The following is a 56,647-nucleotide window of genomic DNA, read 5'->3' as shown; positions in this document are numbered from 1 at the left end:
GGTCACCGTGCGCGCGGGAACGTTATAAAGAACGATCGGCAGGTCGCTGTTTTCCGCCAGGAAACTGAAATGCGCAATCAGCCCGCGCTGGCTCGGCCGGTTGTAGTACGGGGCAACGCACAAGCCCGCTGCCGCCCCTGCCTTGCGCGAGAAGTTCATGTGGAGCAGCGCGTTGCGCGTATCGTTCGATCCGCAACCCGCAATTACCGGCACCCGGCCCGCCGCCTGTTCGATGCAGACTTCGATCACCCGGTGGTGTTCGGCATTGGAAAGGGTCGACGCTTCGCCGGTCGTTCCGCACGGCACCAGCGCCGAACTGCCTTGTTCGATCTGCCAGTCAACCAGGCGGCGAAACGCGGCTTCGTCGAACACCCCATTGCGAAACGGAGTCACCAGAGCAGGAATGGAACCAGAAAACATTGATTTCGGACCTTTCTTGATGGCATTATCCGCGCGAGGGGAAAATGCAACGCCGTGGGCTTTCCAAGGCTGTTCACGGCCTGATAAGGAGCGGGCAGGCACTATGTCCAGCATGCAAAATACCTCTCGCAGCAAATATCTGATGGCAACGCTGTTCCTTGGCAGCGCAAGCCTGCTGATGAGTGCGCCGGCGGCGACCAAGGATGCCGCCAGCTGGGACATGGCGCGGACGCAACTGGTGGCACAGCAGCCGACCCGCACCGATCTGGCGATCAGCCGCTGGGAAGACCTCAACGCCAACGATCGGCTGGGCTTCAACGCCTATTCGGGTTTCCTGCTCGCCTATCCGGATTTTCCGCGCGCCGCCCGCCTGCAAGCGCGGGCCGAAAGCGCGCTCGACAGCGAGGCGCCCTCGCCCGAAGCGCTGGTCGCCTATTTCGACGCTTATCCGCCGCTGACCAATACAGGCCGGGCGCGCTATGCGCTGGCGCTGTCATCTGTACAGCGGCCTGAAGCTCGCGACGTAGCCAGGGCAGCCTGGCGCGGCGGCGCAATGAGCGACACCGCTGAGGCCTATATCCTTGGCCTTTATGCCGGGATTTTCACCCAGGACGACAATGACGCCCGGATGGAGGCATTGCTATGGCAAGGTGCGGCTGATGCCGCACAGCGCCACATCCTGATGACATCGCCTGAGAAGCGTGACCTTTTCACCAAGCGCATTGCGCTGCTGCGCGACGAGCTGGCCGCCGATGAAGGCATCGCCATCCCGCGCGCCGCGCTCGACCAGCCGGGCGTGGTCTACAACCTCGTCCGCTACTACCGGAAGAACCAGCGGATTTCGCAGGCGATCGATGTGCTGGCCAGCAGGCCGAAATTTGCAGGCCTGCCGCATGATGCAGCCGACATGGTCAGCGAAATGCTGACCGCCGCCAAGGGCGCAGGCGCGCAGCGGGCGGTCAGGATCGCGGCGTCGGTCGATGACCTGTTCGCCCCGGGCACCGATGTGAGCGACGGGTCTTTCCGTCTGCGCGACAAATATACCGACCTCATGTGGCTTGGTGGCACCGAGGCGCTGTGGAAGCTGGGTGACGGTGCTGCCGCCGCCCCGCTGTTCTACCGTTATGGCGCGGCGGCCAAGACGCCGCTGACGCGGGCGAAAGGGTTCTATTGGGCGGGTCGTGCGTCGCGCCAGGCGGGCAACACGAACGACGCAAACCGCTATTTCGGCATGGCCGCGCAATATGGCGACCAGTATTATGGCCAGCTGGCGCTCAGCGCCTTGGGCCAGCCGATGCCGCAATTCGCGGAAACGCCCCCGGTCCAGATCTCACCCGAAGAACGCGCCGAATTCGATCGCAAGCCTTTGGTCAGGGCGCTCCGCTCGATTGCTTCGGCCCGGCGCGACTGGCGGACCGAGCGCGCTTTCTTCGAAGCGCTGGCAGACAAGGCACGCACGCCGGCCGATATGGCCCTGCTTGCCGAACTTTCGCGAGAGCTGCGGCTTGAGGAATTCGCAGTAGTGGCCGGTGCAACCGCACCTGAGCACGGGCTGACCGGGTTCGAACGCTTTGCCCACCCGACCGTGCAAGTCCCCATGACCGCCAACTGGACCATGGCGCATGCGATCATGCGGCAGGAGAGCGAATTCGACCAGAATCGCGTCAGCCACGCCGGTGCGCGCGGGATGATGCAGCTGATGCCGGGTACCGCGCGCGAACAGGCGGTCAAGCTGGGCGTCAACTACATGTCCGCCAGCCTGACCGACGACACCCAATACAATATCAAGCTGGGCGATGCCTATTTCCGCCGCATGCTCGACTATTATGGTGGCGCATACCCGCTTGCGATCGGCGCCTACAATGCCGGCCCAGGCCGCGTAAACCAATGGCTGCGGGCAAACGGCGATCCGCGCACAGGGGCGATCGACTATGTCACGTGGATCGAGAAGATCCCCGCGAATTTCGAGACCCGCTATTACATCATGCGCGTGCTCGGAAATGCCGTCGCCTATGACAATATGCATCCGAGCAAGGCCCCCGGCGGCAAGCCGCGGACAATCGACTATTTCCTCCAGCGCTGACCTGAAGTGAAACCGCAAGGGGACCCGATCACGCCGCAAGGCATGGCGGCGCTCAAGGCGCGCTACGACCATTTGCTGGGAGACGAGCGCCCGAAGATCGTCGAAATCGTCAGCTGGGCGGCGGGCAATGGCGATCGCAGCGAGAATGGCGATTACCTGTATGGCCGCAAGCGCATGCGCGAGATCGACCGCGAACTGGCGCATCTGGCGCGGCGGATGAAAGCGCTGCGGGTGGTCGACCCGAATGAGCAGCCTGACACGGCGCGGGTATATTTCGGCGCGAGTGTGGAAATTGCCGACGAGGACGACAACCGGAAGGTTTTGACCATTGTTGGCGATGACGAGCAGGATGCTGGCGCCGGGCGGATCGGCTGGAATTCGCCGCTGGCCCGCGCGCTCAGAGGCGCGTCGGTCGGGGATTTGCGGGTTGTGCGCCTTCCCTCAGGCACGAAGGAATGGGAAGTGGTGGCGATCAGTTATGACTAGCCGCTTTCGCCCTGCCCTGCCGTTCGCGCTGTTCCTGATGCTCGCAGCGCCGCTCGCCGCGAAGGAGAGCCTGGGCGTGTTTTCCGGCTGGGCAGCCTTTCGCGACGCACAGATCCCGCGCTGCTATGCGATTGCCAAGCCTGAACCGACTGGCGCGGAAACAATGCGCGCCCGCCAGTACGAACCCTATGCCAGCATCGGCAGCTGGCCCAACCGGCAGATCCGCGGCCAGGTGCATTTCCGGCTGTCGCGCGAAATCCGCCCGAATGCCCGCGTGTCCCTGCGGGTGGGCGGGCGCAGCTTCGTGCTCGTGGGCGGAGGAGGAGACGCCTGGGCGGCGGACCCGGCAATGGATGCAGCCATCGTGGCTGCCCTGCGTTCGGCCGAGAGCATGAGTGTGAGCTCCACGACTATCAGCGGGCGGCGCTTCACCGATCGTTATGTGCTGGCGGGCGCCGCCAGCGCGATCGATGCCGCCACGCTTGGTTGCGCCCCGGCAGCCTTGAGCCGCAAGCGCTAGCCAAAGCCACCGCGTCGCACTATATGCGCGCGCTCCATGGCCGATACCGCCCTCATGTCGATCCCCGGACCGGTGGATCCCGTTCCCGTCGCGCGTGACATCACGCCGCGCGCCGACGGCCGTATCGACCTGATCGGCCTGCCCAAGGAACGTATCCGCGAGCTGTTTGCAGAAGCCGGGCTTGACGCAAAGCAGGCCAAGCTGCGCGCCAAGCAGGTGTTCCACTGGCTCTATCACCGCGGCGTGACCGATTTCGAGGCAATGACCGACATCGCCAAGACAATGCGCCCATGGCTCGCCGAACGGTTCGTGATCGGCCGGCCCGAGGTGGTCGAGGCGCAGCATTCGGTCGATGGAACCCGCAAGTGGCTGCTGCGCACGGCAGATGGCCACGATTTCGAGATGGTGTTCATCCCCGATGCGGATCGCGGCACGCTATGCGTCTCCAGCCAGGTCGGCTGCACGCTCAATTGCCGGTTCTGCCACACCGGCACGATGAAGTTGGTGCGCAACCTGACCCCGGGCGAGATCGTCGGCCAGGTCATGCTGGCGCGTGACGCGCTGGGCGAATGGCCCAAGGGCAGCATGGCTGGCCTGGACGAGGACGAAGACAGCGCGCAGTACACCTCCGACGGGCGCCTGCTCACCAATATCGTGATGATGGGCATGGGCGAGCCGCTCTACAATTTCGACAACGTCAAGACCGCGCTCAAACTGGTGATGGACGGCGACGGCCTGGCCCTGTCGAAGCGCCGCATCACCCTGTCGACGAGCGGCGTGGTGCCGATGATGGACCGCTGCGGCGAGGAGATCGGGGTCAACCTCGCGGTGTCGCTGCACGCCGTGACCAAGGACATCCGCGACGAGATCGTACCGCTGAACAAGAAGTACGGCATCGAGGAACTGCTGTCGGCCTGTGCCGCCTATCCCGGCGCCAGCAACGCGCGGCGGATCACCTTCGAATATGTCATGCTCAAGGACAAGAACGACAGCGACGAGCACGCGCGCGAGCTGGTCCGCCTGATCCGCGAATACAAGCTGCCGGCCAAGGTGAACCTCATCCCGTTCAATCCCTGGCCGGGCGCACCCTACGAATGCTCCACGCCGGAGCGGGTCAAGCGCTTCGCGGAAATCGTGTTCGAAGGCGGCATCAGCGCCCCGGTCCGAACCCCGCGCGGGCGCGACATTGACGCGGCCTGCGGCCAGCTGAAAACGGCTGCCGAGAAGAAGAGCCGCGCGGAGCGGGATCGCGAGGCAGCACAGGCGTGAAGGTCCGGGTTGACGCGATCTGCGCTGGTGCCGCCGGCGCCCTCCCCAATGGCAAAAGCAGCGGGATATCAAAGCAGCCAATCACTGGCCCGGTCGCGATTGGCGAGCGCGGCATCGCCAGCGATGTACAGGTCGATCGCGCGCATCACGGCTATCCGGCCATGGCGCTGCATCATTTCCCGCATGAGACCTATGGCTGGCTGATGCACCATTTCGGCGCCCTGCCGCGGCTCGCGCAGCCTGGCAGCATGGGCGAGAACATCTCCACCATCGGGATCACCGAGCATGACGTCTGCATTGGCGACCGGTTCCGGCTTGGCAGCGCGCTGATCGAAGTGAGCCAGCCGCGCCAGCCCTGCTCCACCATAGAGCAGCATCTGGGTGCAAAGGGCATGGTCAAGGCGCTGGTCGCAGCCAGCCGATCGGGCTGGTTCTACCGCGTGCTGGAGCCAGGCAGTGCGCAAGCCGGGGACATGCTCGAACGGGTCGAACGTGGCCATGAGGCGTGGAGCGTCGCGCGCGCATTTCTTGCAGTTTATGGTGCTTACCGCGCCCCAGATGATCAACTGAGGGAACTCGGCGTACTTGACCGCGTGTCGGACCGGCTGGTCCGTGACATCGACAAGCGCTTGGCATAAACTTCCGGTAACAGTTCGTCGCACTCCGGCGCACGCTCTGTCGCATTATTCGCATTTACCTTCACCGTTCATCTGGCGTTGTGGATCGATGAACGAAACCGACCGTTAATCCGTCACAGGGAAACGGAAAGGACAGAACGATGAAGAAGATCGCAATCGCATTCGCCGCTGCCAGCATGGCGCTGACCGGGCTTGGCACTGCGGCTCCCGCAGCCGCTGACCCGCCGCCCTGGGCCCCGGCGCATGGCAAGCGCGCCAAGGACCGCGCCATCTACGATTCACGCGGTTACTATATCGAGCCGCGCCGCATTTCGCGCGACAGCTACATCTGGCGCGGCAGGGATGGCAAATATTACTGCAAGCGCGACAACGGCACGACTGGCCTCGTGATTGGTGCCGGCGTTGGCGCATTGGCCGGGCACGAGCTTGCCGGTCGCGGCGACAAGACGCTGGGCGCGCTGCTCGGTGCGGCGATCGGCGGCGTACTGGGTCGCGAGATTGACCGCGGCAATTTGCAGTGCCGCTAATCGGTTAATTCGCCAATCGGGATCAAGGGCGCGCTGGCAATTGCTGGCGCGCCCTTTTCCTATCCGAAGGCAGTGAGACCGGCTTGTTGCGCCACGGTTGCGCAGGTCCCGCCGATCCAGATGCCCCCTGCGTCGTCCTGCCGGCAATGGACCAATCCGTCCGCCCCGGTCTTGCGCCCCTGCGCCGCACGATAGCTGCCCTGCGCCATGCCTGAGCCGAACAGGTGCATCGCGACCCCGGCGTTGAAGCTGCCGGTCACCGGATCCTCTACGAAACGTCCGATTGCGTCGGTAAAGAATGCGCGCAGTTCCCAATCGGCGCCCTCCCCCGCATCGCACGGCCCGGCGAGCCCGATATCAGTGCCCGCTGGCGCCTTGGCCGCAGGTTCGGCCGCCAGCACGTCATCGGCAGAGCGAAGCCGCAGCAATTGCCAGCCTGGGCCATTAGCGACATGTACCGCTTCGATCACGGCATCAGGATCAACCCCCGTCAGCGCGATCGCATTGGCGCGCTCTTCAGCGCTCAGCGGCCCGCTTTTGGTCAGCGGCGGCGCCTTGAACGCCAGTCGCGCACCGTCCTGCCGCACTTCGACCAGGCCCACCCCGCACTCCTGCACGATCGTGCCAGGCTGCCTGGGCAAACCTCCCGCCCCCAGCCATGCATGCGCGCTGCCCAGTGTCGGGTGCCCCGCGAACGGCAGTTCGCCTGCGGGATAGAAGATCCGCACCCGGTAATCCGCCGCCGGATCGGTTGGCGGCAGCAGGAAGGTCGTCTCGGAAAAGCCCAGCCAACGCGTCAGCGCCAGCATTTCATCCGCGCTCAGGTCATCGCCCCCATGCACCACAGCCAGGGGATTGCCGCTAAGCGGGCCGGAACCGAACACGTCAACCAGATCGAGCTTCATCGCGTTTCTCCTTTGCGATTCAGCACTCCCTAGCCAAGTGACAGCGAATCTGCTCAACAGTTTTTATGTCGAGGCCAGCAGTCTTGGTTACGGGGGGGGCGGCGCGGATCGGCGCCCGCATCGTGCAGGCGTTCGCGGAAGCCGGCTGGCACACCGTGATCCATTATCGTGGTTCGGATGATGAAGCCCGTGCGCTGGCCGATAGCCTGCCCTCGGCCGAGATCGTGCAATGCGACCTTGCAGATGGCGACGCAGCGGTCGCCATGGTCGAAGCCTTGGCGGCTCGGCTGCCCGATTGGCGTGTACTCATTAACAATGCGTCGATTTTTCCCTACGACCCCGTAACCGGCCTCGATCCCGCGACGAACAAGGCTGTGATGCAGGTTAACGCCGAAACGCCCGCGCGCATGGCGCAGGCCTTTCTGGCCACGGCCAGGGCAACGGGGGGACGGCGCGTGATCCACATTACCGACCAAAAGCTGGAAAACCCCAACCCCGATTTCTTCAGCTACACCATGAGCAAGCACGCGCTTGCTGCAACCATACCGATGCTGGCGACGGGCGCCGCCGGGCCCGATGACCGGGTCTATGGCCTGGCCCCCGGCGCGATCCTCGCCAGCCATGACCAGAACGAGGACGAGATCGAGGTCTCCCACCGGCTCAATCTGCTCAAGCGCAAGACCGGGCCGGACGAAGTCGCCGCGGCCGCACTGATGCTGGCCCAAGGGTACTTGCGGAGCGGCGAAACGATCTTCGTCGACAGCGGGCAACACTTGCTGGCTCAGCCACGCGACGTGATCTGGCTGGCACGTGAAATGGGGGGTAATTGATGAAGAAACACGCGCTATCGACGCGCCTGTGGCACTGGATCAACGCGCTCTGCGTGATCGTGCTGTTCATGAGCGGGCTCAATATCTCCAACGCCCACCGATATCTTTATTGGGGCGATTACGGTTTTGACGGCATCGGCGCCTGGACCTCCGTCATGCGCTTTCCCGACTGGGCGACCATCCCGGGCTATTACAGCCTTGCCGAAGCGCGCGCCTGGCACTTCCTGATGGCTTGGCCCTTTGCCGTAGGCCTGCTGGTGATGTGGGTGGCCATGCTGGTGAACCGCCACTTCTGGCGCGACCTGCGCACGACCCGCGCCGAATGGACGCCCTCCGCGATCTGGCACGATGTGGTCGAACACCTGAAGCTCAATTTCGAGCATGAGGGGGCGAAGTTCAATTTCCTGCAGAAGCTGGCCTATGGCTCGGTGCTGGGGGTATTCCTGCCGGTGATGATCTTCACCGGCATGGCGATCAGCCCGGGTATCGAGCCGGCCGCGCCATGGCTGGTCGAGATATTTGGAGGGCGGCAGAGTGCGCGCTCGATCCATTTCATCACCGCATGGGCGATTTTCGGCTTCTCCATCGTCCATATCGCGCTGGTGCTGCTGTCCGGACCGATGAAGCAGATCCGCGACATGATCACGGGAGGTCAACATGCAGCGTAGGAACATCATCGCCGGAATGGCCGGGCTGTTTGCGGCTGGCTGTTCCAAAGTGGCGGAAAGCAACCTTGGGCAATCGCTGTTCGAACATGCGCAGGACTGGCATCTCAAGGCCCACCGCGCGCTGGCCAACCGGCAAGCGCTGGCCCCGGAATTCACCCGTGCGGACCTTTCGCCCACCTTCAAGGGCAATGGGTCCGTCACTGTCGACAGCGCCTACTATCGCACCCAATTGGCAAGCGGGTTTGCGGAGTGGGAACTCGAAGTCACCGGGCTAGTCAAAACGCCGCTGGCGTTGAGCCTTGAGAACATCCGCAAGCTGCCCCAGCGCACCCAGATCACAAGGCATGACTGCGTCGAGGGCTGGAGCGCGATCGGCGAGTGGACCGGTCCGCAATTGTCGCTGCTGCTCGACGCCGCAGGGGTGCTGCCAGAGGCGAATTTCATCGTCTTCCGCTGCGCCGATACGCTCTATGGCCACAAATATTACGAGAGCATCGACATGGTCGATGCCTATCATCCGCAAACCATTGTCGCGCATATGCTCAATGGCGAACCGCTCCCCGAAAAGAACGGCGCGCCACTGCGCATGCGGATCGAGCGCCAGCTTGGCTACAAGCACCCAAAATACCTAACCGGGATCGAAGCGGTTGCCAGCCTGGACGATATCGAGGGCGGCAAAGGTGGGTTCTGGGAGGATCAGTACGGCTACCAGTGGTATGCCGGGCTTTAGCTGCGATGCCCCTGCCCCAGGTAATGATCGATCACCAGCGGTTCGCGCAGCATTTCCTCCGGCGTGCCTGAAAAGATTATCCGCCCCCCGTCCATGACATAGGCGCGCTCGATCACGCCCAGCATTTCCGGCACATTCTGGTCGGTCAGCAATATGCCGATATTGCGGCTGCGCATTTCGCCGATCATTTCCTTGATGCTGGCGATGGTAAGCGGGTCGATCCCGGCAAAGGGTTCGTCAAGCAGGATGATCTTGGGATCGAGCGCCAGGGCGCGGGCCACTTCGCAGCGCCGCCGCTCGCCACCCGAGAGCGACGTCGCCGCGGCGTCACGCAAGCGCACCAGGTCGAGCGCGTCGAGCAAATCCTCCAGCCGTTCTTCGCGAAGTTCGCGCACCGGCTCGACCACTTCGAGCATGGACCGGATGTTCTGCTCCACCGTCAGTCCGCGAAATATCGACGGCTGCTCGGGCAGATAGGCAAGACCCAGCACGGCGCGGCGGTAGAAGGGCAGGCGCGACACGTCCTGCCCATCAAGCGTGACGCGGCCCATATCGGGGCGCAACAGGCCAAGTAGGCAATAGAAGGTCGTGGTCTTGCCCGCACCGTCCGGTCCGAACAGGCCAACCACCTCGCCCTGCTCAATCGTCAGGGATACGCCATCGAGAACCGGGCGTTTGCCGAAATTCTTGCGCAACTCGATCGCCTCAAGTCGCGCCGCGCCGCTGGCTTGAACAACAGTCTTGTCGGGCGCACGATCGTTCACTGGACTTTCAGCCGCGCCCTATTGCGGAAACCGGCGCGCCATCGCCTCCCAGTCGGCGGCGATCATCTGCTCCAGCACCTCCAGATCGATATCGGCCAGCTTGTTGATGTAGAGGCAGCTCTTGCCGGTCGAATACTTGCCCAGTCTCAGCAGCAGCTCGTCCCGGCGTCGGGCCGCAATCTCGTCGCAATAGCCGCCCATCAGGTAAAGCGAATGCTTGGCCTTGCGCGGGCTGAACCCGGCGCGCATCCAGGTCACATCGCGTCCGCTGGCGTATGTGGTGCTGTACTCGCCATAGCCGATGATCGCCGGGCCCCACATCTTGGGCGTCTCGCCCGTGACTTTGCGAAAAAGCGCGTCGATGACCCGCGCTTCCTCGCGTTTCCACTCCGGCTCGACTGCTTCGATGAAATCCGCCGGATCAGCTCCCGTGACCTGGGTTTTCGCTTCAGCCATCTCCATCCCCTCCGCGATTGACAGCCTAGCCTTGCACGCGCAGTCTGTCAGCAAGTCTGCACTGGGGGGACGCAAGATTATGTGGTTGCTGGACAAATTCCTGAAGAAGGCGATCAAGCACGGGCAGCTGATCGTGACCGATCATGACGGCAGGGAATATGTCTACGGTACCGAACCGGGCAGCTATCCCCCCGAAGTGGGCGGCAGGCCCGGCCCCGTCCACATCCGGCTGACGCACCCAAAGGCTGCCGCGCATATCGCCCGCTATCCGCAGCTGGGCGCGGGCGAGGCGTTCATGTGGGGCTGGCTGGTGGTCGAGGCGCCGCATGACATCCGCGACATGATCCTGTTCGTCACCATGAACGCAAAGCGGCTGGGCGACGAAACGCTGAAAGCTCAGGGTCCACTGCGCAAGCTGGCGCACAAGGCGATCGCGGCCATCGACGGCATCAATCTGCGCGGATCGGCCCGCAAGAATGCCGAGCACACCTATAACCTCACCCGCGAACTCTACGAGCGTTTCCTGGACGAGGATCGCCAGTACACCATGGCCTATTACCGCGAGGACGATCCGGCATCGACCTCGCTCGAGCAGGCGCAGATGGACAAGAAGGCGCATCTCGCCGCCAAGATGTATCTGAAGCCGGGCATGAAAGTGCTGGACATTGGCTGCGGCTGGGGCGGTTTCGCGCTCTACCTGCACAAGATGTACGGCGTGGAAGTAACCGGCGTAGCGCTCGCGCCTGACCAGATCGCCTTCTGCAAGGAACGGGCCGAGGCCGAAGGCGTGGCAGACAAGGTGCAGTTCCACCTGATGGACTATCGCGACGTCACCGGCGAGTTCGACCGGATATCCTCCGTCGGGCTGCTCGAACATGTCGGCACGATCCACTACCCGCAATTCTTCGAGCACACGCACCGCCTGCTCAAGCCCGGCGGCGTGATGATCAGCCACTGCTGCGGCCGTTCGGGCCCGCCCGGATTCACCGATGCCTGGACCCGCAAATACATCTTCCCCGGCGGCTATATCCCCGCGCTGTCCGAACTCGTGAGCGAAAGCGAAAAGGCCGGCTGGCAGGTGATGGACGTCGAGGCGATGCGATTCCATTACAGCTATACGCTGGAAGAGTGGTACAATCGCACTGTGATGCACCGCCAGGAGATCACAGAGATGTATGACGAGCAGTTCTACCGCATGTGGCTGTTCTATCTCGCCGGGGCGGAACAGAGCTTTCGCAATGGCATGATGGTGAACTGGCAGATCCAGTATGTGAAGGATCGCGCGGCGATCCCGATGACGCGCGAATACATCGCCGAGGAATCCGCCCGGTTGCGTGCTATGGCGGAAGTGCCTGCATGGCGCTTCGATCCGGAGCTGAGGGAAGCGGCGGAATGAGCAGCGCGCTGATCGACCGGTTCCTCGGCTCGATCGTCAAGCGCGGCCAGCTCACCCTTACCCTAGCCTCAGGCAAGACGCACACCCTCGGCAGCCCCGAGGAAGGCTCTCCCGAAGTCGCCATCCGTTTCACTGACAGCCGCGTGGCGCGCGACATAGTACTCGATCCGCGGCTCGGCGCTGGCGAGGCCTATATGGACGGGCGCATCGTCATCGAACAGGGCGACATCATGCAGCTTATCCAGCTGGTGCGCGCCAACCAGCCGTGGGAGCGTGGCGGCAGGCTGAAGCCCCCTCCCCCCTCAGGCGCCTGCGCAACGGTGCCAAGTTCATCGCCAATTCTTTCAATGAAGCCCGCAGCGCCAAACGCAACGTCGCGCACCATTATGACATCGGCAACGACTTCTACCGCCTGATGCTCGATCCCGAGCACATGCAATACAGTTGCGCCTACTGGGCAGATGGAGTGGAAACGCTGGCCCAGGCGCAGGAGGCCAAGCTCGCGCATATCGCGGCGAAGCTGGCGCTTTTAGACGGGCAGCGGGTGCTCGACATCGGCTGCGGCTGGGGCGGCATGGCCATTTACCTGGCCCGGCATTTCGACGTCCGGGTGCTGGGCATAACCCTGTCAGAGGAACAGCTGGCGCTTGCCCGCGAGCGCGCGGAGGCCGCCGGTGTCGCTGATCGCGTCAGCTTCGAGCTGGTCGATTATCGCGATCTCGCTGCGCGCGGCGAAAAGTTCGACCGGATCGTCTCGGTCGGCATGTTCGAGCACGTCGGGCGCCCGCAGTTCGAGACATTCTTTCGCGCCTGCGCCAATTTGCTCGCCGATGACGGCGTGATGCTGCTCCACACCATCGGCCGGTTTGGCGGGCCCGGAACAACCGATGCCTTCACCGCGAAATACATCTTCCCGGGCGGCTATATCCCGGCCTTGTCCGAAACGCTCGCCGCGTCCGAAAAGATGCGCCTGATCCATTCCGACATCGAAACGCTGCGGCTGCATTATGCCAGGACCCTGCGCGCCTGGTACGCCAATTGCGAGGCCAAACGCGATGCCATCATCGCCATGATGGACGAGCGCTTTTACCGCATGTGGACCTTCTATCTCGCGGGCGCGACATCGGTCTTCGAATATGGCGGCATGGGCAATTACCAGATCCAGTTCGCGCGCAGCCGCCACGCGCTGCCGCTGACGCGCGGTTATATGGCCGAGGCGGAATTGCGCTTAGCCGACCGATCCGCCTGACGCCTGCCGGTCACGCCTGAACCAGCCATATACCGGACCGAAGCCCAGCAGCGCCGCGCCGACAAAGGGAAGCGCCACAACCCAAAACCTTACGCCGGTCAGCCCTTCCGGGCTGGCAATGCTGATCGCTGCGGTCATGGCGAGGCCAACGCAGATCGCCAGCACGCCCAGCGCCACACGCAGTCTGGGCACGGTGCGCCCTCCCCGGATCGGGCCGAACATGCGCTCGTGCCGGGCAAACAGCGCGATCATCGGCAAGAGCGCTGCGATGTAGAGTGCAAACCAGATCGGGCGCGTCCACCACCATTCGGCCGTTCCCGGAAAGACGTGCAAGCCGACACCGCCCATCAGCCAGGCAAATACCATCACCAGCACAAACGCGGTCAGGTGCCACAGATAGACGGTCATGATCATGCCATTCATCAGCACGGTGGCCGTCCAGACGCCAAGGTTTTGAAGCATCCGGCGCCCCCATGGTTCGAGTGCCAGTACCAGCCCGGCCTGCATCACGCCCAACGCCAGCAGCGCGATCGTGGGCGGCATTGAATTGGTTATCTCTGCCCCGGGAACGCCAATCATCGCGATCGGATAGGGTCCGAATACTGTCAGGCCGATCAGCGCCGCCAGCGCGGCCGCAAACCACGCCAGCGCCCTCACCACGCTGGCAAATGCGCCATCGTTCCACGCATAGCCAAGCTGGTGGATACCCACCCACACGAACAGGAAATTGGCGAAGTTCACATAGGGCACGCCCTGCGCCAGGGTGAGCCAGTCGATCGCAACGGCAGCCGCCACCAGAACAGCGATGCTGCCCCAGCGAAACCTTTGCCAGGCGCGCAGGCTCAACGGCGTCAGCGCGGTTACCAGCAGGTACACCGCCAGGAACCACACCGGCACCAATGCCAGCTGGGTAGCAAGCTTCACATTGGCCCGGTCCATCCCGGCCAGTGTCATGGCGAATGCAAGGCCCGCCCAAAGCAACAGCACCGGAAAGACCGGCGTGATCAGCCGCTGGACCCGGCTGGCGAACCAGTCGCGATAGAGTCCGGTCTGCCCGGGTTGCCGTTTGCGCAATTGCGCACTCCAGCTGACGCCATTGGAATAGCCGCCGACGAGGAAGAAGATCGGCATCACCTGGAAGCCCCAGGTCAGCCACTGGCTCCATGGCAGGATGCCAAGCAGGTGACCGCCCTGCACTGCGCCGTCAGCGTCGATATAGGGGGCCGCGACCAGCCAGTGTCCGATCACCACTGCCATGATTGAGAGCGCGCGCAGGAAATCGACCCAGCGGTTTCGCTCTGGCGGCGCCAGCTCTGCCAGTTCGCGCGCCTTGTTCCACATCTTCACCAGCGATCCCCTTGCGGCCCGATCTGCCATACATAGGATCGATGGTCGCGTTTTCCTACTTCGGATCAGCGCCTTATCTACGATCCGATGAGCACATGCGGATCAGGGCAATCGGGACGGATCGGCATGGCGATCTTGCCGAGCATTTTTCTTCGCATGAACCGTGTTCCATGTGTTCCATCGTGCCCGGACCGAACGCGCGTTACCGGTCGGCCTATTCGCAATTGCACAAGACCCACACGCCTGATAGTCGCGCGGCGAATTTCCCCGGGGTAACTGCAATGTCCGATATCAAACGCGTAGTTCTTGCTTACAGCGGCGGTCTCGATACCTCCGTGATTGCAAAATGGCTCGAGGTAGAGCGCGGGCTTGAGGTCGTGACCTTCACCGCTGACCTTGGCCAGGGCGAGGAGATCGAGCCTGCCCGCGCCAAGGCGCGCGCCATGGGCATTCCGGACAAGCACATCTTCATCGAGGATCTGCGCGAGGAGTTCGTGCGCGATTTCGTGTTCCCGATGATGCGCGCCAATGCCCGCTATGAAGGCGATTATCTGCTGGGCACTTCGATCGCTCGCCCGCTGATTTCCAAGCGCCTGGTCGAAATCGCGCATGAAACCGGCGCCGATGCGATTGCCCATGGTGCCACCGGCAAGGGCAATGATCAGGTGCGCTTCGAGCTTTCGGCCTATGCGCTCGATCCGGATATCAAGGTGATTGCCCCGTGGCGCGAATGGGACCTCACCAGCCGTACCGCGCTGATCGCCTGGGCCGAAGCGCACCAGATCATGGTGCCCAAGGACAAGCGCGGCGACAGTCCGTTCTCGACCGACGCCAACCTCCTGCACACCTCGTCTGAAGGCAAAGTGCTGGAAGATCCGTGGGAAGAAACCCCGGATTACGTCTATTCGCGAACGGACCATCCTGAAGATGCGCCGGACACGCCGGAATACATCACCATCGACTTTGAACGCGGGGACGGCGTTGCCTTGAATGGCGAAGCGATGAGCCCGGCAACGCTTCTGGCTGCGCTCAACGACCTTGGCCGCAAGCACGGCATCGGCCGGCTCGACCTGGTCGAGAACCGCTTTGTCGGCATGAAGAGCCGCGGCATGTACGAGACCCCGGGCGGCGAAATCTACGCCCGCGCGCATCGCGGGATCGAGCAGATCACGCTTCGATCGCGGGGCAGCGCACCTCAAGGACGAGCTGATGCCGAAGTATGCCGAGTTGATCTACAATGGCTTCTGGTTCAGCCCCGAGCGCGAGATGCTGCAGGCAGCGATCGACCTGTCGCAGGAGAAGGTGACAGGCACCGTGAGGCTCAAGCTCTACAAGGGGCTGGCCAGCGTGGTGGGCCGCAAGAGCCCCAATTCGCTCTATTCCGAAGCGCATGTGACCTTTGAGGACGATGCGGGCGCCTATGACCAGAAAGACGCCGCGGGCTTCATCAAGCTCAACGCGCTTCGCCTGCGCCTTTTGGCGCAGCGCGATCGCAAGAAATGACGCACCTGAAATGGCTCGCGTGGCGCGATTGCAGCGAAGGCATCCTATTTTTGCGATGAAGCGTTGAGTTATCCACTCTCGTCCACAGCTGTTCTGAGGAAAAGTGGAAAACTCGGGCTTGCCAAACTTGCGCGACTCAGTCGGAAGGCGCAGTCTCAAAACATCGGAAGGGAGAGAAACCCAACCGGAAATCTGGCTCCAAGGAGTTGATTTCACGAGAGTTTCTCAGAACATCCGACGCGGTGGTGATTGTCCACGCGGTCTTTGAGACCGGTCATGACGAAGGCGAAAGCCGGAAGCAAGAGCGGTTGATTGAGGAGAACGCGATCGCAGATCCACCGGTAAGGCCAGGAACCTGGTTGCCGATCGATGGAGGGAAGACGCTGAGGCGAAATCCAGCCGTTTGAGAAAGGTAGCCGCCAAAAGGGGAATGGTCTCGGTATCGCCGGAAGGCAGGCACCGCCAGGAATGGCTTCGGCCAGGACAGGTAGGACCAGCTGAAAAGCGAAACCGGATGCCGGCGCGAGCGCCGGTGACGAAACCCTCCAACCCGTTGGAGGATTAGACATCGGGCGCCAAGCGCTTCTTGGAAGGTTCGCCAGAAGAGAAGACCACGCGCTGGTGAGAGTGGGGTCGGCAGCAATGTCGGCCCCATTTGCTTTGTCCGAACAGAAACTGGCTGAACACCGCAAGCGATTCTCCTTTTATTTCCGTTTCAACTGATCGCGGAATCTGCACCGTTGTCGGCGAAACCCGCGAAGCTTGCGCCGGTTTGCACAGGCGAAATTTGCCACAGCGACTGCACGCGATGTAAAGCGAACGCATGGGACGGGAGCGTTCTCGACAAGGGCATCGCCCATTGCTTGCCATGGCCGCGCTCGCGCTGCTCGCTGGCAGCGTGCAGGCACGGGATACCGGCACGCCAGGCCCGGCCGATTTTGACACATCATTCGCGCCGCTGGCGGTCGATCCGGCACCGCACGATCATCCGCCGAGCGCGGTCGATCTCACAGCAATCGAGCCGCCGATCGAGCAACCCGCCAGCTCCGTCAGCGAAACCCTCGGCACCGGCCGCGCTTCGTTTTACGGCAAGCGGTTCCACGGCCGCCGCACCGCCAGCGGCGAAGCGTTCGACATGCACGCGATGACCGCCGCCCATCGCACCCTGCCCTTCGGCAGCATGGTCCGGATCACCAACCGCGCCAATGGCCGCAGCGTCGTCGTCCGCATCAATGACCGCGGCCCCTTCCATGGAAACCGGGTGATCGACGTCAGCCGGGCCGCCGCAACCGAGCTTGGCCTGATCGGCGCCGGCAGCGGCGAAGTGACGCTGGAGCTGCTGTCCGGCTAAGCGGCACCACTCACCGTTTGACATCCCGCCACAACCACCGCACCTTCCCCGCTCTTCAGGGGAGGATCACCATGCGCCGCACACCACACCAGCTTCTGATGGCCACCGCGCTGACATTCGCGCTCAGCGCTTGCGCCAAGCCGGCCGAACAAGCCGCCGAGCAGCTCGCCAGCGACGCCATCACCGATGCCACCTTCGGCTGCATCCGCGACATGACCGCGGTCGATCGCTTCTTCGTCGCCAATCTCGACGGCGACCTCGAGGGCACCATCGCCGTCGCCAGGTCCGAAACCGGCGGCACCTTCCCGGTCGGCTCCGTGGTCCAGCTCGTCCCCGGCGAAGCGATGGTCAAGCGCGCGCCCGGCTTCAGCAAGGAAACCAACGACTGGGAATTCTTCGAGCTCGACGTCGGCCCCGCCGGCAGCGCGATCCGCAAGCGCGGCCACGCCGACGTGGTCAACCGCTTCGGCGGAAATTGCCTCGAGTGCCACCAGAAGGCCGCACCCGAATTCGACATGATCTGCAGCACCGACCATGGCTGCGACCCGATCCCGATCAATGACGCGATGATCCGCGCCCTGCAGAAAACCGATCCGCGCTGCGGCATTGCCGAGGAACTCTCCGCCGAGGAGCAGGAAGGCCTGGCGCAGCTGATGGCGCTATCCGGCGCCTGACCGAGAACCGCTACTCCCCCAGCTGCCCCCGCACCGCGCCTTCGGGGAAGGCCTTGGTGTGGATATTGACGTAATAGCGTTCGGGCCGCTTCGCGATCCGGTCGAGCAGTTCCTTGTCCACCGCCACGCAGACATCGTCACCCTTGGGGCCGACCATCTCCAGCGTCACCACCGGCGGCCCGTTCTGGTCCTTGCCGCCTTCGTGGATATGCGCCGCAATGACCTCGTCCAGCCCCTCGCCTTCGAGCAGATAACACATCCGCCCCGCCTTCAGGTCGATCTCGGCGGAAAAGTCCGCGCTGGCATCCTCGCCCGCGCCCTTGTGCCCGCTTTCGTACTCGCCGAACAGGCTCGTCCCGACATAGGCGAACTGCCCGCGGTCCTGCGCCGCCGCACCGCCCGCCGCGCCCGCCGCGCCCAGCCCCGCCAACGCCGCCAGAGCCCCTGCCAGCGCCAATCCCATCCCCGTTTTCATGCGTCCTCTCCCTGGGGCACCCCTGCCCCAGGCCGCAATTTACGCGCGCGCAGCGAGTCGATCAATCGCCCGCATCAGGCGCATTCGCCACCCGTTCTTCGGGGTAATTGTAGAGGACCGATTCGATCACTTCCGCATCGCTGGTGACCAGCCACCACTCGTGCCCCTCGGCCTCGAACGCTTCGAGCTGCAGATCCGCGACCTTCGCGGGATCGAGCCCGGCGCGCACCGCCACCGTCCACGCATCCGCCGCGCCCGCGGGCCGCGCCGCCTCCATCCGCGCCATCCGGTTGTCGTAGAAGTCGCAATCGTCCGGCCCCAGAACGGCATAGGGCGTGGCGCACATCCCGCCACAGTCCGGGCAGGGTTTTGCGGGAGGGGTTTTGGGCGTCCCTTTCCGCCCTACCGCTGCGCTGCTTGAGGGCGGGGATGGAACACATGGAACACAGTCCAAGGGATTGTTTTTCTCCCCATTATGCGCTCCTGCGGGAAGCACGGGCCGAGAGCTGCCCGCACACCGCCTCCTCCAGCTCCTCGCCCTTGCGCAAGGTGTCGATCGCCCCGTCGAGCAGCGCCTCGGCCGCCCGCACCTCTGCGCATTCGGCCAGCCGGTCGAGCCGCGCGAGATGCGCCAGCAGCAGCCGGTCGGAATAGCGGGTGCGCCGCGCCACTTCCTCGCCGTGATAAAACACCGCCTCCTCCCACCCGTCGAGCGCGCGATTGGCGAGCACATCGGCGGCATGGACGCGGGCGGAGACGAGCGCCGCATCCCACAGCGCCGCGAGCGCGGGCGACTTGCGCCGCGCGCGATAGGCGGTTTGCGGGGAAACGCCGCAGGCCCGGCAGGCGAGCCGCACATTGCCGCCGGTGGAAAGGTGCTCGAGGAATATGCCCTGGGCCTCAGGGGAGAAGATCGTGCTCCTCTCCTCATTGTGCGGCACCCCGGGAAGCGAAGCTCTTCCGTAGGAAGACCCGATGCGGGGTCCAGCTTCAAGCGACTGCGGTTCTGAGATTTGGGTAATGGCATTCATGGTTCGCTCCTGCGGGGGAGTTGGAGGGAACCGAGCTATTTATACATGAAGGGGCGTGTAGGACAGGAGCGCTATACACCGCTAATCTTACATAACGTATCCAATACCTAAATGCGGTATTTATCCCCAATTGAACTACAATAAATGATTGCCTCAAATTTGCATTCAATGAGATAATCGGATTTTCTCAAGTTGCTCTAATTGGGGGGAAATTGCGTGAAGATCGTAGCAGTACGCGCACAAGCATATCGCACGCTCGAGGACTTCAAGATTGAATTTCGCCCAAATTATTGCGCCCTGTCAGGTCGAAACAATGCAGGAAAATCCACAATAATATCAATTATCCAGCATTTCCTTGATAATAGTGAAGAGTATAGGTATTTTTATAGACGAAATGAAGTCTCTTTTTCATCAGACGTGACGCAATGGCAAGATGTAGATAGTATGTCGATTGAGATAGATGTTGACCTAAATAGGTATGATGATTCAGAACTTTACTTTTTCGTCGATAAATTTAGCCCAGTTAAGATCATAGCGGACGATATCGTCGTATCACTAAAGCAAACATTTGAGAAGGGCGGTGCCGAAATCCTGGATTGCTCAATAGACGGGCACAGGCTTGATACCCAAACGGCAAGGGAAATCCAAAAGAAGTTCAAGGCATCCGCCAATCTAATTGTTCATAACTCGACGCACGATTATCGATCAGTCTATTATGGAGGCAGCGGATACGCAGAAGTTCTTGAGACTCAATTTTCGGCCGATGACAGGAAGCGTATTTCGGAAGCGCAAACTCGGTTCCAGAATACGGTCAAAAGAGCCGCTAAGCAGCATAAGGAAGATCTAGACAAGCTTCTTGGTCGACTGAGTGACAAATTTCAAGTCGAGTTGACATCTCTCAGTAGTGGTCAAGCTTCCAAATACCCTCTGGCGATAAAGTTGACGGACAAACGAGTTGACATCTCCCTTAGAGATTGGGGCGCAGGCACCCAGAACCGTACCCGAATATTGATTTCGGTTCTGGAAGCAATGAGGATGCGATCAGTCGAAAGCGCTGAGAACCGTTTAACGCCAGTCTTCATTGTAGAAGAGCCTGAAAGTTTTTTGCATCCATCAGCTCAGTCTGAATTTGGCCAAATGCTCAATGAGTTGGCTTCGGAATTGGATTTGCAGATAGTGGTGACCACGCACAGCCCATACATGCTGAATCAAAGCGATCCATCTGCCAACTATCTGTTGGAACGTAAGATGTTTCGGAATGTGCCTAAAGAGACAGTGATCATACCCACCGACGGTGACAGATGGATGTTGCCATTCGCCGATAACCTAGGCATTGTTCCCAAAGAGTTTGGCGATTGGAGCAATCTATTTGGGACCCATGCTCCTAAGGTAGTCCTCGTTGAGGGAGATATCGACAGAGCCTATTTTGAGCACATCAGGTCAAAATACCCGAACATCTATCAGATTCCAGTTGATGTTCAGGTTGTGGATTATGGTGGTAAGGACGCACTTAAGAACACTTCTATTCTTCAGTTCATGATAAATCGCTTCTCGCGTGTCTACATCACATATGATCTTGACGCCGAGCTTGATGTCAAGAAAGCTCTTGAGAGAATAGGGCTTGAACAGGACAGGGATTTTTCGGCAATTGGCATTGCGGGAGCGGGGACTGACTGCATAGAAGGACTTTTACCAGCATCCGTGAAGCAAAAAGTTTTTGCCGACAATTTTGAGATTGTGGTCGCGTTAGGATCCCAAGATTCAAACGCACGCCGAAATGCAAAGGCTACATTGAAGAAGAAGTATCTCGAGGAATTTACTTCGCAAGATATTCCCGATTCAGATCTTTCGGAATTCAAAAAGGTATTTGCCAAGATCGCGCGTGCCTTCATATAAGCGCGATGCTGGACCCCGGCTCAGGGTCCGGGGTGACGGGTTAGGTCTGGCTGCGTCCGAACGTGCCCCTCCACCACCCTTCGGGTGGTGCCGCTGACGCTACGCGTCACCTTCGGTTCCCCCGACGCGGGGAGGATTACTCCGCCGCTTTGTTTTTTGTTTCGCTTCAAACGCCAGCGCGCACGTCCGTTCGCTCGGCTTCCGCGCCATAAGGCGCGGCGGCCTTGCAGGTGACCTTTGGTCAGCTGCGTCTACGACTTCGCTTCCGCCCTTGCGGCTCGCTTGTCGCTCGCCGTGTCAGCGCTATTCAGCAGCTTCGCTCTGCTTCGCTAGCACGCTGGCGAGATACTGCCCGGTAAATGACCGCGGCTCATCCGCCACCGCCTCCGGAGTCCCCTGCGCGACCACCTCACCCCCGCGCACGCCGCCTTCCGGCCCCAGGTCGAGAATCCAGTCCGCCGTCTTGATCACATCCAGATTGTGTTCGATCACCACCACGCTGTTGCCCTGGTCCACCAGCCGGTGGAGCACTTCGAGGAGCTTGCGGACATCCTCGAAATGCAGGCCCGTGGTCGGCTCGTCGAGGATATAGAGCGTCTGCCCGGTGCTGCGCTTGCTGAGCTCCTTCGCCAGCTTCACCCGCTGCGCCTCGCCGCCGGACAGCGTGGTCGCCTGCTGGCCCACCTTGACATAGCCCAGCCCCACCTCGTTCAGCATATGCATCTTGTCGCGGATGGGGGGGACGGCCTTGAAGAACTCCTCCGCATCCTCGATCGTCATGTCGAGCACGTCGGCGATCGAGTGGCCCTTGAACTTCACCTCCAGCGTTTCGCGGTTGTAGCGCTTGCCGTGGCATTCCTCGCAGGTGACGTAGACGTCGGGCAGGAAGTGCATCTCGATCTTGATCAGCCCGTCGCCCTGGCACGCCTCGCAGCGGCCGCCCTTGACGTTGAAGCTGAAGCGCCCCGGTTTGTAGCCGCGCGCCTGGCTTTCGGGCAGGCCCGCGAACCAGTCGCGGATCTGGGTGAAGGCGCCGGTGTAGGTGGCGGGGTTGGAGCGCGGCGTGCGGCCGATCGGCGACTGGTCGATCTCGATCACCTTGTCGCAATATTCGAGGCCGGTGATCCTGTCATGCGCGCCTGCGACCACGCGTGCGCCATTCAATGCGCGGGCCGCGCCGGCGTGGAGCGTATCGATGGTGAAGCTGGACTTGCCGCTGCCCGATACGCCGGTGATGCAAGCGAAGGTGCCCAAGGGGATACTGGCGGTGACGTCTTTCAGGTTGTTGGCGCGCGCGCCGTGGACGGTGAGCTTGTGCCCGTTGCCCTTGCGGCGGGTTGCGGGCACCGTGATCTCGCGCGTACCGTTGAGATAGTCGGCGGTGAGGCTGCCCCTGGCTTTCAGGATCTGCTTCAGCGTGCCCTGCGCCACCACTTCGCCTCCGTGCACGCCCGCGCCGGGGCCAAGGTCGACGATATGGTCGGCGGTGCGGATCGCGTCCTCGTCGTGTTCGACCACGATCACCGTGTTGCCCAGGTCACGCAGCCGCTTGAGCGTTTCCAGCAGCCGGTCATTATCCTTCTGGTGCAGGCCGATGCTGGGCTCGTCGAGCACGTAGAGCACGCCTGACAGGCCGCTGCCGATCTGGCTGGCGAGGCGGATGCGCTGGCTCTCACCGCCGCTCAGCGTGCCGCTGGTGCGGTCAAGGTTGAGGTAGTCGAGGCCGACATTGTCGAGGAAGCCCAGCCGCTCGTTGATCTCCTTCAGGATCGCGCGGGCGATCTGCTGCTGGGTATCGGTCAGCTGCGCCTCGAGGCCCAGGAACCAGGCCTTGGCATCGGCCACGCTCATCTTCACCGGGGTGGCGATGTCAGTGCTCGCGACCTTCACGCTGAGCGCCTTCTCGTTGAGGCGCTTGCCGCCGCAGGTCTCGCATGGCTGCGCGGTCTGGTATTTGCTGAGCTCCTCGCGCATCCACGCGCTGTCGGTCTGCAGCAACCGCCGGTTGAGGTTGCCGATCACGCCCTCGAACGGCTTGGTGACGGTGTATTCCTTGCGCCCGTCCTTGAAGGTGAGCGGCACCGGCATCCCGCCCGTGCCGTGGAGGATGATCATCCGCTGGTCCGGCTCGAGCTCGTTCCAAGGCGTGGTCAGGTCGAAGTCGTAAGCCTTGGCGAGGCTCGCCAGCACCTGCATGTAATAGGGCGACGGCGGGTTGGACTTGGCCCAGGGCACCACCGCGCCCTGCTTCAGCGTCAGCGCTTCATTCGGCACCACCAGCTGCGGATCGAACAGCTGCTTCTCGCCCAGCCCGTCACACGTGGCGCAGGCGCCCTGCGGCGCATTGAAGGAGAACAAGCGCGGCTCGATCTCCTCGATGGTGAAGCCGGAGACCGGGCAGGCGAACTTCTCGCTGAAGACGATGCGGTTGGCGGGGATGCCGGCGCCTTTCATCGCGCCGCCCGCTTCGCCCTCGCTTTCGCGCCCGGGCACCACGCCATCGGCCAGATCGACATAGGCCAGCCCATCGGCCAGCTTGAGCGCCTGCTCGAAGCTGTCGGCAAGCCGCGTTTCGAGGCCCGCTTTCACCGCGATCCGGTCAACCACCACTTCGATGTCATGCTTGTACTTCTTGTCGAGCGCGGGCGCGTCCTCGATCGCGTACATCTCGCCGTCGATCCGCACGCGGGTGAAGCCCGCCTTCTGCCATTCGGCCAGTTCCTTGCGGTATTCGCCCTTGCGCCCGCGCACCACCGGCGCGAGCAGGTAGAGCCGCGTCCCTTCGGGCAGCGCCATCACCCGGTCGACCATCTGGCTGACGGTTTGCGCGCTGATCGGCTCTCCCGTCGCAGGACTGTAAGGCACGCCCACCCGTGCCCACAACAGGCGCATATAGTCGTAGATTTCGGTCACCGTCGCCACCGTCGAGCGCGGGTTGCGGCTGGTGGTCTTCTGCTCGATCGAGATCGCAGGAGAGAGCCCGTCGATATGTTCGACATCGGGCTTCTGCATCATCTCCAGGAACTGCCGCGCATAGGCCGAAAGGCTCTCGACATAGCGCCGCTGCCCCTCGGCATAGATCGTGTCGAAGGCCAGGCTCGACTTGCCCGAACCAGAGAGCCCCGTGATCACGATCAGCGCATCGCGCGGCAGGTCAATATCGATTCCCTTGAGGTTGTGCTCGCGCGCTCCGCGGACGGAAATAGTGGTAAGGGCCATGAGGGGCGTGTTCCGCAAATGTTCCGGTTAGTCAAGTGAGGCGCGAGTGCAGCCCACAACGAGGATTTCCATGTGGGTGCAAACGCGCCGGATGCAATGCGGTTTCATGCAAGAAGCAAGGATGCGCGAGTTCGGCAACCGTCATCGGATTAATTGCTAGACCGGACTTCAGGTTTTGCAAAGGGTATACCCCCCTCGCAGGGTCTACAGGAAAACTGAAGTCGCGCGCCAGCCGCCCAACCGGCACATAAAACCCCTCTTTGCGAGTCAATCCCCGTGCCTTTCGGGTCGCACCTTGGGCGGATGATCCGGGTCGCAAAGTCGGGTTCGTTTGCCCCCGCCGGACATGCCCTCTCCGCATGTCCGGCACTTGGGCCTGGGGGGTATTGTGCAGAAACTCATGCGACAACTTGCTGCAGGCATAGGCATTGTTGCCTTGTCCGGTTGCGCCGCGATGGACAGTGTCCACTGGTCCTGGCCCGGACCTGGCGAAAGCAGGGTCATGACCGTCGATGCCAAGCAACGGCATCTTGTGATGGTGGAACACCCAGACGAGAAGATAATGGTATGCGCCGAAGCAGCACCCGATGCTTTTGCCGCCTTTGGCAGCAGTTTCTCATTCAAGGGGCTGCTTGGCGCGACATCGAACGATGTGAATGCGGCCAATGCCTTTGCCAGCACAGCCGCCACGATCGAACGCACGCAGACCGTCAACCTGCTGCGCGAAATGCTCTATCGCACCTGCGAATTGTGGCTGTCAGGCGCGCTCAACAAGGAAGAATTCCTGATGCGCACCGCGCGGGACCACCGCACCGTGGTTGCGCTGCTGGCGATCGAACAGCTTACCGGTGTGGTCAAGGCGCCTGCCACGGTGATCAGCGGGCCAGCCGTGAGCGCGGCGGCGGCTCAATCGGAAGAACTGGTCAAGCTGCTCAACACTTATCAGGAGCAGCGCACCGCGCGCGAAGCCGATGTAGCGACAGCGGCCAAGGAACTGGCAGAAGCCAACACGCTCTATCCCAAGGATGGCGGTGACAGCGCCAAACCGATCTGCGAACTCGCAGATGCGCCAGCTGACGCAAAGTCTGAACACAAGAAGTGCAAGGATGCCCAGGCCAAACATTCCGAGGCGAAGACAGCTCTGGTGGCTGCACAAAAGCGCGAGGATGCGGTGCTGGGCCAGCTGGCCGCGTTATCAGGCGGGCTTGCCGCCGCGACCAACGCGGGCAGTTTCAACGCCGGGGGGATCGATCAGGAAAAGCGCAAGCTGAGCGATGTCCAGACGGCGGTCATTGCCGGAGCGGTCGAAAAGATCGTGCTTGGGTCCGGGATCGACGAGCCGCTGGTGTTCTGCATGACCTATCTGCAATCGGAGAGGTACGATCCAGACGGGACGACAAGAGCGACGTGTGAACAAGTGATCCGAGCTCGAGCGGCGCAAGATGTGAAAACTTCCGGGCAGCTATTCGGAGAAGCGAACGATGAAGCCCTCGAGATTTTGAGTCTTTCAGAGGCGACCGAGGCAAGGTCTCGAGCAACCCTCCTAAGTGCGCGATATCGGGTCGCTCTCGAGAACCTGAAAAATCTGATGATGCAAACGCCTGAAGCGCAATGGGACGCAAGATGGAAGGCGTTTGCCAATGCTGCAGGCCAGGTCGGCCCCGAATGTATCGATCGTGCAGCGTGCGTCAAATATGCCAACCGCGAAAACGCGTTTCCTTTTCAGACGTATTTTCTGCTCAACCCCGATGGCTATGAGAAGGGCATCGCCGAATGGTCCGATGCGCTGAAGGCGGCAGCGGAAGCCGAAGCGAAAAAGAAGGAAGGCACCAAATGAGCGATGCACAGGCAATTCCGACCAAGACGAAATCCGAGGCGGCAGACGTGATCGCCCTGTTCAAACAGAACGGCTATTCCAACATCGCCCTGATCGGCCCGGTCACCTCGGTCCAGACGGTCGAGGTTGGCGGTGCCAACTGGCTGGTGGTAGGAACTAATGCAGAAATGACGATCCTCCCTACCAGATAGCCGCGCCAGGCGGCTAGACAACTACCAGCGCCCGCGCGCCCGGTTCGCCGATCCAGCGCGCGGAAATGCCCCAGCCCTTGGCGATGATATCTGGCGCCAGCGCCTCGCCTGGCGGCCCGTCGGCCAGCAATTTTCCCTCTTTCAGCACCAGCACGCCGTCCGCATGGTTCATCGCGGTCGCAAGGTCATGCAGCACCAGCGCCACCCCTGCCCCTTGCGCCGCCGCCGCCCGCAGGTGCCGCAACAGCGCTTGCTGATGCGCGAGGTCCAGCGCGGCGAGCGGCTCGTCGGCCAGGATCCAGCGCGGCTCGCCCGCAAGTACCCGCGCCAGCAAAGCGCGCGCCTTTTCGCCGCCTGACAGGCGCGAGACCGGGCGATGGCGCAGGCCTTGCAGATCGAGCGCGGCGATCGCTGCTTCGACCGCTGCCTCACCCCGGTCGCGATAGGGCATGCGCCCCAGCCGCACGAGGTTCTCGACCGCGACATCCCACGCCACCTCGGGCTCTTGCGGCAGATATCCGATCCGCAGTGCGCGCAGCCGCGGATGGATCACCGCATGCGCTTCGCCCGCCAGCGTGACTTTGCCCGCGCTCGGTTCGATCAGCCCCGCCAATGCCAGCAGCAGGCTGGATTTGCCCGCACCATTGGGGCCGCAGATCGCGGTGACCTGGCCCGGTGCCAGCGCCGCGCTGACTGTCTCCAGCACCCGCATGCCGCCACGGTCGAGCGAAAGCTGCTCCGCCACCAGCATCACAGCCGCCCCCGTCGCATCTTCAGCAGCAGCCACAGGAAGAACGGTGCGCCGAGCAGGCTGAGCGCAATCCCCAGCCGCAGCTCGGTCACCAGGGGCAGGATCCGCACGATACTGTCAGCGGCGAGCACCAGGCAGGCCCCAGCCAGCGCGCTGGGCAGGATCAGGCTGGACGGCAGCCGGTCCGTCAGCGGGCGGACGAGGTGCGGCACGATCAGCCCGACGAAGCCGATGATCCCGGCCACGGCCACGCTGGCGCCGACCGTCAGGCCTACACCGCCCACCAGCAAAGCCAGCAGCACACCTGGGCGCACGCCCAGCGAACGCGCCGCCGCCTCGCCCAGCGTCAGCGCGTCAAGCGGGCGTGATGCCAGCGCCAGCAGCGCGATTCCGGCGGCAACCAGTGGCGCCGCTAGCGCGACTTCGCGCCAGCTGCGATCGGTCAGCGCGCCGTTGAGCCACAGCACGATCTCGCTCATCGCAAACGCACTGGGGGCGAGCGTGATCGCCAGCGCGGTGAGCGCGCCGGCCAGGCTCGCGATCATCAGGCCAGCCAGGGTGAACAGCGCAATCCCGCCGGTGCGCCCGGCGATCAGCGCCAACAGCGCCATGCCGAGTGCCGCACCCGCCAGCGCCATCAGCGGCAAGAGCCAGGGGCCAGCCGAAAGGCCTAACCACAGGCTCGCGACCGCGCCCAGCGCTGCCATCGGGGCGATCCCGAATAGGCCCGGATCGGCCAGCGGATTGCGCAGGTAGCCCTGCATAGCGGCGCCCGCCGCCCCCAGCCCCGCGCCGATCACCACTGCCAGCAGCGCGCGCGGCAGTCGCAGCTCCATCAGGATAAGTACGGAATTGGGGCCGCTGCCGGCAACATCGAACGGATCGATCCATACCCGCCCGGCCAGCAGCGAAAGCGGCAGCAACGCCATCAGTAACGCGGCAAAGAGAAGCGCGGCGCGGTTCATGTGGCACTGTCCCTGATCGCCGCCAGCCGCTCCGCCGCGCGGATCATGCTCGGCCCGCCGCAATAGATGAGCGAGGGATCGAAGCTGGCGATCCGCGTGCCGTGCAATTGCTGCAGCGCGGGATGGCGCTGGGCCGGCGCGTCGCCTGCCACCAGCAGGACATCTGGCGGGTTCGCCAGCACTTGTTCGAGCGACAGGTAATCGGCCTGCCCCATCCCCAGGGCCGCGCTCTGGCTGGCAAAGCCGGTGTGCCGCATCAGCGCGCTCACCAGTGTCGCCTCACCCGGGACGATCTGGCCCGGTTGCCAGAGTACGGCGCTGAGAGCGGGCTCGTCAGGGTATGCCCCGGTTACCGCCAGCGCGGCCTTGATCTCGGCGACAAGCGCCTCACCGGATGCCTCACGCCCTGCCAGCCGGGCGATCTCGCGCAATTGGGCAATACTCGCATCAGGCGTGGCCGCTATCCCGAAGGTAGCCACTTCCACCCCCAGATCCTCCAGCGCCGTCCGGGTCGCAGGCGGCAGGAAACTCGACGCCAGCACCAGGTCCGGATCGAGCGCCAGCACTTCTTCCACCGTGCCGCCGGTCGTGCGATAGCGCGCCGCGACGCCTGCCGGGATCGAGCTTGCCGCCGGATCGCGGCTGTAATGCGAAATCGCCAGCAACTGGTCCGGCGCGGCCAGTTCCACCAGCACCGCATCGATGCAGGGGTTGAGGCTGACAATGCGCGGGAATTCCGCCTCCGCGCTGTCATCCCGCTCAGGCGCAGCGGCACAGCCCGCCAGCGCCAGCGACGCAGCCGCCAGCAACGCGCGCGCAAGCTTTCCGGGCCGCCCAATCCCGATGCGTGCCGTGGTGCATTTCGATCCCATTCATCGCCCGCGATAAAGGCCGCGCTGCCATGCTGCAAGCGCACTTGCGGTAGCTCGCCACTTCGAAAAACAGCGCAAACGACCGGTTAACCTTCTCGCAGAACCAAGCTTTAGGCTGGCTGCGCTATAACGGCCGTTCTTCAACGATAACGCCCCCGAGGTCGCACCAAATGCAATCCAATTCCGAAGCTGCACGCAAGCTGCGGCAAGGCCCGCTTGCGCGCGCACTAGCTGTGCACGCACCGCTCCACTCGGCCAATGACAATGCCGAGAGCGGTGCCAGCGAGGCCATGCTGGAAACAGCGCTGCGCCATTTCGCCGTACATGGCCTGGGCGCAGCACATGCTGCGCGGGCAGAGGCCGAGGCGGCGTTCCTGGCCGGCGACCGCGTTGCATGTGACCGGTGGCTGGGCATCTGCCGCCTGCTCGACCGGCGGATGGCGCTGGTTGCCGCGCGCAGCATGGAAGCGGCAGAACGCCCGGCCAGCGCCTGACGGGATCGGTCCTGATACAGCTATTCATTTGATCAGCCGTTTTGGTAAGCAGTGCATTAACCGCTCGGTGACGTCTTTGCGCTAGTGCGCAAAGGTCATGACAGAGACGACAGCCCCCGGCGGTTTTTGGCGCCGCCTAGTGCTCCGCACGAAAACCGACGAATTGTCGGCGCAGGTGCGGCGTACCCTTGTGGCTACGCTCTACGCCCAGCCGTCCAGCCTGGCGATCGGCGCGTTCAACGGCATCGCCTCGTCGGCGATCGCCGCCTGGGTGGCTGGGGTTCCCGAACTTTATGCCGGCTGCATCCTGCTGACGGTGATTGCCATCGCGCGTGTTTTCGCCGCGTTCGAACTTGCCACCAAAGAGCGGGCAATCAGCACGCGCAAGCTAGAGCTCGTCTGGGAAATCGGTGCGTTCAGCTACGCCTTGATCCTGGGAGTCATCACCGCGCTCACGATCGTCCACCAGACTGCCACTGCCGTGCAGGTGCTGATGGTTGCCAATGCGGTCTGCTATGGCGTGGGCATTTGCGCGCGCGATGCCGGGCGGCCGGGCATTGCCTTCGGGCAATTGGTGCTGGTCTTCGCACCGCTCATGGCGGCCGCGCTGGTGATCGGAACTATCCCTTTCATCACCCTGTTCGTGACCATGGCGCTGCTGATCCCGGCGATGTGGTCGATCACATTAAGTGTCTACAAGATCTTGCAGAATTCAATCGCTGCGGCGGAAAACAGCGCGCGCATGGCAGACTCCATGCGCGATCTTGCCCGCACCGACGTGGTGACCGGGCTCGCCAATCGCGCGGGGCTCAACCACGCCATGGTCGAAAGCATGATGGCGATCGAGCCGGGCGCTCACGCTGCGGTTTTCTGGGTCGACCTTGACCGGTTCAAGGAAGTGAACGACCTGCTTGGCCATCCCGCCGGTGACCAGGTGCTGTGCGAAGTGGGCCAGCGCCTGCGCGAGGTCGCCCCTGAAGGTTCCACCGTCGCCCGCTTCGGCGGTGACGAGTTTGTGCTCTATTGCCCGATTGAAGGGCGCAAGCACGCCGAAATGCTGGCAAGCGAAATCCATATCGAAATCATGCGCCCGGTCAGGCTCGACAATTCGCGGCTCGATGTGCGTGCTTCGGTCGGGGTGGCGCTGATGCCCGAAGATGCGGAGGATATAGACACGCTGATGCAGCGCGCCGATGTCGCGCTGTACCATGCCAAGGTCGCGGGCCGATCGCAGACCAGCTTCTATGCGCCGTCGATGAACCGCCACCTTGTGCGCCGCCGCGAAATCGAAGGCGAATTGCGCGCCGCCCTGCTGCGTGACGAGTTGTCGATCTTCTTCCAGCCGCTGGTTGACCTGGAAACGGGCAAGATCCGCGCGTTCGAAGCGCTGGTGCGCTGGTTCCACCCCGAAAAGGGCGAGATGCGGCCCGACGAATTCATTCCGGTGGCCGAGGAATCGGGCGTCATCGTTACGCTGGGCAACTGGATCACCGCGCAGGCCGCGCGCACCGCCGCGCAATGGCCCGAACATGTCAGCGTGGCGGTGAACCTTTCCCCGCTGCAGATCCGCGCACCGGGCGCCGCGCTGGGCATCAGGAACGCGCTGCGCGAAGCCGGGCTCGATCCCAAACGGCTGGAACTGGAAGTTACGGAAAGCCTGTTTATCGAAGACAACCATTCGACGGCGGAGTTCATCGACGAGCTCGCCAGCATCGGGGTGCGCTTCGCACTGGATGACTTCGGCACCGGCTATTCCTCGCTGGGCTATATCAACTCCTTCCCCTTCTCGAAGATCAAGATCGATCGCAGCTTCGTGTCCGGCCCCAATGTCGGCAAGAAAAGCGAAGCGATCATCCGCGCCGTGGCCGAAATGGGCTCGACGCTCGACATGGAAATCGTGGCGGAAGGCATCGAGACTCCCGAGCAGGTCAAGCTGATGCGCGAGGCGGGCTGTACGCTGGGCCAGGGCTATCACTTCAGCCGCCCGGTGCCGGATTACCTGGCCGCCATGTTGCTGGCGCAGGAAGCCGATGAAGGCGTCCCGGTGCGCAAGGCCAGCTGACCGGTTGCGCGGCCCGATCGGGCTGCAGACATTCCCGATTTATCCTGACTTCGCAGCAAAACTGTCAAATTTGGCAGCACTTATTGCTATTGCGAATTGTTTGCGAAAATTCCCTCGGAATAGGGGCAATTCACGGTTGCAATCGCCTTTCGCGGGGCCTAGTCCGACCCACGAAGGGCCGGGCGTTTTCCCGCAGGGACGTTAGGGAACGCGCCATTCGCGGCCAGGACCACGCATGCGTCCCGCGATTTTGAGGAAAGGACCCTCCCCCCAATGGCTCGCAAGAAGATTGCGCTGATCGGCGCCGGCATGATCGGCGGCACCCTCGCCCATTTGGCCGCCAAGCATGAAATGGGCGACATCGTCCTGTTCGACATCGCCGAAGGCATGCCGCAGGGCAAGGCGCTCGACATTGCGCAATGCGGGCCGATCGAAGGGTTCGATGCCAATATCCTTGGCACCAATGACATCGCCGATATCGCCGGTGCGGACGTGATCATCGTCACCGCCGGTGTCGCCCGCAAGCCGGGCATGAGCCGCGACGACCTGCTGGGCATCAACCTGGGCGTGATGAAGTCGGTCGGCGCCGGGATCAAGCAGCATGCCCCCGATGCATTCGTGATCTGCATCACCAACCCGCTCGACGCGATGGTTTGGGCGCTGCGCGAATTTTCCGGCCTGCCGCATAACAAGGTAGTCGGCATGGCGGGCGTGCTGGACTCAGCGCGTTTTGCCACCTTCCTCGCATGGGAATTCGGCGTGAGCGTCAAGGACGTCAACGCTTTCGTCCTTGGCGGCCACGGCGACACCATGGTCCCCGTTACCAACTACACCACCGTGTCGGGCATTCCGGTGGATGACCTCGTCAAGATGGGCCGCTCGACCAAGGAAAAGATCGACGCGATCGTCCAGCGCACCCGCAGCGGCGGCGGCGAGATCGTGGCCCTGCTCAAGACCGGCAGCGCCTATTATGCCCCCGCCACCAGCGCGATCGCCATGGCCGAAGCCTATCTGGGTGACCAGAAGCGCATCCTGCCCGCTGCCGTGCAGCTGACCGGCCAGTATGGCGTGGATGACCTTTATGTCGGCGTACCGGTGGTGATCGGCGCAGGCGGCGCGGAGGAAGTGATCGAGATCGCCCTCGACGACGAAGCCAAGGCCAACTTCCAGGTCAGCGTCGATGCGGTCAAGGAACTGCTCGAAGCGTGCAAGGGCATTGAGCCCTCGCTGGCTTGATCGCTATCCTGTCCAATCTTCTCAGGAGAGACTGAATGTCCATCCTCGTAAACAAAGACACCAAGGTCATCACCCAGGGGATGACCGGCGACACCGGCACCTTCCACACGCAGCAGGCGCTGGCCTATGGCACGCAGATGGTTGCGGGCGTCACCCCCGGAAAGGGCGGCACCGAGCATATTGGCCTGCCGGTCTACGACACGGTCGGCGATGCGAAGAAGGCCACCGGCGCCACCGCTTCGTGCATCTATGTGCCGCCGCCGTTCGCCGCGGACTCGATCCTCGAAGCGATCGATGCCGAGATGGAGCTGATCGTCTGTATCACCGAGGGCATTCCGGTGCTCGACATGGTACGCGTGAAGCGCGCGCTCAGCGGCTCCAAGTCGCGCCTGATCGGCCCGAACTGCCCCGGCGTGCTGACGCCGGGCGAATGCAAGATCGGCATCATGCCCGGTTCGATCTTCAAGAAGGGCAGCGTCGGTGTCGTTTCGCGTTCGGGCACGCTAACCTATGAAGCCGTGCACCAGACCACCATGGTGGGCCTGGGCCAGACTACCGCGGTCGGCATCGGCGGTGACCCGGTCAACGGCACCAATTTCATCGACGTGCTCGACATGTTCCTTTCCGACGACGAAACCAAGTCTATCATCATGATCGGCGAAATCGGTGGCAGCGCCGAGGAAGAAGCCGCCGAATTCATCAAGGAACAGGCGAAGAAAGGCCGCAAGAAGCCGATGGTCGGCTTCATCGCCGGCCGCACCGCCCCTCCGGGCCGCCGCATGGGCCACGCGGGCGCAATCGTCTCGGGCGGCCAGGGCGGCGCGGAAGACAAGATCGCGGCGATGGAAAGCGCAGGCATCCGCGTTTCGCCCTCGCCTTCAGAACTCGGCACCACGCTTGACGCGCTGTTGAAGGAACTCGCCTGACACGCCTCCTCCTCCCCGGAGAATTGTAATGGGTAACGAAAGCCACACCTTCCTCCCCGAACTGGGCGACCAGGACGGCCCGCAACCCGGCCCCAGCTGGGGCAATCCGCGCTGGCTGGAAACGGTCGCGGATGCGGGCGCGGACCTCACTTCCGCGCTCGATCCCACGCAGCTGAAGGCCGCCGTCAAGGAAGCCGCCGCCAAGGCCGGCAAGCCGGTCGATGCGAAGTCGATCGAACAGGCCGCCGCCAATTCGATCAAGGCGATGATGCTGGTGCGGCTCTACCGTGTGCGCGGGCATATGGCAGCCGATCTCGATCCGCTGGGCCTGCACATGCGCGAAGACCCGCAGGACCTCACACTGGAATTCCACGGCTTTGCCAACCAGGAATCGACCGAGGTTTACGTCGGCGGGGTGCTGGGCCTTGAATGGACCACGGTGGGCGAGCTCTACCAGGCCTTGCGTGCGACCTATTGCGGCAAGGTTGGCCTCGAATACATGCACATCGCCGACACGGAAGAGCGGCGCTTCCTGCAGGACAAGTTCGAACGCCCGGGCGAAACGATCCAGTTCACCCCCGAAGGCAAGCGCGCGATCCTGGGCGCGGTGATCCGTGGCGAGCAATATGAGGAATTCCTCGCCAAGAAATATGTCGGCACCAAGCGCTTCGGGCTCGACGGCGGGGAATCGATGATCCCCGCGCTCGAAGCGGTGATCAAATATGGCGGCGCCAATGGCGTGCGCGAGATCATCTACGGCATGGCCCATCGTGGCCGCCTGAACGTGCTCGCGAACGTCATGGGCAAGCCCTACAAGGTGATCTTCCACGAATTCTCCGGCGGCAGCGCCCAGCCTGACGAAGTGGGCGGTTCGGGCGATGTGAAGTACCACCTCGGCACCAGCACCGACCGTGAATTCGACGGGATCGAAGTGCATATGAGCCTGGTGCCCAACCCCTCGCACCTCGAAGCGGTCGATCCGGTGGTGCTGGGCAAGGCGCGGGCGCAACAGGCGATCCGCGACGACTTGAAGAAGCACGAGCAGGTGCTGCCGGTGCTGATCCACGGCGATGCCGCCTTTGCCGGCCAGGGCGTGGTGTGGGAATGCCTCGGCATGTCAGGCGTGCCCGGCTACAACACCGGCGGCTGCCTGCACTTCATCATCAACAACCAGATCGGTTTTACCACCGCGCCCAAGTTCTCGCGCGGGTCGCCCTATCCCAGTGACGTGGCCAAGGGCGTGATGGCGCCGATCCTGCACGTCAATGGCGACGATCCCGAAGCGGTGACCTTTGCCTGCAAGCTGGCGGTCGATTACCGCCAGACCTTCGGCCGCGACATCGTGATCGACATGTGGTGCTATCGCCGGTTCGGCCACAATGAAGGCGACGAGCCCAAGTTCACCCAGCCGCTGATGTATGACGCGATCCGCCAGCACCCCAAGGTGAGCGTGCTCTATGCTGACCGGCTGATCGAGGAAGGCGTGATCCAGAAGGGCTATGCGCCGCAACTGCGCGAGGAATTCATCGCCCAGCTGGACGAGGAATTCGAAGCTGCCAAGAGCTATAAACCGAATGAGGCGGACTGGTTCGGTGGGCGCTGGGCGGGCCTCAACAAGCCGGTCGATCCGGAAGGCGCGCGGCGCAATATCGAAACCGCGATCGAAAAGAAGCTGTTCGACAGCCTGGGCCGCACGCTGACCACCGTCCCTGACGATCTGGAAGCGCACAAGACACTGCGCCGCGTGATCGAAGGTCGTGCTGACATGTTCAAGCAGGGTGACGGGTTTGACTGGGCCACCGCCGAGGCGCTCGCCTTCGGCAGCCTGGTGACCGAAGGCTTCGGCGTGCGCCTGTCAGGGCAGGATTCGGGCCGCGGCACCTTCAGCCAGCGCCATGCGGTGTGGGTCGACCAGAAGACCGAGCGCAAATACATCCCGCTCACCACGCTGCCGCACGGCAAGTTCGAGGTCTATGACAGCCCGCTCAGCGAATATGGCGTGCTCGGCTTCGAATATGGCTTTGCCATGGCCGATCCCAAGACGCTGGTACTGTGGGAAGCGCAGTTTGGCGACTTCGCCAATGGCGCGCAGATCATGATCGACCAGTTCGTCGCCAGCGGCGAAGCCAAATGGCTGCGCGCCAACGGCCTGGTGATGCTGCTGCCGCATGGCTACGAGGGCCAGGGGCCAGAGCACAGCTCGGCGCGGCTCGAACGCTTCCTGCAGTTGTGCGCGAACGACAATATCCAGGTCTGCAACATCACCACACCGGCGAACTACTTCCACGTCCTTCGCCGCCAGATGCTGCGCCCGTTCCGCAAGCCGCTGATCATCATGACGCCCAAGAGCCTGCTGCGCCATCCCAAGGCCAAGAGCAGCGCATCGGAATTCATGGGCGAGCAGCACTTCATGCGGATCAAGTCCGACATGACGGCGATCGATGACAAGAAGGTGCGCCGCCTGGTGCTGTGCAGCGGCAAGGTCGCCTATGACCTGATGGACAAGCGCGACGAGGAAGGGCTGAAGGACGTGTCGATCGTACGGATCGAACAGCTCTATCCCTTCCCCGGAGAAGCACTGAGCGCCCGGCTGAAGCGGATGAGCAAACTCGAAGAGGTCATCTGGTGCCAGGAAGAACCCAAGAACAATGGTGCGTGGTTCTTCGTCGAAAGCCAGATCGAGGAAGCGCTGAGCAATGCCGGGCATGACGGCATGCGGCCGCGCTATGCCGGGCGCGACGCTTCGGCTTCGCCGGCGACCGGCCTCGCCAGCCGCCACCAGGAACAGCAAGAAAGGCTGATCGCCGAAGCACTTGGCCTCGGCAGCGCTCCCAATTCCACCAAGTCCTCCAAAAAGAAGGCCTAAGGAAACAAATACATGGCCACTGAAGTCAAAGTTCCCACCCTGGGTGAATCGGTCAGCGAAGCGACTGTCGGCGAATGGCTCAAGCAGCCCGGTGACGCGGTTGCGGCGGACGAGCCGATCGCCAGCCTCGAAACCGACAAGGTCGCGGTCGACGTGCCCTCGCCCGTTGCCGGCGTGATGGGCGAACACGTGGTTGCCGTAGGCGACACGGTCGAAGTCGGCGCAGTGATCGCGGTAATCGAGGAAGGCAGCGGCGGTGCCGCCGCAAGCAAGCCCGCGGCCGCGAAGGAACCTGCGCCCGCCCCTGCCGCCAAGGAAGAGGCAGCACCGGCTGGCGACGCGGTCACGATGTCGCCTGCAGTGCGCCGCGCCGTGCTGGAACACGGGGTCGATCCGACTACGATCAAGGGCACCGGCAAGGACGGACGCCTGACCAAGGAAGACGTTCTGGCAGCCGCCAAAGCGAAGGAATCGGGCGCACCCGCCCCCTCGCCCGCACCGGCCCCGACACCCGCAGCTGCATCGACTGGTGCGGGCCGCAACAGCGAGCGCGTCAAGATGACGCGGATGCGCCAGACCATCGCCAAGCGGCTCAAGAGCGCGCAGGACAATGCCGCGCTGCTCACCACCTTCAACGATGTCGACATGTCGGCGGTGATCGAGGCGCGCAACAAGTACAAGGACCTGTTCGCCAAGAAGCACGATGTGCGGCTCGGCTTCATGGGCTTCTTCGCCAAGGCCGCGTGCCTGGCGCTGAAGGATGTGCCCGCGGTCAACGCTTATATCGAAGGCGACGAGATCGTCTATCACGACTATGTCGACATTTCGGTAGCGGTTTCCGCCCCGAACGGCCTGGTCGTGCCGGTGGTGCGCGATGCCGACAAGAAGAGCTTCGCGCGGATCGAGAAGGATATCGCCGATTTCGGCCAGCGCGCCAAGGAAGGCACGCTGACTATGGAAGACATGAGCGGCGGCACCTTCACCATAAGTAACGGCGGCGTGTTCGGATCGCTGATGTCGACCCCGATCATCAACCCGCCGCAGTCGGCCGTGCTGGGCCTGCACCGGATCGAGGATCGCCCGGTGGTGGTCGATGGACAGATCGTGATCCGCCCGATGATGTATATCGCGCTCAGCTATGACCACCGCCTGATCGACGGGCGAGAGGCCGTGACCGCGCTGAAGATCATCAAGGAAGCGATCGAAGATCCCACGCGGATGCTGATCGATTTGTGATATCCCCCTACCATCCTTCGTCGTTCCCGCGAACGCGGGAATCCACCGGCGGAGGGTGCAAACTGGATCCCCGCGTGCGCGGGGATGACGTGAGACGAAATATGGCTGAATACGACTACGACGTCCTTGTCATCGGTGCCGGACCCGGCGGCTATGTCGCCGCGATCCGCGCGGCGCAGCTGGGCCTCAAGACTGCCTGTGCCGAAGGCCGCGCAACGCTGGGCGGGACCTGCCTCAACGTCGGCTGCATCCCCTCGAAGGCGATGCTGCACGCTTCGGAGTTTTTCGACGCGGCCGCCAATGGCACGATGGAAAGCATGGGCGTGGAAGTGAAGCCCAAGCTCAACCTCGAAAAGATGCACGCCCAGCGGATCGACGCGGTCGATGGCCTGACCAAGGGCATCGAATTCCTGTTCAAGAAGAACAAGGTCGACTGGAAGAAGGGCTACGCCAGCTTCGTTGACGCGCACACTGTCAAGGTGGGGGGCGAAACCGTCACCGCGAAGGATATCGTGATCGCGACCGGCTCCTCGGTCACTCCGCTGCCCGGCGTCGAGATCGACAATGCCAAGGGCGTGGTGGTCGATTCAACCGGTGCGCTCGAGCTGAAATCCGTGCCCAAGAAAATGGTCGTGATCGGCGGCGGCGTGATCGGGCTGGAGCTCGGCTCGGTCTGGCGGCGGCTTGGCGCGGAAGTCATCTGTGTCGAATTCCTCGACCAGATCCTGCCCGGCATGGACGGCGACGTGCGCAAGGAAGCCAACAAGATCTTCAAGAAGCAAGGGATCACCTTCAAGCTTTCGACCAAGGTCACCGGTGTGACCGTGAAGGGCAAGAAGGCCACGCTGACGCTGGAACCTGCCGCAGGCGGCGCCAGCGAAACGCTGGAGGCCGATTGCGTGCTGGTGTCGATCGGACGCAAACCCAACACCGACGGGCTAGGCCTTGAGAACATCGGCCTTGAAACCAACCAGCGCGGCCAGATCGAAACCGACCACGATTTCCGCACCAAGGTCGATAGTGTCTGGGCGATCGGCGACGTGATCCCCGGCCCGATGCTGGCGCACAAGGCCGAGGACGAAGGCATTGCCGTGGCCGAGAATATCGCCGGCGAAACCGGCATCGTGAATCACGATGTCATCCCCAGCGTGGTCTACACCTGGCCGGAGATTGCCGGCGTGGGCCTGACCGAGGAACAAGCGAAAGAGCGCGGCTCGATCAAGACCAGCAAGTTCCCGATGATGGCCAACAGCCGCGCCAAGACCAATCACGAGCCTGATGGCTTCGTGAAGGTGATCGCGGATGCAGAGACCGATCGCGTGCTCGGCGTCTGGGCGATTGCCAGCGTTGCCGGGACGATGATCGCCGAAGCGGCGGTGGCGATGGAATTCGGCGCCACATCCGAGGACATCGCCTACACCTGCCACGCGCACCCGACCCATGCCGAAGCGATGAAGGAAGCGGCCATGGGCGTGCGGGGCAAACCGATCCATATCTGATCCGGCGCGACGCAGGTGCGGCAGCGGCTGAATGAGCGACTGTCCGCACTGCTCGCGCTGGCCTTGCCGGTGCTGGCCGGGCTGGCGTGGATGGCCTACGCCGGGGCGCCGGTGCACTATCTGGCGATCAATTCAGGCGCGCTGATCGCAGGGCTGGCGCTTGCCGCATTGCTCACCGCTCTTTCAGGGCGAAGGCTCCAGCGCATAATGATCGTCACCCTTCTGGTACTGCTGTTCGTGCCGCTGGCGACCGGGCCCGAGCTGAACGGGATTGCGCGCTGGCTGCCGCTTGGCCCGTTCCAGCTCCATGCCGGGATGCTGGCGCTGCCAACGATCGCCGTACTCGCCGCGCGCGAGCCCGACTATGCGCCGCCAATCCTGCTCGCTGCGGCCTTCGCCGCACTGGTCCAGCCCGATGCCGCGCTGGGTTTCGCGGTGCTGGGCGCCAGTGCGGGGCTCTATTTCGCCAAGCCGAGCTGGAAGCCCGGCGTGGTGGCGGTAATCGCCTTTGTCGCCAGCCTGATCGCGGCGATGCATGGTGAATTGCCTGCACAGCCTTTTGTCGAGCGCGTCCTGGTCGATGCGGCCCGAGTCCAGCCGCTTATGGCGCTCGGCTTGCTGTTCGCCTGGCTGGCCTGTTTCCTGCTGATCCTCAAGGCGGTGCCGATGCCGACCGCAGAGTGTTTCGCGCTGGCGGGCACGCTCGGCGGCTTCATGCTGATGGCGCTGCTGTCGAATTACCCCACCCCGCTGATCGGATACGGCGCCGCGCCGATCCTGGGTTATGCATTGGCGCTGGGACTGGTCGCAAAACCCGCCCGGGCCGCTCACACGCCCTTGGGATAGACCGGCAGGATATCGACCGGGATTTCCTCCATCGCCGCAATCGCCGCTTCGGCATGCTCGTCAAGATGGGCGTAGCGATCGAAGAATGCCTTGGTTCCTTCATAATCGCCCAGCGCCTGCAGCATAAGCTGGTCATGCAGCAAGGCCTTGAGGCCCGCCTCCATCTTCGCAGGGTCGATCACGTAATGGCTTTGCGCGGCATCCCAACGGAACGCGCCTTTCTCCTTGAGATAGCCATATTGCAGCGCGGCACCTTCGCCATGCGCATCGGTCACCCCGAACCGCACCGAGCGAAAGATGCCGGCGAAATAGGTCGGCCACAGCTGGTCTTTCTCGGCGATGGGCAACTCGCCCTTCTCCATCATGAAGACGATGTTCCACACGCCCATCACATCCGCCTTGGCCTCTTCAAGCGCGGAATAGCGGTCCTTCAGCTCGGCGTTGACGGTGGTGGTGCGCCCGTCTTTCACGATCGTGCCCGGCCCAAGGCTGTGCGACAGCTCGTGGAACAGCGTTTCCAGCTGCATGTATTTCTTCACCACCAGCGGCGCTTGGCGCTCGCTCAGCACCAGCCGCCCGATCGGCGCGAGGATGCGGTCATATTTCGCGCCCAGCACGTTCGACAGGATCACCTTCTTCGCGCCCTTGGCCTCGCGAACGCGCTCTTCATTGGGGAGGTTGAAAGCGATGGTCTGGACGCCGGGAACATTGTCGCCGCCGCCCTGGATCTGGTCCGCCACCGCAATCGGGCTGGCAAAGCCGCGCTGGAAATTCTTGTGCTCGTCAGGAATGGGCAGGTTTGCCTCCATGTCGCGGAGGTATCCCTTGTATTTATCGAGCGCGGCGGAGGCTTCGGGGTCCTTGAGCGTCACGAAGCTCTCGAACGCGGTCTTCTTGCCGTAAAGCCGGTCGGTATAGACTTCGTAGGGCCCGATCGCGACTTCGATGGGCGTGCCTTCCAGATCCATCCAGGCCAGCTCGCTTTCGAAATAATCGTCAGAGAGGAAGGCCTTGGCGCGCAGTGACAGGAATTTCTTCAAGCTGGGGTTGGTGGTCACTTGCGAGGCCCGCTCCAACAGCGCGGCAGCCGGCACGAGCCATTCGGCATACGCCTTGGAATATGGCACCGCGACCAGCCGATTTCCTTCACGGCGGACTACCGTGTAATCGCTGGTCAGCGCCGCCGCCTCGTCCGGATGCGCGGCCAGATAGGCATCGAATTCCTCACGGGTCAGGTCGGCGGGATAGAAGCCCGCGCCTTCGGGCATCGGCTCGGTGCCCCAGAACGGATGCAGCTCGGCCAGCTCGTCCCACGGTCCGAAATTGCGATCAAACATGGTCAGCAACAGGTCGCGATCGGCGCGCCGGTTCATCGCCACCGCGCCGCGCGCGCGGTCATAATCGGCGAGCCGCTGGCGCTTGTAGATCTCGCTCATATAGCCCGAAGCTTCGATCAGCAGGTTCACGACCTGGCGTTCCTCGGCCGAGAGATAGCTGGTGTCGGGCGCCATATCGACCACCGCCAGCTTGGCCATCTGCGTCCGCAGGTCATAGTCCGGCTCGGCAGGCGCCGTCACCGCCACCGGCGGCGCTTCCGCAACGCCGGAAACGCAGGCACTGGTTGCAAGCAACAGCGGGAGAAGGGCAAGACGCATGGGGAACCTCGAAGTCCGGGAAGATGCGGCCAGACCTAGCCCTGCAGCGCCCGATTGTCACCACACCCGCACAAATCGCGATTTACTTGTCCCGCAGGCTCGAATTATGACGGGCCCTGAGGGGAGCATTCTTTGGCCTATCCGAAACTGACTGAAAAACCGGGCGTACTGGAGATCGCCGCTGCGATCCGCGCAGGCGAGATGAGCGCGCATGAGGCGGTGGAAGACGCCATCGCCCGGATCGAACATCTCGACGTGCATGTAAACGCCGTTGCGGTGTGCGATTTTGAGCGGGCCATTGCCACCGCCAAGGCGATGGATAAGGCCGGGCCCCGCGCCGACCAGCCGCTGTTCGGCGTGCCGATGACGGTGAAGGAAAGCTTCGACGTGGCCGGCCTGCCCACCACCTATGGCTATGCCGATTGCGCCGATCATATCGCGGCCGAGGATTCGGAAGTGGTCGCCCGGCTGAAGGCGGCCGGCGCAGTGATCGTGGGCAAGACCAATGTGCCCGAAGACCTGACCGACTGGCAGAGCTTCAATGCGGTCTATGGCCGCACCAACAACCCTCACGACCATGCGCGTTCGCCTGGCGGATCCTCGGGCGGATCGGCGGCAGCGGTCGCCAGCGGCATGGTACCGGGCGAGTTCGGCACCGATGTCGGCAGTTCGATCCGCGTACCGGCGCATTTCTGCGGCGTATGGGGGCACCGCACGACCTGGGGCGTAGTCAGCAAGCGCGGGCACCAGTCCCCGCGCGCCCAATCGATTGCGCATGATGGGGCGCTCTCGGTCGCCGGGCCCTTTGCGCGCAATGCCGATGACCTCGCCGCACTGCTGAAGATCGCAGCGCGCCATCCGCTGGCCGTCAGCGGAAAACCGCTGAAGCAGTGCCGCGTGCTGGCACTGCTCGATCATCCGGTCAGTTCGCCCGATGCCAGCGTGCGCGCACCGATCGAGGCCGCGCTTGGCGCGCTGGAAGCGGCGGGCGTGCAAGTGCTGCGCAGCAGCGCCCACTTGCCCGATCTCGCAGCGCAACATGCCGATTACCTCAGGTTGATGAACACCTCGATGGCACGCGGCGCCCCCTCCCCCAATGGCACGCGCGCCACCGCCACCGACTGGTTCGACCTGCTCGACAAGCAAGCACAAAACCAGCGCGCGTGGGAGTTGCTGTTTGCCGAGATCGATTTCGTGCTCGCCCCGCCCGCCCCGGTGCTGGCCGTGCCGCATAGCGAAACTTCGGTGTTCAAGGGAACGCTGACGATAGACGGGGAAGATGTGAAAGGCGCGACCGGGCTCGCCTGGGCGGGCCTGGCGACCTTCCCTGACCTGCCCTCCACCGTGCTGCCCATCGGCGGGAGCACGATCGACGGCGTCGAACTGCCCTGCGGTGTGCAGGTGATCGGGCCGCATCTGGCGGATCTCGACTGTATCGCCGCAGCGCGTGAAATCGACGCGATCGTCAACGGCTGAGCCATGGCCAAACCCCTGATGCAACGCTTTGCCAAATGGCACATCTGGCTTGGCTGGCTGGTGGGTTTCCCGATCCTGATGTGGCTGGTGACCGGCCTGTTCATGGTCTCGCGCCCGATCGAGGAAGTGCGCGGCAACCATCTGCGGATCGAACAGCCTGAACAGCCGCTGGTACTGCCCGGCAGCACGCTGGCCAGTGCCGAATTTCCGATCCGCGAGATGCGCGCGGTGATGCAGGAAGGGCGCGCAGTGGCGATCCTGACCGGCATGGACGGCAGCATACGCCGGGTCGACATGCTCAGCGGCGCGCAGCTGCCCGCACTCACCGCCAGCGATGCCCGCACGCTGGTCGCCGCGCAAATAACGGGCGGCGACGAAGTGCGCAGCGTCACCGCGTTCGAACCGGCCGAGGTGCCGTTCGATTTCCGCCGCGAGATGCCGGTCTGGCAAGTCGTGCTGGAGGATGGCACGCATGTCTATGTCGGGCGCGACAGCGGCCAGATCGAAGCGGTGCGCACCCGCTGGTGGCGCGCGTTCGATTTCATGTGGGGCCTCCACATCATGGATTTGCAGACGCGTGAAGACACCAGCCATCCGGTGCTGATCCTGTTTGCGCTGCTGGGCGTGATCGGCGCGCTGCTGGGCTGCGTCCTGATGTTCCGGCGGCGCAAGGCGCGGATCACAGCGCAATGAACGGGGCGGAGGTCCTGACCCCCGTCCTCGATGTGCTGGACATCCTCGGGCTGGCGATCTTCGCGCTCACCGGCGCGCTGCTGGCCGCCAAACTGCGCCAGACTTTCGTGACCATGGCATTCTTTGCGCTGGTGACGGGCGTGGGTGGCGGCACCGTTCGCGATTTGCTGATCGACGCGCCGGTGTTCTGGATGACCGATCCGTGGGTGGCCCCGGTGTGCCTGGGCACTGCGCTGATCGCATGGTTCACCCCCACCCGCTGGTGGGAGGGCAAGTTTCTCGACTATGCCGACGGCGCGGGGCTTGCCGCTTATGCCGTGCTCGGCAGTGCCAAGGCCTTGAGCTATGGCATTCCGCCGGTGCCCGCCGCGCTGATGGGCGTCATCACCGGCTGTGTCGGCGGGATCATCCGCGATGTGGTGGCCGGGCGCCCGTCGATCATCATGCGGCCCGAACTATATGTCACCGCGGCTGCGGTCACGTCGGTTTTGACGGTTGGCGGCATGGTGCTGGGCCTGGCCAACCCGCTGGTGTGGGGTGCCGCCTGGCTGGCGGGATTTGCGCTGAGGAGCGCCGCGATCCGTTGGCAAATCGCGCTGCCTTCCTACCATGAGGAAGACAGCGCGCCTCGCTGATCAAGCGGTTCAGCCGGTCGGTGCCATGACGTAGCGATCATCCGCTGCGTCGGTTTCGACATCGCCATCAACCGGGCCGCCGGGATAGGCTGGAAGCTTTTCCGCACTGTCTGTTGCAGCGGGTGCGCTGCGATCGACCTGCGCCCAGGCGGCACGGTAACGGTCATCGCTGTGCTGGCGATCCTCGGCCGGGGCCGCCGCAGCCAGCCCACCAGCGAAGTCGACGTCATCGACCCGCCCGTCCTCACCGATGCGGCAGGTGAAGCGATCACCGTTGAAGATCGTGCCGGTCACGCGCCAGCCCTCACCCGTGCGGTCCACACTGTCGACGCTTTCTACGCGCACGTCGCGCTCGATTTCCGCCAGGCACCGGTCAACGGCGCCGTCGATCCCGCGGCCGCTGTTGGAGCGGCGGGTGACCGGGCGATCATCGCGATAGTCGCGATAGCGCACGTCGCGCTCGCGATAGCGGCGATCACGGTTCGAATTCGACGCCGCATTGGCAATCGCGGCGATCCCGCCGATGATGAGCACGCCGGCCAGCACATCCCCGGCATCGACCCGGTGGCGATGGCCGCGATAGCGCCAATAGCGGTGCCGCTCTGCCTTCAGCGAATCCGCATCGAACACTTGCGGAGCCGGAATGGCGGAGGCCGCAACCGGCGAAGCCTTGGGGAGTTCGGCCGCAGCCGAAGGGGTAGCCGCCATCGACAGGGCGGCAAGCGCGCCGCTGAGCGCGGCAAAACGGTTAAGCTGGGCCATCCGGTCCCTCCTGTTTGCGAGCGCCACCACCGCTCAAGTACTAACGGCAAAATTAGGCGGTCCAGGCTTACGCAAGCCTGAACCGCCCGTCTCATGGATTCACGTGGTTAGTCGAGCCCGCGAATGCCGCTGTAATCGATATCGACCACGCGCCCGCGGCGGATTTCGCAAGTGAACTTGCCGCGGTCAAAATCACGATCGCGATAATGGCCGCGCCGGTCATCATAGTTTATCCGGTGGCGATAATCCCCGCGATAGCGATAGTCATCCCGATCGCGATAGCGATCACGATAGCCCCAGCCACGGCCATCCTCGACCACCAGGCGTCCGGAAACTTCCCAGCCGCGCCCTTCGCGATCGACATCGCGGATGTCGGTCACCCGCGCGCGCCTGAACCCGGCCCGGCGGGCATCGCGCTCGACAGCGCGCACGCACTTCTCGACCGCCGAATAGGAATTGCCATGGCCATAGCGGTTGTCGTGATAGCGATAACCGTCGCGGTAGCGATCCTTGCTGGCAGCGCTGGCCACGGCGGCGATCCCGCCGATGATCAGCGCGCCGGCGATCACATCGCCTGCATCGATTCCGTCACGATCGCGGGCCTGCACCGGAGTTGCGCCGGCCAGGGCCATCGCGCCCACCGCTGCGGTTGCGATCCCACCCTTCGCAAACATGCTGGTTGTCTTGCTCATTTGAGGGTCTCCTCATCTGGGCCGTGGCGGGATTGCCCCGGCTGTGAAGAGACAGCTACGCGATTCGCACTGGAGCCTCGCTGAATCGCACTGACAGGATTTGTTCAGTTAAGAACTATTTTTCCTGAACAGGATCGAGGCCGGTAAACTGCGCCAGGAACGCCAGCGCGTCGGCACTTTCGGCGATCGCCTTGTCGGTCGGCTTGCCCGAGCCGTGCCCTGCGCGCGTTTCGATCCGGATCAGCTTCGGCTTGCGGCCCAGCTTCGCCGCTTGCAGCGCGGCGGCGTATTTGAAGCTGTGCGCCGGCACCACACGGTCGTCGGTATCGGCGGTGGTTACCAGCACCGCCGGATATTCCGCCCCGCTGCGGATGTTGTGATAGGGCGAATAGGCGCGCAGGACCTGGAAGTCGTCTTCGCGCTCGGGCGAGCCGAATTCATCGACCCAATACCGCCCGGCGGTGAACCGGTCGAAGCGCAACATGTCCATCACTCCGACCCGCGCGAGTACTGCGCTGAACAGGTCGGGGCGCTGGTTGGTTACAGCGGCGACCAGCAAACCGCCGTTGGAGCCGCCCTGGATCGCCAGCCCGTCGGGCGTGGCATAGCGGTTGGTCTTCAGGAATTCGCCCGCCGCGATGAAATCGTCGAACACGTTCTGCTTGTTCTGGCGGCGCCCGGCGTCATGCCAGGCCTTGCCGTATTCGCCCCCTCCGCGCAGGTTCGCGAGCGCGAACACGCCGCCCGCTTCCAGCCAGGCCATGCGATCCGGGCGAAATTCAGGGGTCAACGAGCGGTTGAACCCGCCATAGCCGAACAGCAACGTGGGTGCGGGCGTATTGCTGTCAGCCAGGGCCTTCTTGCGCACGATGAAGATCGGCACCCGCGTGCCATCCTTGGAAGGATAGAACTTCTGCTCCACGACATAGGCATCCGGATCGAAATTGAGCGCCGGCTGGGCAAAGGGCGCAGTTTCCCCGGTTTCGATGTTCAGGCGATAGATCGACGGCGGGCGATTGAAGCTGGTGTAGCTATAGAATGACTCGGGATTGCCGGGCGCGCCGCGAAACCCGCTCGCCGTGCCCAGCCCCGCCATCTCGATTGCGCCAACCGGCTTGCCCAGCAAGTCGAACAGCACAGCATGGCTTGCCGCATCGCGCAAATATTCGACCACCAGCCGCTTGCCGACGATTGATGCGCCTGAAATCGGGTCATCCGCTTCCGGCACGACCAGCCGCCAGCGCAGGCGCCGCTCGGTGGGATCGACTGCGACGATGCGATATTTCGCCGCGCCGGCGTTGGTGGTGAAATAGAGCACGCCGTCGAGCGATCTCGATCAGCTTCCAGCTGTTTTCGAAACCGGGGACCAGCGTCTTCGTCTTCCAGCGGTTGCGGCCCCGCTGTTTGAGATCGATCAGCGTGATCTCGAACAGGTCGTCGGTGCCGGCAAAGCTGGAGATCACCGCCCAGCGTCCGTCATGCGTGGTGCGCGCCACGTGATCGAGCTGCGGCCGGTCAGGAGTTGCGAAGATCAGCCGGTCCTGTGCCTGCGACTGGCCGATAGCATGGAAATAGAGCGCGTGGTTGTAATTCACCGCCTGGTAGTCCTGGCCATCCTGCGGCGCGGGAAAGCGCGAATAGAGGAAACCCTCGTTGCCGACCCAGGCGATATTGGTGAACTTGGCCCAGCGGATCTCGTCACCCAACTGCTGCCCGGTCGCGACATCGATCACCCGGATGATGCGCCAGTCGGTCCCGCCGTCCTGCACGCTATAGGCGAGCAGTCTGCCATCGGGTGACGGCTCCCACTCGGCCAGCGCGGTTGCGCCGTCGCCCGCCCAGCTGTTGGGATCGAGCAATGGCCGCCGCTGCCCCTCCAGCCCATTCTGTACGTAGAGCACCGACTGGTTCTGCAGCCCGGAATTGCGCGTGTAGAAATAGTTCTCGCCCGCCTTGCGGGGAATGCCGAAGCGCTCGAAATCCTGCAGGCTCGCTATCCGCTGGCGAAACCACTCGCGGGAATCGAGCTGGCCCAGGAATGCATCGGTGACCTGGTTCTGGCGGTCGACCCATTTGGCCACTTCGGGATCGCTGCGCACGTCGTTTTCCAGCCAGCGATAGGGATCGGCGATCTCTTCGCCGAAAATCGTCTCGCTCAAATCCTGCGCATGGGTTTCCGGATATTCGGGCGCAGCCAGCGTATCGGCGGCCAGCGGCGCGGCGCAGAACGCAAGCAGAGCTGGCAAGAGTGCGGCACGCAGGATCATCCGCCTTAATCTGGCGTCACTTGTCGAGCGCGGCAAGCACATCGCGCGTAAATGTCACGATATCGAAGCGCGCACCGGCCGGATCCTCGCCGCGCCGGACGATCACCACATTGCGGCTCGGCACGATCACCACATATTGCCCGCGGTTGCCAATCGCCGCGAAGGTGTCCGTCGGCACGCCGTCCTCCTTGTTCAGCAGCCAGAACCCGGCCCCGTAACCGAAGGTGCCGGTGGCGGGCTGCGGGCCGGAGGGGGTTGTGACATACTCGACCCAGCCTTCAGGCAGGATGCGCTCGCCATTGGGAAGGACCCCATCGTCAAGGTAAAGCTGGCCCAGCTTGGCAAGATCTTCGGCGGTGGCCCAGACCTGGCTTGAGAGCACATTGTTACCTTGCCAGTCGGTCTCGGCCACGGTGTGATGCATGCCGATCTTGGCGAAGAATTCCGCCAGTGGATGGCCCACGAATGTGGCTTCGATTGCTTGCACGGCGGCCAGCGTATCATTGTTGGCGTAGCGATATACCGTGCCCGGCTTGTGGATCAGCGGCCAGTTTTGTGCACGCTCGTCCACCGTCGCCCCGCCCCAATAGAGCGGATCGGTGCGGTTGCCCGGCGTGTCCGAATAGCGGCCAGATGCCATGCGCAAGGCATGGTCGATGGTGATCGCGCGGCGCGGGTCGTTCTCGTCTGCGCCCAATCCGGCTGAAGCGTTGACATCCGCTTCGCCGCGATAGACCGCTGCCCCAACCAGCGTGGCCGCGATGCTCTTGGCAACCGACCATGTGCGCTGGGGTTCGCCGCGACGATCTTCCGCGAAGTCGGCAACACTTGTTCGTCCATCTTTCACAACGATCACAGCGCTGGTGCGGGTGCCTTCTCCGTAATTCTCAGTAAAGGCCGCGCGCCCGGCATCGTAGAGTGCCCCCCCGACTGCCGAATGCATATTGGTATATGGCCGTTCAAACAGGTTCATGTCCCAACGAGACAAGGAGGGTTCGGGAGAGCCTATCGGCAATACCTTGCACCCCTCGCCGATATCATGGCGCGCGTAGCGCGGGGGCATATCGGCAACCCACTGCACTTCGACATGGTTCACACGACCATCGGCTGCGCGTACAATCTCATAGGGCAGGTCGCGTATGATCGGATCAAGCGAGGGATAGATGCCCGTCAGCTCCCACTGATGCACGCTTTCTGGCGTGCGAGTAAGCACTCCCGCGTTGCGTTCAGTATTGGCAATCGCGCTGCACAGCATCAGCGCCTTGTACCCTGCCGCAAGCGCGCGGTCGTAACGGGTATCGAGTGCATCCTGCGCGGATTGGGCGGTGGCGGGGACGGCCCAAAGGCAAACGGCGTGCAGCGCTGTCGCTGCCAGAGACATGCGGATCATGCGCGCGACACTAATCGGCGATGCGCAAAAGAAAAGGGCCGGCGGATTGCTCCCCGGCCCCTTTGACGGTTCAAACGAAGAGCCGCTTACGCGTCTTCGAATTCGTCTTCGTTCATGACCGGGCCCGAATCCTGGCCCTTGGCGTCGGTGTCGCGGTCAACGAATTCGATGATCGCCATCGGGGCGGCGTCCGAAGCGCGGATACCGGCCTTGATGATGCGGGTGTAGCCGCCGTCGCGATCCGAATAGCGCTCGGCCAGAACGTCGAACAGCTTCTTCAGCTGGGTTTCGTCACCCAGGCGGCTCATCGCCAGGCGGCGGTTCGACAGGCCGCCACGCTTTGCCAACGTGATCAGCTTTTCGACATAGGGGCGCAGTTCCTTGGCCTTGGGGACCGTGGTCTGGATCTGCTCGTGCTTCACCAGCGCCGCTGCGAGGTTGCGCAGCAGGGCGTGGCGGTGGCCGGTCTTGCGGCCAAGCTTACGCTGTTTGATACCGTGACGCATTGTATTCTTCCTTCGTTTGTAAGGGGCCCGTGTGAGGTAGCCCGGTACTGGTCGAAAAGGGTTCGACCTTCCCCGATTTCGTCACCCCCGCGAAAGCGGGGATCCAGTGCGAAGCCACCAAGCCTACAAATGGATTCCCGCATTCGCGGGAATGACGTGAATTGGTTTAGCCCAGCAGCTCCTGTTCGAGCTTCTTGGCCATTTCCTCGATGTTCTCAGGCGGCCAACCGGGGATGTCCATGCCCAGGCGCAGGCCCATGCTGGACAGCACTTCCTTGATCTCGTTGAGCGACTTGCGGCCGAAATTCGGCGTGCGCAGCATCTCGGCTTCGGTCTTCTGGACCAGGTCGCCGATGTAGATGATGTTGTCGTTCTTGAGGCAGTTGGCCGAACGCACTGACAGTTCCAGCTCGTCCACCTTCTTGAGGAGGTAACGGTTGAGCTGGTTGGCGTCGTCTTCCTGCGGAGCGGCAGCCTGGCCGATCATGGCCGACTGCGGCTGCGGGATACCGTCTTCGAAGTGGACGAACAGCGTCAGCTGGTCCTGCAGGATGCGTGCGGCATAGGCCACGGCATCTTCCGGGGTGACGGTGCCATCGGTTTCGACGGTCAGCGACAGCTTGTCATAGTCAAGCTCTTGCCCGACGCGGGCGTTCTCGACCTTGTAGCTCACCTGGCGGACCGGCGAGTAGAGCGAGTCGACCGGGATCAGGCCGATCGGCGCATCGACCGGACGGTTCGACACGGCCGGGGAATAGCCCTTGCCGGTGTCGGCGGTCAGTTCCATGTTCAGCGTGGCGCCTTCGTCGAGATGGCAGATCACCAGATCCTTGTTCATCACTTCGATGTCGCCCGAGACGGCGATGTCGCCGGCCTTCACTTCACCGGGGCCAGTGGCGGAAAGCTGGAGCCGCTTGGGGCCTTCGCCTTCCATCTTGAGCGCGATCTGCTTCACGTTCAGGACGATGTCGGTCACGTCCTCGCGCACACCGGCGAGCGACGAGAATTCGTGCAGCACGTTCTCGATCTTGATCGAGGTAATTGCGGCGCCCTGCAGCGAGCTCAGCAGCACGCGGCGCAGCGCGTTGCCAAGCGTGAGGCCGAAGCCACGCTCGAGCGGTTCGGCAACGAAGGTCACCTTGCGGGACTTGTCGCCGCTTTCCTTGATCTCGAGAGCGTTGGGCTTCTTAAGTTCCTGCCAGTTCTTGGTGTTGACGGACATGGATTTCCCCTAGGGTTCAAGTGCGGACAGGACCGGGGCGCTGGTGGCGCGTCCGGTCCGTTGAGAGGTGGCGGCCGATGCGGCCGCCAGGCAGGTACGGATCAGACGCGACGACGCTTGGACGGCCGCACGCCATTGTGCGGGATCGGCGTCACATCACGGATCGAGGTGATGTTGAAGCCAACCGCAGCGAGACCGCGCAGCGCGCTCTCGCGGCCCGAGCCCGGGCCCTTCACTTCGACTTCCAGCGTGCGCACGCCGTGTTCGGCGGCCTTCTTGCCGGCGTCGTCAGCGGCGACCTGGGCAGCATAGGGAGTCGACTTGCGGCTGCCCTTGAAGCCCATCATGCCGGCGCTGGACCAGCTGATCGCATTGCCCTGCGCATCGGTGATGGTGATCATGGTGTTGTTGAAGCTGGCGTTGATATGCGCAACGCCGCTGGTGATGTTTTTCTTGTCGCGGCGCCGGATGCGGCCTGGTTCGCGTGCCATCGTGTATATCCTTTAGCTCGTCAGAAGGAAAAAGCGGTTCGGGAAGACCCGGCCCGGCTTACTTCTTCTTGCCCGCGATGGGCTTTGCCTTGCCCTTGCGGGTGCGGGCATTGGTGTGGGTGCGCTGGCCGCGAACGGGCAAGCCATTGCGATGACGCAGGCCGCGATAGGACCTGAGGTCCATCAGGCGCTTGATGTTCATCGCGGTGTTGCGACGCAGGTCGCCTTCCACGGTGTATTCTGCGTCGATCGTCTCGCGGATGCGCAGCACTTCCTCATCGCTGAGGTCCTGCACGCGGCGGGTGTGATCGATACCAAGCTTGTCGGCAATCTCGATGGCCGTGGTGCGGCCAATACCGTGGATATAGGTGAGCGCGATAATTACGCGCTTGTTGGTGGGGATATTGACCCCGGCAATACGAGCCACTTACTTCTCCATGCTCCACAGGGTCACAGCGGATTGGCCGCCTTTCCCTATCTCAACGCTTCAATCGCCATGGCCGAAACCGTGCGAGCGGATGCTCAAACGGCAAAAAGTCCGGTTGGCGCGCATCGGGCTGCCGCCTGCCGGACCGTTTTCGAACATGTCGAATGTGAGGGGCGCTTAGTGCGATTCTCCCGCTACGTCAACAGCCAAGCAGACGCAGCGCGACACGCAGCCCGATATGGACTGCGATTTCGCCATTTCAAGACTATAACCGGCTTTGCGCGAAGGTCAAAACGCAAGCAGCAGGAGGTTGCGAAAAACCCGGCTTAACCGCTCCCCATGGCGTCGATCGCTTCTTCCAGCGAGGGTTCCGCGGCCTCTTCGCTTGCAGCACCTTCATCCGCTTTGCCCTCGTCGCCAGCGGCAGGCTGATCCGCTTCCGCTTCGGGGGCTTCGTCGATCCGGCCCAGCAATTTGGCCAGCCCGCCCAGCTGCTGGCTCATCACACCGTCAACCGCAGGTGCGATTACGTCGACGGGGTAACGCATGTAGCCGCCCACGACATATTCCCACACGATCCGTGTACCCTGCTCAGCCTCGCTTATCGCGATCGTCAGCACGCCGTTCACCGGTTCGCTCTGCAAGGGCCCCAGTGCGCCCTGCATGCGCAGCGCCACCTCGGGATAGGCCTGGATCACGCGCATGTGCTCCACGCTGCCTTCCAGCGTGATCTTCTTCGGGTCGGGCACCTCGGGAATGCGCTCGCAGAAACAACCGCCGGCCTGGGGCCTGATCGAGAGATTGGCGGAATCGCCCGACCAGGTATGCGCCGAACTCCACCATTTGGCCGGGCTGATCAGCGCCAGCCACACCTCTTTGGGGGTGGCATTGACCACCGCCGTGTCGCGGGTGACAAAGCCACCAGCATCGCTCTTCACGACTTCGGCCTGCACCGGCACGGCCAGCACAAGCGCACAAGCACTCGCGGCAACGGCAAGCAATCTGTTCATGTCGCAAAACCCTCCCATTGCCGATGGCTCTACGCGCAACGGGCGGAAGGGAAAAGAGCGAAGCGTCAGCCGATGATCGAGTCGATCGCGGCAGTCACCTCGTCGATGCTGGCCATACCGTCGACCCGGCGCACGATGCCGCGCGCTTCATAGCCAGGCAAGATCGGCGCGGTCTTGGCGCGATATTCCTGCATCCGCGTGCGCACGGTTTCCTCATTGTCGTCCGGCCGACGCTTGAACTCGGTCGAGCCACAAGCGTCGCACACGCCCTCTTGCGCAGGCGGATTGGCCGTATCGTGATAGAGCGCGCCGCAATTGGCGCAGCTGAAGCGGCCGGTGATGCGCTTGACCAGCGCGTCTTCATCCACTTCCAGCTCGATAACATAGTCGAGCGTGCGGCCGTGCTTGTCGAGCAGGCGATCGAGGATATCCGCCTGCACCGCAGTGCGCGGATAACCGTCGAAGATCGCGCCAGTATCGGCGTCCATCGCCGCCAGCTCGGCATCGATCAGGTCGGAAACGATTTCGTCCGAAACCAGCTCGCCCGCATCCATCACCGCCTTGGCCTTGAGGCCCACCGGCGTCTGCGCCTTGACCGCCGCGCGCAACATGTCGCCGGTTGAGAGCTGGCGCATGCCATGGTGTTCGACCAAGCGCGCGCTTTGTGTGCCCTTGCCAGCCCCCGGAGGCCCAAGAAGAATGATGTTCATCTGACTACTCAACCCCCCGAAGGACCTGACCGGCCAAAGATGCGGTGCCTTAGCGCATCCGCCCCTTCAATTTCGCCTTCTTGATAAGGTCACCATACTGGTGTGCCAACAGGTGCGACTGGACCTGCGTGATCGTATCCACGGTCACGTTGACCACGATCAGCAGGCTGGTGCCGCCCAGAAACAGCGGGATCCCCGTCTGTGCGATCATGTATTCGGGAATCACGCAGACCAGTGTGAGGTAGATCGCGCCCACCACGGTGATGCGGGTCAGCACGTAATCGAGATAATCGGCGGTGCGCTTGCCCGGACGGATGCCGGGGATGAACCCGCCATTCTTCTTCAGGTTCTCCGCCGTTTCTTCCGGGTTGAACACAACCGCAGTGTAGAAGAATGCGAAGAACATGATCCCGGCAGCATAGAGCGTCATGTAGATCGGCTGGCCGTGCTGCAGGTACTGGTTGAGCGACTGGATGATGCTGCCAGTGGTGCTCGACGTGTCGATCGAGTTTCCGGCGAATTGCGAAATCGTCAGCGGCAGCAGCAGCAGCGAGCTGGCGAAGATCGGCGGGATCACGCCCGCCGTGTTGAGCTTCAGCGGCAGGTGCGAGCTATCGGCCTGCATCATGCCGCGCTGCGTTGCGCGCTTGGGATACTGGATCAGCAGGCGGCGCTGGGCACGCTCCATGAAGCTGATCAGCAGGATCAGCACAACCACCATCACGACGAAACCAATGATGATCGTCGGCGCGATCGAGCCGGTGCGGCCACCCTCGAACAGGTTGGAGATAAAGGTCGGGAACTGGGCGACAATGCCCGCCATGATGATCAGCGACACGCCATTGCCGATCCCCCGGCTGGTGATCTGTTCACCCAGCCACAGCAGGAACATGGTGCCGCCGACCAGGCTGATAACCGCGCCAATGCGGAACATGATGCCGGGATCGACCACTGCAGCAAGTCCCGCCGAGTTGGCGAAGCTTTCAAGGCCCGCAGCCAGAAACCAGCCCTGGATCGAGCACAGGAAGACCGTGCCATAGCGGGTGTACTGGTTAAGCTTCTGGCGCCCGGTGGTGCCCTCTTTCTTGAGGGCAGCAAGCGTCGGATGGAGTGCCGATGCCATCTGCACCACGATCGAGGCGGTAATGTAAGGCATCACGCCCAGCGCGATCAGGCTCATGCGCTCCAGGCTGCCGCCGGTGAACATGTTGAACATGTCCAGGATGCCGCCTTGCGTCTGTTCGGCCAGCTGGGCCAGTGCCAGCGGGTTGATACCCGGCAGTGGCACGAAGCTGAGAAAGCGGAAAACGATCAGCGCACCGATGGTGAACCAGATACGCTGGCGCAGCTCGGTGGCTTTGGAGAAGTTTGCGAGGTTCAGATTGCTCGCAATGCTGTCGGCGCGTGATGCCATTGTCTCAGGTAAATCCTAGCGTCTGTATGTTTGAGCGCCGGACCCTCCCGGCTCAGACCGGATAGATAGGGAGCGGGGGGCCGGTTGTCGAACCCCCCGCACACCATTTCATCGATTACTTGGCCTTGGCAGCCTTGTTCGCCTCGCGGCGGGCGGCCTTCTTTTCAGCCTCGGGCTGGGCCGGAGCGGCCACTTCCACGCTGCCGCCAGCCTTTTCGACCGCGGCAATCGCGCCCTTGGTGGCGCCGGTGACGACAAACTTGGCCTTGGCCGAGAATTCGCCCTTGCCCAGCAAACGGACGCCATCCTTGCCGCCGCGCACCAGGCCGGCTTCGCGCAGCACGTCTTCGGTGATGTCCTTCTTCGCGTCGAGCTTCTTCGCGTCGATGAACTTCTGCACCATGCCCACGTTCACTTCGGCGTAGTCCTTGGCGAAGGGGTTGTTGAAGCCGCGCTTCGGCAGGCGCATGTGCAGCGGCATCTGGCCGCCTTCAAAGCCCTTGATGGCTACGCCCGAACGGCTCTTCTGGCCCTTCTGGCCACGGCCCGAGGTCTTGCCCTTGCCCGAACCGATACCACGGCCCACGCGCATGCGACCCTTGCGGGCGCCCGAATTGTCACGGATGTCGTTGAGTTTCATGATTTTTGCACTCGCTTTCGCTTTGTTCGCGCTGAAAAAGTGAGCCCCGCCGTAGCGGGGTTCACATGGATTAGTCGATCACAGTCACCAGATGCGGGATCTTGGCGATCGCGCCGCGCACCTCTGGGGTGTCCTGGCGTTCCACGACCTTGTGCATCTTGTTGAGGCCCAGGCCGATCAGGATCTTGCGCTGGCTCTCGGGACGACGGATCGGCGAACCGATCTGCTTGATCTTGATGGTTTTCTTGTCGGCCATCGGGATTACTCCACCATCGCTGCGGCGTCGGCTTCAGCCTCGGCCTCGCTGGCGCCACCACGGCCAAGCAGGTCAGCGACCTTCTTGCCACGACGCTGGGCAACCGACTTCGGCGAAGTCTGGTTCTGCAGCGCGTCAAACGTAGCGCGGATCATGTTGTAGGGGTTCGAAGTGCCGACCGAC

Annotated in this window: 54 protein-coding genes and 2 pseudogenes (2 of these 56 cut by a window edge); 28 read left to right on the top strand and 28 right to left on the bottom strand. The window is 63.1% G+C overall.

Annotated elements, in window-relative coordinates; genetic code table 11:
* Positions 1–420, bottom strand: the 5' portion of a protein-coding gene (dapA, locus tag G6N82_RS14405) for a 4-hydroxy-tetrahydrodipicolinate synthase (protein WP_165197608.1). Its footprint begins 462 nt before the window's first position; 420 of the gene's 882 nt are visible here — the first part of the coding sequence; its start codon is at positions 418–420; its stop codon lies beyond the left edge, outside the window.
* Between the two features lie 142 nt (positions 421–562).
* On the opposite strand from dapA, the gene G6N82_RS14400 reads away from it, so the two are divergent.
* The 6 genes from G6N82_RS14400 (at position 563) to G6N82_RS14375 (ending at position 5,943) form a co-directional block, all read left to right on the top strand.
* Positions 563–2,503 carry a lytic transglycosylase domain-containing protein gene (locus tag G6N82_RS14400; protein ID WP_241255127.1) on the top strand — a complete coding sequence of 647 codons (1,941 nt, stop codon included), beginning with the start codon at positions 563–565 and terminating at the stop codon, positions 2,501–2,503.
* Positions 2,504–2,509: 6 nt separating this feature from the next.
* Positions 2,510–2,989 carry a transcription elongation factor GreB gene (gene greB / locus G6N82_RS14395; protein WP_165197606.1) on the top strand — a complete coding sequence of 160 codons (480 nt, stop codon included), beginning with the start codon at positions 2,510–2,512 and terminating at the stop codon, positions 2,987–2,989.
* Positions 2,982–3,509, top strand: coding sequence for a hypothetical protein (locus tag G6N82_RS14390; protein ID WP_165197604.1), 528 nt, complete (start codon positions 2,982–2,984; stop codon positions 3,507–3,509). Before greB ends, G6N82_RS14390 begins: the two co-directional genes overlap by 8 nt.
* A gap of 36 nt (positions 3,510–3,545) precedes the next feature.
* Complete coding sequence (gene rlmN, locus G6N82_RS14385; protein ID WP_165197602.1) at positions 3,546–4,778, top strand: 23S rRNA (adenine(2503)-C(2))-methyltransferase RlmN; 1,233 nt, start codon at positions 3,546–3,548, stop codon at positions 4,776–4,778.
* Positions 4,775–5,416 carry an MOSC domain-containing protein gene (locus tag G6N82_RS14380; protein WP_165197600.1) on the top strand — a complete coding sequence of 214 codons (642 nt, stop codon included), beginning with the start codon at positions 4,775–4,777 and terminating at the stop codon, positions 5,414–5,416. Before rlmN ends, G6N82_RS14380 begins: the two co-directional genes overlap by 4 nt.
* Before the next feature lie 140 nt (positions 5,417–5,556).
* Positions 5,557–5,943: a glycine zipper 2TM domain-containing protein gene (locus G6N82_RS14375; protein ID WP_165197598.1), complete on the top strand. Its 387-nt coding sequence runs from the start codon at positions 5,557–5,559 to the stop codon at positions 5,941–5,943.
* Between the two features lie 59 nt (positions 5,944–6,002).
* Here the strand turns inward: G6N82_RS14375 and G6N82_RS14370 are convergent, their stop codons facing one another.
* A complete protein-coding gene (locus G6N82_RS14370) occupies positions 6,003–6,848 on the bottom strand; it encodes a PhzF family phenazine biosynthesis protein (RefSeq protein ID WP_165197596.1) in 846 nt (281 codons plus the stop codon).
* 65 nt (positions 6,849–6,913) lie between these two features.
* Between G6N82_RS14370 and G6N82_RS14365 the strand changes: the two genes are divergently transcribed.
* Genes G6N82_RS14365 through G6N82_RS14355 form a run of 3 tightly spaced genes read left to right on the top strand, consistent with a single transcriptional unit; the run spans position 6,914 to position 9,076 of the window.
* Entirely contained in the window at positions 6,914–7,678 is a 765-nt protein-coding gene (locus G6N82_RS14365; RefSeq protein WP_165197594.1) for an SDR family oxidoreductase, read from the top strand.
* Positions 7,678–8,346, top strand: a complete 669-nt coding sequence (locus G6N82_RS14360; protein WP_165197592.1) for a cytochrome b/b6 domain-containing protein — start codon at positions 7,678–7,680, stop codon at positions 8,344–8,346. The genes G6N82_RS14365 and G6N82_RS14360 overlap by 1 nt, the downstream gene beginning before the upstream one ends.
* A complete protein-coding gene (locus tag G6N82_RS14355; RefSeq protein ID WP_165197590.1) occupies positions 8,336–9,076 on the top strand; it encodes a molybdopterin-dependent oxidoreductase in 741 nt (246 codons plus the stop codon). Before G6N82_RS14360 ends, G6N82_RS14355 begins: the two co-directional genes overlap by 11 nt.
* On the opposite strand, the gene lptB is transcribed toward G6N82_RS14355, so the two are convergent.
* Positions 9,073–9,840 (bottom strand): LPS export ABC transporter ATP-binding protein, encoded by a 768-nt coding sequence (gene lptB, locus G6N82_RS14350; RefSeq protein ID WP_165197588.1) that lies wholly within the window; start codon positions 9,838–9,840, stop codon positions 9,073–9,075. The two genes, G6N82_RS14355 and lptB, sit on opposite strands and share 4 nt — an antisense overlap.
* 18 nt (positions 9,841–9,858) lie before the next feature.
* Complete coding sequence (locus G6N82_RS14345; RefSeq protein WP_165197586.1) at positions 9,859–10,296, bottom strand: DUF1801 domain-containing protein; 438 nt, start codon at positions 10,294–10,296, stop codon at positions 9,859–9,861.
* A gap of 79 nt (positions 10,297–10,375) precedes the next feature.
* Between G6N82_RS14345 and G6N82_RS14340 the strand changes: the two genes are divergently transcribed.
* The gene (locus tag G6N82_RS14340) at positions 10,376–11,692 is read left to right on the top strand and encodes a cyclopropane-fatty-acyl-phospholipid synthase family protein (RefSeq protein ID WP_165197584.1); all 1,317 of its coding nucleotides are present in this window, start codon (positions 10,376–10,378) and stop codon (positions 11,690–11,692) included.
* Positions 11,689–12,941: pseudogene (locus tag G6N82_RS14335) on the top strand (cyclopropane-fatty-acyl-phospholipid synthase family protein). The gene G6N82_RS14340 and the pseudogene G6N82_RS14335 overlap by 4 nt, the downstream one beginning before the upstream one ends.
* Here G6N82_RS14335 and G6N82_RS14330 read toward each other — a convergent pair.
* The gene (locus tag G6N82_RS14330; RefSeq protein WP_241255276.1) at positions 12,921–14,282 is read right to left on the bottom strand and encodes an acyltransferase; all 1,362 of its coding nucleotides are present in this window, start codon (positions 14,280–14,282) and stop codon (positions 12,921–12,923) included. The pseudogene G6N82_RS14335 and the gene G6N82_RS14330 sit on opposite strands and share 21 nt — an antisense overlap.
* Positions 14,283–14,569: 287 nt before the next feature.
* Here G6N82_RS14330 and G6N82_RS14325 point away from each other — a divergent pair.
* The 3 genes and pseudogenes from G6N82_RS14325 to G6N82_RS14315 all read left to right on the top strand — a co-directional run bounded on the left by G6N82_RS14325 (position 14,570) and on the right by G6N82_RS14315 (position 17,816).
* Positions 14,570–15,791: pseudogene (locus tag G6N82_RS14325) on the top strand (argininosuccinate synthase).
* Positions 15,792–16,614: 823 nt separating this feature from the next.
* On the top strand, positions 16,615–17,142 hold the full coding sequence (locus G6N82_RS14320) for a septal ring lytic transglycosylase RlpA family protein (protein WP_241255126.1): 528 nt from the start codon (positions 16,615–16,617) through the stop codon (positions 17,140–17,142).
* A 71-nt stretch (positions 17,143–17,213) separates the two neighbouring features.
* Complete coding sequence (locus G6N82_RS14315) at positions 17,214–17,816, top strand: cytochrome P460 family protein (protein ID WP_165197578.1); 603 nt, start codon at positions 17,214–17,216, stop codon at positions 17,814–17,816.
* A gap of 10 nt (positions 17,817–17,826) precedes the next feature.
* Here G6N82_RS14315 and G6N82_RS14310 read toward each other — a convergent pair whose 3' ends face one another.
* The 3 genes from G6N82_RS14310 to G6N82_RS14300 form a co-directional block, all read right to left on the bottom strand.
* A complete protein-coding gene (locus G6N82_RS14310; protein ID WP_165197576.1) occupies positions 17,827–18,291 on the bottom strand; it encodes a CHRD domain-containing protein in 465 nt (154 codons plus the stop codon).
* Between the two features lie 61 nt (positions 18,292–18,352).
* Complete coding sequence (locus G6N82_RS14305; RefSeq protein ID WP_165197574.1) at positions 18,353–18,637, bottom strand: hypothetical protein; 285 nt, start codon at positions 18,635–18,637, stop codon at positions 18,353–18,355.
* Positions 18,638–18,764: 127 nt separating this feature from the next.
* The gene (locus G6N82_RS14300) at positions 18,765–19,322 is read right to left on the bottom strand and encodes a hypothetical protein (RefSeq protein WP_165197572.1); all 558 of its coding nucleotides are present in this window, start codon (positions 19,320–19,322) and stop codon (positions 18,765–18,767) included.
* A 216-nt stretch (positions 19,323–19,538) separates the two neighbouring features.
* On the opposite strand from G6N82_RS14300, the gene G6N82_RS14295 reads away from it, so the two are divergent.
* Entirely contained in the window at positions 19,539–21,218 is a 1,680-nt protein-coding gene (locus G6N82_RS14295) for an AAA family ATPase (protein ID WP_165197570.1), read from the top strand.
* Between the two features lie 303 nt (positions 21,219–21,521).
* Here the strand turns inward: G6N82_RS14295 and uvrA are convergent, their stop codons facing one another.
* Positions 21,522–24,437: an excinuclease ABC subunit UvrA gene (gene uvrA, locus G6N82_RS14290; protein ID WP_165197568.1), complete on the bottom strand. Its 2,916-nt coding sequence runs from the start codon at positions 24,435–24,437 to the stop codon at positions 21,522–21,524.
* A 502-nt stretch (positions 24,438–24,939) separates the two neighbouring features.
* Here uvrA and G6N82_RS14285 point away from each other — a divergent pair.
* Together G6N82_RS14285 and G6N82_RS14280 are read left to right on the top strand one after the other, a co-directional pair.
* Positions 24,940–26,274: a hypothetical protein gene (locus G6N82_RS14285; protein ID WP_165197566.1), complete on the top strand. Its 1,335-nt coding sequence runs from the start codon at positions 24,940–24,942 to the stop codon at positions 26,272–26,274.
* The gene (locus G6N82_RS14280; RefSeq protein WP_165197564.1) at positions 26,271–26,465 is read left to right on the top strand and encodes a hypothetical protein; all 195 of its coding nucleotides are present in this window, start codon (positions 26,271–26,273) and stop codon (positions 26,463–26,465) included. The genes G6N82_RS14285 and G6N82_RS14280 overlap by 4 nt, the downstream gene beginning before the upstream one ends.
* 13 nt (positions 26,466–26,478) lie before the next feature.
* Here the strand turns inward: G6N82_RS14280 and G6N82_RS14275 are convergent, their stop codons facing one another.
* The 3 genes from G6N82_RS14275 to G6N82_RS14265 are packed head-to-tail and all read right to left on the bottom strand — an operon-like array spanning position 26,479 to position 29,053.
* Entirely contained in the window at positions 26,479–27,177 is a 699-nt protein-coding gene (locus G6N82_RS14275; RefSeq protein ID WP_241255275.1) for an ATP-binding cassette domain-containing protein, read from the bottom strand.
* A gap of 38 nt (positions 27,178–27,215) precedes the next feature.
* Positions 27,216–28,181 carry an iron ABC transporter permease gene (locus G6N82_RS14270; RefSeq protein WP_165197562.1) on the bottom strand — a complete coding sequence of 322 codons (966 nt, stop codon included), beginning with the start codon at positions 28,179–28,181 and terminating at the stop codon, positions 27,216–27,218.
* The gene (locus G6N82_RS14265) at positions 28,178–29,053 is read right to left on the bottom strand and encodes an ABC transporter substrate-binding protein (protein WP_165197560.1); all 876 of its coding nucleotides are present in this window, start codon (positions 29,051–29,053) and stop codon (positions 28,178–28,180) included. The genes G6N82_RS14270 and G6N82_RS14265 overlap by 4 nt, the downstream gene beginning before the upstream one ends.
* A 170-nt stretch (positions 29,054–29,223) precedes the next feature.
* On the opposite strand from G6N82_RS14265, the gene G6N82_RS14260 reads away from it, so the two are divergent.
* The 8 genes from G6N82_RS14260 to G6N82_RS14225 all read left to right on the top strand — a co-directional run bounded on the left by G6N82_RS14260 (position 29,224) and on the right by G6N82_RS14225 (position 40,218).
* Positions 29,224–29,547 carry a hypothetical protein gene (locus G6N82_RS14260; protein ID WP_165197558.1) on the top strand — a complete coding sequence of 108 codons (324 nt, stop codon included), beginning with the start codon at positions 29,224–29,226 and terminating at the stop codon, positions 29,545–29,547.
* Between the two features lie 139 nt (positions 29,548–29,686).
* Complete coding sequence (locus G6N82_RS14255) at positions 29,687–31,609, top strand: EAL domain-containing protein (protein WP_241255125.1); 1,923 nt, start codon at positions 29,687–29,689, stop codon at positions 31,607–31,609.
* Between the two features lie 273 nt (positions 31,610–31,882).
* Entirely contained in the window at positions 31,883–32,845 is a 963-nt protein-coding gene (gene mdh / locus G6N82_RS14250) for a malate dehydrogenase (RefSeq protein WP_165197554.1), read from the top strand.
* A gap of 35 nt (positions 32,846–32,880) precedes the next feature.
* Positions 32,881–33,771: a succinate--CoA ligase subunit alpha gene (sucD, locus tag G6N82_RS14245; protein WP_165197552.1), complete on the top strand. Its 891-nt coding sequence runs from the start codon at positions 32,881–32,883 to the stop codon at positions 33,769–33,771.
* Positions 33,772–33,799: 28 nt separating this feature from the next.
* Complete coding sequence (locus G6N82_RS14240; protein ID WP_165197550.1) at positions 33,800–36,637, top strand: 2-oxoglutarate dehydrogenase E1 component; 2,838 nt, start codon at positions 33,800–33,802, stop codon at positions 36,635–36,637.
* Positions 36,638–36,649: 12 nt separating this feature from the next.
* A complete protein-coding gene (gene odhB / locus G6N82_RS14235; RefSeq protein WP_165197548.1) occupies positions 36,650–37,873 on the top strand; it encodes a 2-oxoglutarate dehydrogenase complex dihydrolipoyllysine-residue succinyltransferase in 1,224 nt (407 codons plus the stop codon).
* A 101-nt stretch (positions 37,874–37,974) separates the two neighbouring features.
* The gene (gene lpdA / locus G6N82_RS14230) at positions 37,975–39,372 is read left to right on the top strand and encodes a dihydrolipoyl dehydrogenase (RefSeq protein ID WP_165197546.1); all 1,398 of its coding nucleotides are present in this window, start codon (positions 37,975–37,977) and stop codon (positions 39,370–39,372) included.
* 15 nt (positions 39,373–39,387) lie between these two features.
* A complete protein-coding gene (locus tag G6N82_RS14225) occupies positions 39,388–40,218 on the top strand; it encodes a hypothetical protein (protein ID WP_165197544.1) in 831 nt (276 codons plus the stop codon).
* Here G6N82_RS14225 and G6N82_RS14220 read toward each other — a convergent pair.
* On the bottom strand, positions 40,200–41,873 hold the full coding sequence (locus G6N82_RS14220; protein WP_165197542.1) for a hypothetical protein: 1,674 nt from the start codon (positions 41,871–41,873) through the stop codon (positions 40,200–40,202). The two genes, G6N82_RS14225 and G6N82_RS14220, sit on opposite strands and share 19 nt — an antisense overlap.
* 132 nt (positions 41,874–42,005) lie before the next feature.
* Between G6N82_RS14220 and G6N82_RS14215 the strand changes: the two genes are divergently transcribed.
* The 3 genes from G6N82_RS14215 to G6N82_RS14205 are packed head-to-tail and all read left to right on the top strand — an operon-like array spanning position 42,006 to position 44,677.
* Positions 42,006–43,349: an amidase family protein gene (locus G6N82_RS14215; RefSeq protein WP_165197540.1), complete on the top strand. Its 1,344-nt coding sequence runs from the start codon at positions 42,006–42,008 to the stop codon at positions 43,347–43,349.
* Between the two features lie 3 nt (positions 43,350–43,352).
* Complete coding sequence (locus G6N82_RS14210; protein ID WP_165197538.1) at positions 43,353–44,042, top strand: PepSY domain-containing protein; 690 nt, start codon at positions 43,353–43,355, stop codon at positions 44,040–44,042.
* Entirely contained in the window at positions 44,039–44,677 is a 639-nt protein-coding gene (locus G6N82_RS14205; RefSeq protein WP_165197536.1) for a trimeric intracellular cation channel family protein, read from the top strand. The genes G6N82_RS14210 and G6N82_RS14205 overlap by 4 nt, the downstream gene beginning before the upstream one ends.
* 9 nt (positions 44,678–44,686) lie before the next feature.
* Here G6N82_RS14205 and G6N82_RS14900 read toward each other — a convergent pair whose 3' ends face one another.
* The 15 genes from G6N82_RS14900 to rpsE form a co-directional block, all read right to left on the bottom strand.
* Entirely contained in the window at positions 44,687–45,439 is a 753-nt protein-coding gene (locus G6N82_RS14900) for a hypothetical protein (RefSeq protein WP_206520235.1), read from the bottom strand.
* A 107-nt stretch (positions 45,440–45,546) separates the two neighbouring features.
* A complete protein-coding gene (locus G6N82_RS14195; RefSeq protein WP_241255124.1) occupies positions 45,547–46,131 on the bottom strand; it encodes a hypothetical protein in 585 nt (194 codons plus the stop codon).
* Between the two features lie 115 nt (positions 46,132–46,246).
* A complete protein-coding gene (locus tag G6N82_RS15340) occupies positions 46,247–47,449 on the bottom strand; it encodes a prolyl oligopeptidase family serine peptidase (RefSeq protein ID WP_346773741.1) in 1,203 nt (400 codons plus the stop codon).
* Complete coding sequence (locus G6N82_RS15335; RefSeq protein WP_346773740.1) at positions 47,343–48,398, bottom strand: hypothetical protein; 1,056 nt, start codon at positions 48,396–48,398, stop codon at positions 47,343–47,345. Before G6N82_RS15335 ends, G6N82_RS15340 begins: the two co-directional genes overlap by 107 nt.
* Positions 48,399–48,414: 16 nt before the next feature.
* Positions 48,415–49,788, bottom strand: a complete 1,374-nt coding sequence (locus G6N82_RS14185) for a serine hydrolase (protein ID WP_165197534.1) — start codon at positions 49,786–49,788, stop codon at positions 48,415–48,417.
* An 86-nt stretch (positions 49,789–49,874) separates the two neighbouring features.
* Positions 49,875–50,294 (bottom strand): 50S ribosomal protein L17, encoded by a 420-nt coding sequence (rplQ, locus tag G6N82_RS14180; RefSeq protein ID WP_165197532.1) that lies wholly within the window; start codon positions 50,292–50,294, stop codon positions 49,875–49,877.
* 166 nt (positions 50,295–50,460) lie between these two features.
* Entirely contained in the window at positions 50,461–51,516 is a 1,056-nt protein-coding gene (locus tag G6N82_RS14175; protein ID WP_165197530.1) for a DNA-directed RNA polymerase subunit alpha, read from the bottom strand.
* A 101-nt stretch (positions 51,517–51,617) separates the two neighbouring features.
* The gene (gene rpsK / locus G6N82_RS14170; protein ID WP_017666383.1) at positions 51,618–52,007 is read right to left on the bottom strand and encodes a 30S ribosomal protein S11; all 390 of its coding nucleotides are present in this window, start codon (positions 52,005–52,007) and stop codon (positions 51,618–51,620) included.
* A gap of 58 nt (positions 52,008–52,065) precedes the next feature.
* On the bottom strand, positions 52,066–52,434 hold the full coding sequence (gene rpsM / locus G6N82_RS14165; RefSeq protein WP_165197528.1) for a 30S ribosomal protein S13: 369 nt from the start codon (positions 52,432–52,434) through the stop codon (positions 52,066–52,068).
* A 326-nt stretch (positions 52,435–52,760) separates the two neighbouring features.
* A complete protein-coding gene (locus tag G6N82_RS14160; RefSeq protein WP_206520233.1) occupies positions 52,761–53,444 on the bottom strand; it encodes an SRPBCC family protein in 684 nt (227 codons plus the stop codon).
* A gap of 65 nt (positions 53,445–53,509) precedes the next feature.
* Positions 53,510–54,154, bottom strand: coding sequence for an adenylate kinase (locus G6N82_RS14155; protein WP_165197526.1), 645 nt, complete (start codon positions 54,152–54,154; stop codon positions 53,510–53,512).
* Positions 54,155–54,203: 49 nt separating this feature from the next.
* Positions 54,204–55,568 carry a preprotein translocase subunit SecY gene (secY, locus tag G6N82_RS14150; protein WP_165197524.1) on the bottom strand — a complete coding sequence of 455 codons (1,365 nt, stop codon included), beginning with the start codon at positions 55,566–55,568 and terminating at the stop codon, positions 54,204–54,206.
* Positions 55,569–55,683: 115 nt separating this feature from the next.
* On the bottom strand, positions 55,684–56,208 hold the full coding sequence (gene rplO / locus G6N82_RS14145) for a 50S ribosomal protein L15 (protein ID WP_165197522.1): 525 nt from the start codon (positions 56,206–56,208) through the stop codon (positions 55,684–55,686).
* Positions 56,209–56,278: 70 nt separating this feature from the next.
* A complete protein-coding gene (gene rpmD, locus G6N82_RS14140) occupies positions 56,279–56,464 on the bottom strand; it encodes a 50S ribosomal protein L30 (RefSeq protein WP_165197520.1) in 186 nt (61 codons plus the stop codon).
* 5 nt (positions 56,465–56,469) lie between these two features.
* Positions 56,470–56,647: the end of a 30S ribosomal protein S5 gene (gene rpsE, locus G6N82_RS14135; RefSeq protein ID WP_241255123.1), read on the bottom strand. Its footprint extends 617 nt past the window's final position; only the last 178 of its 795 coding nucleotides appear in the window; its start codon lies beyond the right edge, outside the window — the gene reads right to left on this strand; it ends in the stop codon at positions 56,470–56,472.

The organism is Altererythrobacter sp. BO-6, assembly GCF_011047315.1.
Classification (GTDB): Bacteria; Pseudomonadota; Alphaproteobacteria; order Sphingomonadales; family Sphingomonadaceae; genus Erythrobacter.
This window is presented reverse-complemented; position numbering and strand designations above follow the sequence as displayed.

Coding starts and splice junctions, on each gene's coding strand:
- G6N82_RS14400 (WP_241255127.1), top strand. CDS start 563: ATGGCAACGCTGTTCCTTGGCAGCGCAAGCCTGCTGATGAGTGCGCCG.
- G6N82_RS14390 (WP_165197604.1), top strand. CDS start 2,982: ATGACTAGCCGCTTTCGCCCTGCCCTGCCGTTCGCGCTGTTCCTGATG.
- rlmN (WP_165197602.1), top strand. CDS start 3,546: ATGGCCGATACCGCCCTCATGTCGATCCCCGGACCGGTGGATCCCGTT.
- G6N82_RS14375 (WP_165197598.1), top strand. CDS start 5,557: ATGAAGAAGATCGCAATCGCATTCGCCGCTGCCAGCATGGCGCTGACC.
- G6N82_RS14370 (WP_165197596.1), bottom strand. CDS start 6,848: ATGAAGCTCGATCTGGTTGACGTGTTCGGTTCCGGCCCGCTTAGCGGC.
- G6N82_RS14365 (WP_165197594.1), top strand. CDS start 6,914: ATGTCGAGGCCAGCAGTCTTGGTTACGGGGGGGGCGGCGCGGATCGGC.
- G6N82_RS14360 (WP_165197592.1), top strand. CDS start 7,678: ATGAAGAAACACGCGCTATCGACGCGCCTGTGGCACTGGATCAACGCG.
- G6N82_RS14355 (WP_165197590.1), top strand. CDS start 8,336: ATGCAGCGTAGGAACATCATCGCCGGAATGGCCGGGCTGTTTGCGGCT.
- G6N82_RS14345 (WP_165197586.1), bottom strand. CDS start 10,296: ATGGCTGAAGCGAAAACCCAGGTCACGGGAGCTGATCCGGCGGATTTC.
- G6N82_RS14340 (WP_165197584.1), top strand. CDS start 10,376: ATGTGGTTGCTGGACAAATTCCTGAAGAAGGCGATCAAGCACGGGCAG.
- G6N82_RS14330 (WP_241255276.1), bottom strand. CDS start 14,282: ATGTGGAACAAGGCGCGCGAACTGGCAGAGCTGGCGCCGCCAGAGCGA.
- G6N82_RS14320 (WP_241255126.1), top strand. CDS start 16,615: ATGGGACGGGAGCGTTCTCGACAAGGGCATCGCCCATTGCTTGCCATG.
- G6N82_RS14315 (WP_165197578.1), top strand. CDS start 17,214: ATGCGCCGCACACCACACCAGCTTCTGATGGCCACCGCGCTGACATTC.
- G6N82_RS14310 (WP_165197576.1), bottom strand. CDS start 18,291: ATGAAAACGGGGATGGGATTGGCGCTGGCAGGGGCTCTGGCGGCGTTG.
- G6N82_RS14305 (WP_165197574.1), bottom strand. CDS start 18,637: ATGTGCGCCACGCCCTATGCCGTTCTGGGGCCGGACGATTGCGACTTC.
- G6N82_RS14300 (WP_165197572.1), bottom strand. CDS start 19,322: ATGAATGCCATTACCCAAATCTCAGAACCGCAGTCGCTTGAAGCTGGA.
- uvrA (WP_165197568.1), bottom strand. CDS start 24,437: ATGGCCCTTACCACTATTTCCGTCCGCGGAGCGCGCGAGCACAACCTC.
- G6N82_RS14285 (WP_165197566.1), top strand. CDS start 24,940: ATGACCGTCGATGCCAAGCAACGGCATCTTGTGATGGTGGAACACCCA.
- G6N82_RS14280 (WP_165197564.1), top strand. CDS start 26,271: ATGAGCGATGCACAGGCAATTCCGACCAAGACGAAATCCGAGGCGGCA.
- G6N82_RS14275 (WP_241255275.1), bottom strand. CDS start 27,177: ATGCGGGTGCTGGAGACAGTCAGCGCGGCGCTGGCACCGGGCCAGGTC.
- G6N82_RS14270 (WP_165197562.1), bottom strand. CDS start 28,181: ATGAACCGCGCCGCGCTTCTCTTTGCCGCGTTACTGATGGCGTTGCTG.
- G6N82_RS14265 (WP_165197560.1), bottom strand. CDS start 29,053: ATGGGATCGAAATGCACCACGGCACGCATCGGGATTGGGCGGCCCGGA.
- G6N82_RS14260 (WP_165197558.1), top strand. CDS start 29,224: ATGCAATCCAATTCCGAAGCTGCACGCAAGCTGCGGCAAGGCCCGCTT.
- mdh (WP_165197554.1), top strand. CDS start 31,883: ATGGCTCGCAAGAAGATTGCGCTGATCGGCGCCGGCATGATCGGCGGC.
- sucD (WP_165197552.1), top strand. CDS start 32,881: ATGTCCATCCTCGTAAACAAAGACACCAAGGTCATCACCCAGGGGATG.
- G6N82_RS14240 (WP_165197550.1), top strand. CDS start 33,800: ATGGGTAACGAAAGCCACACCTTCCTCCCCGAACTGGGCGACCAGGAC.
- odhB (WP_165197548.1), top strand. CDS start 36,650: ATGGCCACTGAAGTCAAAGTTCCCACCCTGGGTGAATCGGTCAGCGAA.
- lpdA (WP_165197546.1), top strand. CDS start 37,975: ATGGCTGAATACGACTACGACGTCCTTGTCATCGGTGCCGGACCCGGC.
- G6N82_RS14220 (WP_165197542.1), bottom strand. CDS start 41,873: ATGCGTCTTGCCCTTCTCCCGCTGTTGCTTGCAACCAGTGCCTGCGTT.
- G6N82_RS14210 (WP_165197538.1), top strand. CDS start 43,353: ATGGCCAAACCCCTGATGCAACGCTTTGCCAAATGGCACATCTGGCTT.
- G6N82_RS14205 (WP_165197536.1), top strand. CDS start 44,039: ATGAACGGGGCGGAGGTCCTGACCCCCGTCCTCGATGTGCTGGACATC.
- G6N82_RS14900 (WP_206520235.1), bottom strand. CDS start 45,439: ATGGCCCAGCTTAACCGTTTTGCCGCGCTCAGCGGCGCGCTTGCCGCC.
- G6N82_RS14195 (WP_241255124.1), bottom strand. CDS start 46,131: ATGAGCAAGACAACCAGCATGTTTGCGAAGGGTGGGATCGCAACCGCA.
- G6N82_RS15335 (WP_346773740.1), bottom strand. CDS start 48,398: ATGATCCTGCGTGCCGCACTCTTGCCAGCTCTGCTTGCGTTCTGCGCC.
- G6N82_RS14185 (WP_165197534.1), bottom strand. CDS start 49,788: ATGATCCGCATGTCTCTGGCAGCGACAGCGCTGCACGCCGTTTGCCTT.
- rplQ (WP_165197532.1), bottom strand. CDS start 50,294: ATGCGTCACGGTATCAAACAGCGTAAGCTTGGCCGCAAGACCGGCCAC.
- G6N82_RS14175 (WP_165197530.1), bottom strand. CDS start 51,516: ATGTCCGTCAACACCAAGAACTGGCAGGAACTTAAGAAGCCCAACGCT.
- rpsK (WP_017666383.1), bottom strand. CDS start 52,007: ATGGCACGCGAACCAGGCCGCATCCGGCGCCGCGACAAGAAAAACATC.
- G6N82_RS14160 (WP_206520233.1), bottom strand. CDS start 53,444: ATGAACAGATTGCTTGCCGTTGCCGCGAGTGCTTGTGCGCTTGTGCTG.
- G6N82_RS14155 (WP_165197526.1), bottom strand. CDS start 54,154: ATGAACATCATTCTTCTTGGGCCTCCGGGGGCTGGCAAGGGCACACAA.
- secY (WP_165197524.1), bottom strand. CDS start 55,568: ATGGCATCACGCGCCGACAGCATTGCGAGCAATCTGAACCTCGCAAAC.
- rplO (WP_165197522.1), bottom strand. CDS start 56,208: ATGAAACTCAACGACATCCGTGACAATTCGGGCGCCCGCAAGGGTCGC.
- rpmD (WP_165197520.1), bottom strand. CDS start 56,464: ATGGCCGACAAGAAAACCATCAAGATCAAGCAGATCGGTTCGCCGATC.